Here is a 57,671-nt window from a genome sequence, read left to right on the forward strand (position 1 = left end):
GAGTTTCATAAAAATGTAGTGGCCACCAATGCCAAGGGCGAAACTTATAAATCTGATGAATTGTACTGGGACCAGGCAACTAAAAAGGTGTATTCGCATAAGCCGGTTCAGGTAACTATGGCTGGCGGTAATGTAATGAACGGAGATAGTTTTGAGAGCGACGATAAATTTTTACACCCCACACTTAAAAGTAGCACGGGCATCTTTCACGTAGATGAAAAAGTGACACAATGATGTTAATTTTTTCAGGAAAATTTTGTGTTATAGAATTTTACTAAAAATTGTATCTTGCGCCCTCTTTAAAAAGAATATAATTAATTACAGAAATGGGTATAATGGGTTTCTTGCGCGAACGAATGGGGACAATTCTCGCATTCTTTATAGGGTTTGCGCTTCTTGCTTTTATTGTAAGCGAGGTTGTAAGATCAGGCGGTTCCTTTTTTAAGGACGATAATAATGAACTTGCCGTAGTAAACGGCGAAAAAGTTCCGTATGATGAGTTTAATAAAAAACTGGAGCAAAACACAAACCAGTTTAAACAACAGTCAGGGCAAAATATTTCTTCCCAGATCACCAGCTACATTCAGGAAACAACCTGGAATCAAGTATTGAGTGACCTGCTCTTTAAAAAAGAAGTTGAAAAATTAGGTTTAACTGTTGGTGATGACGAAAGCACTAACATGGTTAGCGGTAATACTCCCGACCCACAGATTGCCCGTCAGTTTGCCGATCAGCAAACCGGTGCGTTTGACAGGAATAAGCTGAACCAGTTCTTAGCTTACTTATCATCCTCAAAAGCAGATCCTGCTCAAAAACAAGCCTGGGCTGATTTCTTAAAACAGCTAATTGTAGCTAAGCAACAAATGAAATATGTAAACATTGTTACCAATGGTTTATATGTAAACTCATTGGAGGCTAATGATGATTACCTGGCAAAAAACAAACTGGTTAGCTTTAAATACGCAACCCTTGATTATGCATCTATTGCAGATTCAAAGGTTACTTTAAGTGATGCTGATTACAGTGCATATTATGATGCTCACAAAGCTGAATTTAAAAACCCACAGGAAGTAAGATCATTTGAATATGTAAGCTTTAACGCGGCACCTTCAAAAGAAGATAGCGCGGCTATCAAAACCGAGGTTAATAAATTGGTTGATAGCATTAAAGTAACCAACAATGACTCGCTTTTTGTTCAGATCAATTCTGAAACAAAAAACCCGCTTGCCTTCCAAAAAAAGGGAACACTTGAGCCAAAGCTTGATACTTTAATGTTCAACGCGGCTAAAGGTTTTGTTTATGGTCCGTATGTATCAAACGGCAGCTATAAAATTGCTAAGCTAAGTGAGGTTAAAACTACTTTTGATTCTGTTAAAACAAGACATATATTAATTAACCCTGCTACTACAGGTGGTATTGAAAAAGCAATTGCGAAAGCCGATTCAATTAAAAAACTGATTCAGGGTGGTAAATCATTTGCCGAGCTGGCAACTACTTTTTCAACAGACAGAGGTAGCGCTGTAAAAGGTGGCGATATACCAGCATTTGACGTTAACGGTGCAATGAGTGGCCAGGGACAAATTACTCCCGAGTACACTAACGCTGCGTTTAAAGCTAATAAAGGCGACCTGATTGTAGTTACATCTCAGTTTGGTGTGCACCTTATCCAGGTAGAGGATCAAAAAGGCTCTATTAAAGTAGTTAAAGTTGCTATTGTTGATAAACCGATACAGGCAAGCAGCAAGACACAAACTGTAGCTTACAGCAAAGCGCAGGGATTTTTAGGAGCTTTAACAAAAGACAACTTTGAGGCAGAAGCTAAAAAGGAAGGTTTGAAAATTAACAATGCCGAAGATCTTAACGGTACAGCATCTGGCCTGCCAGGTTTGGATAATGCACGTGACGTTGTTAGATGGGCATTTAAATCAGATAAAGGCGATTTAACTGAGAAAGTATTTACTGTAGGTGATCAATATATCATTTCTCGTTTAACTGAGATCAAACCAAAAGGTACGCTGACACTTGACGCTGTTAAAAAACAAATTGAACCAGCTGTACGTAACGAAGTAAAAGCTAAACAACTGGATGAGAAATTCCAGGCTGCTTTAAGCGGATCATCTTCGATAGATCAGGTAGCTCAAAAGGCTGGTACAAAAGCGGTTCCTGTACAAAACATAGTTTTTGCTAACCCGGTTATCCCAGGTCAAGCTGCAGAGTACAAGGTTATAGGTTCAATTTTTGGATCACAGCCAAATAAGCTTTCAAAACCGGTTAACGGTCAGCAAGGTGTATTTGTATATTTTGTTGATGGATTTACCAATCCTGCACCGCTTACCAATAACGTAAGGCAGAAACAACAAATTGGCCAGGCATTGGTACAACGTGCACAAGGCCAGGTATTGGATGCCTTGAAAGATAATGCTATTGTAAAAGATAACAGGGCTAAACTGTTATAATATAAATAAGCGTAATTTTGTATCCGGGAACAGCGTTTTATAACTGTTCCCGGATTTTTTTGTTTACAGCTGTCTGAGAAATAAAAGAAACCGTCATTGGAGGTATAAAATCCGGTGTACGATAAGGGGCGAAAAATTAAAGGTTTGTCATCCTGAGGAACGAAGGATCTATTCGCAGACTTTGCAGGGCGAAGGTGCATGGCGAATAACAGATCCTTCAAGCGTTCAGGATGACAAAAATGTATTATTGTAAATTCGTTATTGCTGCGTGCCTCGTAATCACAGGGAATGATTTAGACAGCTTTTTGAATTTAGTGTTTAAGGACTTTGAATTTTTAATATTATGGATATACAGGAAAATATAGTAAATAAGGTTGCACAAAGTGGTTTGGTTACTTTAGATCCTGCTGCTTTTTATCCGGCCGGCGAACGTGTTATTTATGATATTAAAGATAACCTGTTTCACGGGTTAATGCTGCGGGAAAAAGATCTGAGGGATTTTATAAAGGAGCATGACTTTACACAATACGAAGGCAAAAACGTAGGCATCACCTGCTCTGCCGATGCCATAGTACCAACGTGGGCCTATATGCTGCTGGCAAACCGGATGGCCCCCTACGCCCGCGAGATAGTTTTTGGCGACATGGCTGTGTTGGAAACCGTACTGTTTGAAAAAGAAATTGCCAAGGCCGACCTGGAGCAATACAGTGGTCAGCGTGTTGTGTTAAAAGGTTGCGGCGATACCGCTGTGCCGGTTTCGGCCTATGTTGAATTAACAAAAAGGTTAACCCCAATAGTTAAAAGTATTATGTTTGGGGAGCCCTGTTCAACCGTGCCTATCTATAAGCGCAAGGATTAATGAAGTTATTTTTGATTAATAAGGTGAGCCATAGTTTAGTATTTGCATGCGTGCACAACAAAAATGGATTTAAACCATTTATATAAGTAGGTGTCATATCAGCATGCCGACTAAATCTGTTTTACAAAAACAGCTTTATTAAAAAGCAAACTCTATTAATGAAAAAATACTTCTCCTGCTCGCTGTTATTGATATTATGCCACACTGTTGTGTTTTCTCAGGAGCTTAGCAAAATTAGCGAGCCCGTGTTTAAAATTGGCGAAAAGCTGAGTTATAAAATGCAATATGGCTTTTTTACCGCCGCTGCCGCCGATATTCGCGTGGAAGCAAGTGATAAAAAACTTCCTGGCCCGGCCTTTCACCTTATAGCCGAAGGTAAAACGGCAGGTACTTTTGATATCTTTTATAAAGTGCGCAATAAATATGAATCATATGTAGATCAAACTACCCTGCAGCCATATTTTTACACCGAGAACAGGCACGAAGGGAAATGGAAACATAGTGATAACGTAAGCTTTGATCAAAAGGATAGTAAAGTAACTGCCAATAAAGGTGTATTTCCGTTCACGGGCAAAACCTTTGATTTTGTATCGGCCTATTATTTTGCCCGTACTATTGATGTTTCAAAAGTAAAAATAGGCGAAACATTTGAAATGCAATACTTTTTGGAAGATGGTTTCCATACGCTAAGCGTTACCTATGTGGGTACCGAGACGGTGAAGTGCAGTATGGGTACATTTAACTGCCTGAAATTTAATCCAACAATTATTCCTGGCCGTATTTTCAGGAAAGATAGTAAGTTGTACCTTTGGATCACCAATGATGGCAACAGGATCCCTGTAAAGGCGCATGTTGAAGTAATTTTAGGTAGTATCACAATGGATCTGCAGTCGGCAAGCGGATTGAAGTATCCGTTAAATCCAATAAAGAAGTAAAATTAAATATGATTGAGGTAGGTAGTGTTTTAGTACACGAAGATGTTGTAAAGGAAAATTTTGTTTGCAATTTAAATAAATGCAAAGGAGCCTGCTGCCTGGAAGGCGATTCGGGCGCGCCATTAAATGCAGATGAACTTGATATTTTAAAAGAGATCTATCCTAAAGTAAAACCTTATCTTACCGCCAAGGGTATCAAAACTATCGAAGCTGTTGGAACCTATGTAACGGATTTTGAAGGTGATTATACTACTCCATGTGTTGATGTTAACAAAGAGTGTGCTTACGTTATCTGGGAAAACGGAGTTACTAAATGTGGTATAGAAAAAGCTTATGAGCAAGGTGCTATTACCTGGCAAAAGCCAATTTCCTGCCATTTATATCCTATCCGCATCACTGCGTACCCCGAATTTGATGTGTTAAATTATGATCGATGGAGCATTTGCAGCCCTGCATGTTCTTTTGGCGACGAATTGAAAGTGCGTGTCCACGAGTTTTTGAAAGGCCCGCTGATTCGTAAGTATGGAGCTGAGTGGTACCAGGAGCTTGAGGACGAGGTAGCCGGAAGCTGAGGCGGTGCTTAATAACATCCTTTTATTATTTCAAAACAAAGTTCATTTCTGTTCCTTATGTTGAGGAGAATCTTGTCTGAATAAATTATTAGCCTGCATAAGTGTTTCGCTTTGCCCGATTTTACAATTAATTTGGATAATATTGTAAGTTATAAGTATTTGTGAATTAATATTAATGAAAATAGCTTTAATAACAGGTATTACAGGACAGGATGGCGCTTATTTAGCCGAGTTTCTGCTAAAAAAAGGCTATGAAGTTCATGGTGTTAAAAGGCGCTCTTCCTTATTTAATACCGATAGGATTGACCATTTGTATCATGATCCGCATGAACCCAATGTAAAGTTTAAACTTCATTACGGCGATCTTACGGATTCAACCAATTTAATCAGGATAATACAGGAAGTACAGCCCGATGAGATTTATAACCTGGCAGCACAAAGCCATGTTAAGGTAAGTTTTGATACGCCAGAGTATACCGCTAATGCCGATGGTATTGGTACTCTGCGTATTTTAGAAGCGGTAAGGTTATTGGGCCTTGTACAAAAAACACGTATATACCAGGCTTCAACATCTGAGCTATATGGCTTGGTGCAGGCGGTACCACAAAGTGAAACTACGCCATTTTATCCACGGTCGCCGTATGCGGTGGCTAAAATGTATGGATATTGGATTATTGTAAACTACAGGGAAGCTTACGGCATGTATGCCTGTAACGGCATTTTATTTAATCACGAAAGCCCTATACGCGGCGAAACCTTTGTTACCCGTAAAATTACACGTGCCACCTCAAAAATAGCATTAGGCCTGCAGGATTGCCTTTATGTGGGTAATCTATCGGCTCAGCGGGATTGGGGGCATGCAAAGGACTATATTGAAGCGATGTGGCTGATGCTGCAGCAAGATAAAGCCGAGGATTTTGTTATTGCTACCGGGATTACCACTACTGTTCGCGATTTTATAAAAATGGCTTTTAATGAGCTTGGTATCGAAGTGGAGTTTAGCGGAAAAGATGCCTATGAACGCGGCGTGATCATTGATATTGACCAGGAAAAAGCTTCGGAGCTTGGACTTAACCTGGAAGCCTTAAAATTTGGACAAACGGTTGTAAAGGTAGACGCTAAATACTTTAGGCCTACAGAGGTCGATCTGTTAATTGGTGATGCTTCAAAAGCATTTGAAAAATTAGGGTGGAAGCCTAAATATAACTTGCAGGCATTGGTTACTGATATGATGAAATCAGACCTGCATTTAATTAAAAAAGACGAATACTTGAAAAAAGGTGGGTTTACAACACTTAATTATTTTGAATAAGCAATAAAAGGATTTATAGCAATTCTACATATATGAAGAAAATTTTTACCAGCATTTTACTATTGGTTTTAACAGGTGGAATTGTGAAAGCTCAATCTGTTTATCAACCTTATTCATACCAGTTTTATCAAAAGCTAAACGAAGATGTTTACTCCACTAAAACCCGTTTTCATAGTTCTTTAAAGCCTTTTTTTGGTGATGATTCATTATTGAAACATCATTACGATTCACTAATGAACAGCATTGGCGATTTTAAAGGCAGATTTTTTAGTGAACACCAGGTTGATGTGAAGGGAAGTAACTCTACTTTCTATGCGGATCTGTTACCCGATTTTAACTTAAGCAGAGATTTTTCAGGCAAAAAGAATACCAGCTTCGGCTCGTTAGGCTTGCAGGTAGGCGGTACCTTTGGCAACCAGTTTTCCTATAACGTGAGTGCTTATGAAAACAGGGCTCAACTACCAGAATACCTGGCAACGTATACCAACCAGGTGGGTATAGCGCGCGGACAGGCTTATGGCAGTCTTTATGGCAGCGAGTACCGTTGGTCGTACATTACGGCATTGGTATCCTACACACCAAGCAAATATTTTAATATAACTGCGGGCCGTGATAAAACATTTATCGGCGATGGCTACCGGTCTGAGCTTTTGTCTGATTATGCCTCTCCATATCCGTTTTTTAAAGTAACTGCTACGCTGGGGAACGTTAAATACATGGCTATGTGGGCATATATGGATGATCCGTTGTCGGCCCGTGTTGATAACAACGACAGAAAGAAATTTGCCGTGTTTCATTATTTAGACTGGAATGTAAGCAACCGTTTGTCGTTCGGCTTTTTTGACTCTGTTATATGGGGAGCAAAGGATGATGCGGGGCATCAGCGTGGATTTGATTTTACCTATGTTAATCCCCTTATATTTTTAAGACCGGTTGAAGCATCCAATGGATCGCCCGATAATGCCTTATTAGGTTTTACCGGTAAATACAAAATAAGCGATGGTGTTACAGCATATGCTCAATTTGCATTGGATGAATTTGAAAGTTCAAGTTTCTTTTCAAGTAATGGCAGCTCCAGGAACAAATATGGATGGCAAGTTGGTTTAAGAGGAGCAAACCTGTTTGCTGTAAAGGGACTTAACTACCTGTTAGAAACCAACAATGTTAAACCATATACCTATTCTGAACGTAGTTCGGTACAAAACTATACAGACAATGGTGAACCACTTGCTCACCCTTGGGGTGCCAACTTTCGTGAGGTGGTGGGCTTGTTAAATTACTCCTACAAAAGGTTTGACTTTTCTGGCGAAGCCGACTACGGCCACTATGGTTTAGATATTAACGGGCAGAACTATGGAAAAGATCTTTTTCAGCTTTACATTGATCCTTCCAGGCAAACAGGTAATTACACAGGACAGGGTTTAACCACCAATATGGTTTTCCTGGAAGGTAAAATAGCCTATCTCATCAATCCTAAATATAACCTGCGTATTGAACTTGGAGGTCTTTATCGTTCCGAAAAAAACAGCCAGTTCGATGATAAAACAGGTATGGTGACTTTAGGTATCCGCAGCTCATTCCGCAGCATATATAATGATTTGGCAAGTTATAAAGCTCATTGATGAGTTTGCAATGGTATATAGAATTTAGCCTTGCACCCTTATGTAGTATTTAATACTTCATAAGGGTGCAAAAGTTTTGTAGGTTTCTTTATCAGTTTTTCAATATGTATAAAAAACCTTGTTGGAATACAATTATCTACAAATGCCTGGACTGATAATTCCTTACCGCAAAGCTGATCAATCCCAAAACGGCATTCGAGCCTAATACAACAGCCATATAAACAACCTGGCTATCGTGAGTTACCGCGCCCAGGTAATCTGCAAATGGAATCTTTTGTGTAAGCGTATAAGTAAGTAAAAAGAACAATATCTCGAATAATTTTTTGCCGCGGCTTACTATCCCAAGACAAACGGCTAATAGAACAATAAATATAGCTCCGTTGATAATGTTGATGATGGAATAACCATCAAGGGCCAGGGCGTAACGCAGTATTAAAGGCAATGCCAGTACTATGGCCAATATTACACCCGCCAGTATTTGGGCGGGCAGCATACGCTGCAAGGGTTTGTAGGATGCATAAGTAAAATAATGCAGCCTGTTGGTTTCTTCTTTAGTGGCCAGCTCCGACCAGCGGGTTACTTGCAAAAACCACAAAACAGGCAGTAAATAGGCGTGGGCCACACCTATTGGTGCAAAAAGCATGCTTAGTGATAAGCCGCCAATTACAAGCCAAAACCATTTAGAGCCTTTTCGTACCAATAAAAGCAATTCTGTTTTTATAAACGGAAGTATGCCATAATCGGTAACTAAAGGCGGCATAAGCGCGCGGCTAATACCTGTTGATGCAAATGCCGGAGTAATGTTTTGATGCTCACCAGTTGAAGTCTTTTTCTTTTTACCAGCCGATTGGTTAAAATCAAAGCGATGGAAGAAAGGCGACGACAGGTAAACCACGCCGAACGCAAAAAATATCCATAGCAAGCGGCTAAACAAGAACAGGCTGGTTATGGTTATTCCATTCCATTCAAAAATTTGAAATGCTCGTTTTCGGGCAAAGGTAAAGCCCAGGTTAACCGCAGTGATATGTTCATGAAACTGGGTGTTAACCTGGTTTTTGATGCTGTTTGTCATGGTACGTACCCCAAAAGGATCTATTAAAACAGCCAGCGTTTCGTTTTTCTGTCCGTTAACATTAGCCATCAGTATCCCGAAAAAGAAAAAGAACACAATGTATTGTAATATACTCCGTTTGCCCAAAAATACTTCGGCAATAACAGCAAGGGCCGATATTGCAAACATAGCGGGCACCACAAATAGCAGGTACGGGATTAAAAAGTTGCCGATGATAAATGGCGAGCCACTCGTGCGTACAAAAAACATGATGATACTTACCACAAAAGTGCAACCCGCAATGGTTAGTAATACCAGTAAATTGCTGAACATCTTGCTTATCAGATAACCGAAATTGGTTATAGGTGTGGTAGCTATTATTAGTCCTACTTCGGTTTCAATATCTTTTTTTATGCCGCCATTCACTAAAAAAAAGCCATATAAGGAAAGCATAATGGCAGTCATCATTCCAGAAACATAACCCACCCAGGCCGAGTTGTAAACTCCCTTATAGCCTACTATGTTTAGTGTGGTGTAAGATGCTGTAGGAGGAGGTACAAAAGAATAGGCCGCGTAAAAAGTAATAGCCAGTGTGATTAAAAAAGCATAGCTGCGTGTGCGCTGCAGGTAATCGGCTTTTATAATGCTATATATGTATCTCACTATTTTAGATGTTATTTTGTGTTAAAAATAAATAAGCATCCTCTAAAGTGGCGTTTGCTAAAGTGGCGGCAGGTTCCGGTTCATTTGTTTTAGAAATAAAACGAACTTTTGTTTGCTCTTTTTGCCTGCTGGTATCAATAACCTGGTGTTTGCTTTTTATTGCTGCCAAGGCATTATTATCCACCACTACTTCAAAAACCTTTCCTTCAACCAGTTTAATGATATCTGGCTGGGCGGCTTTATTAAGTAATGTGCCGTTTTTCATAATAGCTACTTCATCGGCGATGGTTTCAATGTCTGATACAATGTGGGAAGAAAGGATAATGATGCAGTCATCAGCCAGATCAGATATCAACTGGCGAAACCTTACCCGTTCCTCGGGATCAAGGCCAACAGTAGGCTCATCGAAAATCAAAACTTTTGGATCATTCAGCAGGGCCTGGGCAATGCCTATGCGTTGTTTCATCCCGCCCGAGTAGGTGCCTATCGGTCGTTTGGCATCTGCCGTTAAATTAACGCCCTCCAGTAGCATATCTATTCGTTTGTGTAAATCTTTACCTCCTACACCTTTCATGGCGGCTATGTATGCTAAAAACTCGTAGGCGTTAAGGTTTGGGTAAATACCAAAATCCTGTGGCAGGTAGCCTAATATCTTGCGGATGCTATCCGGATGGGCAACAATATCTTCACCATTTAAAAATAAGGTACCGGTGGTGGGCTTACTAATGGTTGCAATAATTTTCATCAGGGTTGATTTTCCTGCCCCGTTTGGGCCAAGTAAGCCCAATACACCTTTTTCAATGGTAATGGAATAATCGCTAAGCCCGATTTTATGTTTATTATACTGTTTGGTGAGATTCTTTATGACTAAGGACATGGGGTGTTTTTATACCCTGTAAGATGCTTATTAAAGATTTAAGTTACAGGGAAAGAGGCAAATTTAATCAAGCTATTAAAAGTTTGTGTGTGGGGATAAGTATTTGGAAGATAATAAAAGGCAGAGGCAATGTGCGATTCCTTCCTCGGGGAAGGGAAGGTAGGGGTTAAATTAGGCGTTCAAGTACTGCTGCGGACGGCATGTTGGCGAAACCCCTCCCTGTCTCTGCGCACATTCCAGCCGCACCCCTCCCGTTGGGAGGGAATAAAAAAAGGCAACAAATTTTCCGAAAAACTGTTTATATCCTCTGGTAATGCAGTAGTGAGAGCTTGCCCAAATGTAAACTGTGGAAATAAAGGGGCTTGGCAAAATCCGAGGACGATAACCCTTTTTGAACACCATTTGCCATTCAAATGCCCCACGAACTTTATGTCGTAACGTAATGTTTATAACCCCTCAGATTTTTAAGACGCTATCGTATGCTCGCTTCTTTGAATGCCTAAGTTTTTAACCTGTTGAACTATGCTGGCAGCATCAAAACCACATTCGGCCCAAAGTTCGGGTTGTTCACCGTGTTCTACAATCCTGTCTGGTATGCCTAAGCGTTTTACCTGGGTTTGCTGGTAGCCATTATCAGCCATAAATTCTAATACGGCAGTTCCCATTCCACCTTCAAGGCAGCCATCTTCAACGGTGATCACTTTATCAAACTTCTTGAATACTTCATGCAGTAATGCCTCATCAAGTGGTTTTACAAAGCGAAGGTCATAATGAGCAGGGAAATATCCTTCAGCGTTAAGTGCGGCAGTTGCTTTTACTACTTCGTTACCTATGGCTCCTATTGATAGTATAGCCAGGTCTTCCCCATCACATATCTTACGGCCTTTACCAATGGGTATGGTTTTAAAAGGACGTTGCCAATCAACCATCACACCATTGCCACGCGGGTACCTTATTACAAATGGCCCCATGTTATCCTGCTGGGCAGTAAACATCAGGTTGCGCAGTTCTTCTTCGTTCATAGGCGACGATACCGTCATGTTAGGTATGCAACGCATAAAAGCGATATCATAAGCCCCATGATGGGTTGGTCCGTCGGCGCCTACCAAACCTGCCCGGTCCAAACAAAATATTACATTAAGCTTTTGTATGGCCACGTCATGAATCACCTGGTCATACGCTCTTTGCATAAAGCTGGAGTATATATTACAAAATGGTATTAAGCCTTGGGTAGCTAATCCTGCAGAAAACGTTACGGCATGCTGCTCGGCAATACCTACGTCAAACGCTCGGTTAGGCATGGCCTTCATCATCAGGTTTAAGGAACATCCCGACGGCATTGCAGGGGTGATACCCATAATTTTAGGGTTTTGCTCTGCCAGTTCAATGATAGAAATGCCAAACACATCCTGGTATTTAGGAGGCTGCGGTTTTTCGGATTTTGTTTTTTTGATTTCGCCGGTTATCTTATCAAACAAGCCTGGCGCATGCCATTTGGTCTGATCCTTTTCGGCAAGGGCATAGCCTTTACCTTTGGTAGTAACACAATGCAGTATTTTAGGACCAGGAATATCGCGCAGATCCTTTAAAACTTTTACCAGGTGATTTACATCATGACCATCTATCGGGCCAAAATACCTGAATTTTAAAGCTTCAAAAAAGTTACTGCGTTTAAGGAGGGTACCTTTAATGCTTTTTTCTAATTTTTGGGCTATTTTGAAAGCATCAGGGCCTATGGCTGATAGTTTAGCCAGCACATGAGCAATATCATCCCTGAAACGATTGTACGGTTTTGAAGTAGCAATATCGGTAAGATATTCTTTCAAAGCACCCACATTAGGATCAATAGACATGTTATTGTCATTCAGGATCACCAGCAGGTTTGAGTTTTCGATACCTGCATGGTTAAGTGCTTCAAAGGCCATTCCGGCGGTCATGGCGCCATCACCAATTACGGCGACGTGCTGCCTGTCGGTTTCTCCTTTGTAGTGCGATGCAACGGCCATCCCCAAAGCAACAGATATAGAAGTAGAAGAGTGCCCAACGCCAAAAGTATCATATTCACTTTCAGATCGTTTGGGGAAACCGCTGATGCCTTTATAAATTCTGTTGGTATGGAAAGCTTCGCGCCGGCCGGTTAATATTTTGTGGCCATAGGCCTGGTGGCCTACATCCCAAACTAACTGATCATACGGGGTGTTTAAAACATATTGCAGAGCCACTGTAAGCTCAACAACACCCAGGCTGGCAGCAAAGTGACCACCGTTTACAGACACGACGTCAATAATATATTGGCGCAGCTCCTGGCAAACTTTTTCAAGTTGGTCTTCGTTAAGTTGCTTTAAATCAGATGGGTAATTTATATTCGATAATAAATCTCCGGCCGGTACCTGCATTGACATTTGTAAAGGTATTTTAACCTACAAAGTAAGTTAATTATTTATAAATAAAGGACATCAAAATGTATTAATTGTTTTTGAAGATAGTCAAAATAACGGAAACGAAGGCCAATAACCTGGAATCGAGCCAGAAGTTTAACGGGTACTGGCTAACAAATTATTCAAAAATCTTGACTCTTAATTCTTGATTCTTGACTCTCATCCCTATTTTTACAGCACAGATATGACCGACGACAGCTTTGCCATAAGATTACCCCAGTTTGAAGGTCCGTTTGATCTGCTGCTGTTTTTTATTGAGCGTGATGAGCTTGATATTCACGATATCCCTATCGCCAAAATAGCCGACGATTTTCTGAACTACATTCACCAGATGACCAGCCTTAATATGGAACTGGCCAGTGAATTTATATTTGTTGCGGCAACGCTGATGCGCATTAAGGCTAAAATGCTATTGCCTCGGTATGAGGCCGAAGCTGCCGGCGACGACACGGATACCAAGGAGAACCTGATCAGGAAGCTGATAGAATATAAAAAGTTTAAGGAACTGTGCGATGAGCTGCGTCCCTATGAAGACGAGCGCTTTAAACAGGAAAAACGCGGCAATATTAAGCATGATCTGGAACAGGTTGAAAAAGTGGTTTTACCGGGCGAGGAACTATCAGAAATAACTTTGTATAAGTTGATGCTGGTGCATGATCGACTGATGCGCAATTATCTTAACCGTAGCGAAGAAGTAAAGCACACGGTAGAACAATATCCATACACTATTGAAAAGCAAAAGAAAGCGGTTGCCGATTTGCTTAAGATCAATAAAATGCTCGATTTTAAAGCCCTGGCAAAAGAATCAGACAACAAGGTGCACTTTGTATACAATTTTTTAGCAGTGTTAGAAATGCTGCAGCAGGAACTTATTGATATACAAATAGGATTAGGATATAATAATTTCTGGATATCGAGCAAGGATGTATGATGCAGAAGCAATATCAATCTTTTACTGGTGATGGCTTTAAGGCTAAGAATTATTATCTTTATATAACTTTTAGGTTATGGATATTTCATTAAAATATAAAATAGTTGAAAAGATCATCCAAAGCAATGATGATGGTGTACTCAATGAAATAAACTCATTGCTGGGTTTGTCAGAAGGTGATTTTTGGGCCGATGTTCCTGTAGAAATAAAACAAGCTATTGATAAAGCCCGGGATCAGCTTGATCGGGGTGAAGGAATTCCGCACGATGAAGTAATGTCAAAAATGAAAGCTCGTTTCCTTAAAAGGTAAATGGCATATCAAACTATTATCTGGTCACCTGTTGCTGAGATTACTTATTATCAGGTGCTTGAATATCTTGATGAAAACTGGACTATGAAAGAATTAGAAGCTTTCATGAAACGCACAGACGAGGTTATTGAACATATTCGTAATAATCCATTGCTTTATCCGTATTCAAAAGAAAGTAACACTCATCGGTGTGTGGTTGTAAAGCAGGTAAGTTTATTTTACAGAATACAACCTAATGCAATCGAGCTTTTGATGTTCTGGGATAATCGTCTTAATCCTGCTAAATTGCGTTTTTAGCCTTTCGGTTGGCCTGCAATTTCTTCTCCGATTAAGAAATTAACCATATTTCAATAAATAATTGGTTGTAAATTGTTGATAGGCAAATTATATTACGCTAATCTTCAACCGCGGAAAATCTCAAATTACTTCCATCTCAAATCCCAAATCTCACATCTCAAATCTATTTTTTAGCTAACTTAGCGCCGTTTAATTAAACACAATGAAAAGAGACAAAATAATATTTAAGCTTTTGGATGAAGAACAGCAACGCCAGGAAGAAGGCATTGAACTTATAGCATCTGAAAATTTTGTAAGCAGGCAGGTAATGGAAGCAGCGGGCTCTGTTGCTACCAATAAATACGCTGAAGGTTTACCGGGCAAACGCTACTATGGCGGTTGCGAGGTAGTAGATGAAATTGAAACCATTGCTATTGAGCGTGCTAAACAGTTGTTTAATGCCGAGTGGGCAAACGTGCAGCCGCACTCTGGCGCACAAGCCAATGCGGCAGTAATGCTGGCTTGTTTACAGCCTGGCGATAAAATATTAGGATTTGATCTTTCACATGGTGGTCACTTAACGCATGGTTCGCCGGTAAATTTTTCCGGTAAATTATATGAGCCGCATTTTTACGGTGTAGTGAAAGAGACTGGTTTAATTGACTATGAGCAACTTAAAAGAGTTGCGTTAGAGCAAAAACCAAAATTGATCATTTGCGGTGCTTCTGCTTACTCGCGCGATTGGGATTATGAATTTATACGTAAAGTGGCCGATGAAGTTGGTGCTTTGGTATTGGCTGATATCTCGCATCCATCTGGCCTTATTGCCCGTGGTTTGTTGAAAGATCCGCTGCCGCATTGCCACATTGTTACTACAACCACCCATAAAACATTGCGTGGCCCACGTGGTGGTTTAATATTGTTAGGAAAAGATTTTGAAAACCCTTATGGTGTAAAAACGCCAAAAGGCGAGATCAGGATGATGTCGTCATTGTTGGATATGGCAGTATTCCCTGGTACGCAGGGAGGCCCACTTGAGCATATCATTGCTGCTAAAGCAATTGCTTTTGGCGAAGCTTTGAGCGATAGCTATATGAAATACATTGTGCAGGTTAAAAAGAATGCCGAAGCTATGGCCGAAGCATTTGTTGCACGCGGATACCAGATCATATCTGGCGGTACAGATAATCACCTGATGCTGATTGATCTTCGTAATAAAAATATTACGGGTAAAGCTGCCGAAAATGCATTGGTGACTGCCGATATTACGGTCAATAAAAACATGGTTCCTTATGACGATAAATCGCCGTTTGTAACTTCAGGTATTCGTGTGGGTACCGCCGCTATCACTACCCGGGGCATGAAAGAGAAACAAATGGAAGTGATTGTGGAACTGATAGATGCAGTAATTTCAGACCCTGAAAATGAACATTCTATCAAGAAAATTCGTAAAAAGGTGCATAAACTAATGTACGACTATCCGTTGTACCGCGAGAATGGCTCAGAATAAAGAATGATAAACAAGCAACATGGACTTATAAACGATGAGGAAAGTCGCTTAGCGGCGCTGAAATCATACCATGTGCTGGATACGTTGCCCGAGAGGGAGTATGATGCCATCACCCGTTTGGCATCATATATATGTAATGTACCTATTGCCCTGATCACCTTAATTGATGTTGACAGGCAATGGTTCAAATCAAAATTTGGCACCGGCGAGGGAGAAACACCCCGCGCCGGTGCTTTTTGCAATAAAACCATTTTAAACAGTGGTATCCTTGAAGTAAATGATGCATCGGAGGATGAAGATTTTAAGGATAATATATTTGTAACCAATCAAAATGTTCGGTTCTACGCCGGCGCTCCTCTAATTGATCCTGATGGCTACCATTTGGGTTCTCTATGCGTTATTGATATGGTGCCACGTAAGCTCAGCGATGAGCAACTGGATGCCCTGCGTACACTGGCCGATGAGGTAATGTCGCACCTTACTCAGCGTAAGCAAAAGTATGAGCTGGAGCAAAGCCTGGTGCGTTATAAGGAGTTTTACGATTTGTTTGATAGCTCGCCTGATATTCATTGTATTATGGACAGGCATTTTAATATTGAACAGGTAAACCGCTCTGCAAAATCAATTTTAGGTTTTAGTCCGGAGGAAATAATAGGGCAGCCCATCTGGAACTATTTTCCGGAAGAGGAGAAGGTCAGATCATTAAAAATACTTAAAGAGGGTTTAAACAAGCAGCAACGTAAATTTGATATTGAAGCTGTTTTATTGACCCCTGCTGAACATATAAAATGGATAAGCTGGTCGGTTACTTTTAGTGGGAATAAATGGTTTGCAAGCGGCCGTGATATAAGTTACCAGAAACGCATATCGCAGGAAGTTGAACAACTGGCATTAGTTGCCAGCAAAGTAAGCAATGGTGTAGTGATAAGTAATGCTGCCGATGAAGTTGTTTGGGTGAATAATGCCTTTGAGCATATTACAGGTTTTAACTTTGCCGATGTTGAAAATAAATACCTTGGTACTTCACTTAAGGGTAAGTTGGTTGATCCTGCCGCCGAAGCAAAATTACAGGCTTCAATAAATAACAAGCAATCATACGAGGCAGAGCTTCTAATAACTACCAAAAATGGTGAACTTTTATGGATAACCGTGGTAAATTCGGTTATACGCAACAGTGAAGGTGAGGTTGATAAATTTATAAGGGTCATCATTGATATATCGGCCCGGAAAAAAATTGAACAGGATCTTGAAATCTTATCTTTCGCGGCCAGGAAATCGCCGAGCGGGATCTTTATCCGAGATATTGAGGGCCGTTTTTTATGGGCCAATGAAGCGCTGGAAGATGTTATTGGCTACTCCTTTGCCGAACTGGAGGGAAAAGCATTAGGCACTTCACTGTTAGGCGAAGACTCTGACCTTACCGTATTTGAGAGTGCCGTACAAGCCGTAAAGGAGAATAAGCCCTACGAGGTTGAAATTAAAGTTTATAAAAAAGACGGCACCCCAATATGGATCTTCTTATCCAATAGCCCGATATTTAATGAAGCCGGCAAGGTTGACAGGCAAATAGGGGTAATGGTTGATATAACCGAACGGAAAAAAAATGAAGCAGAAGTTACCCTGCTATCTTTAGTAGCAAGCAAGGCCACAAGCGGCATCGTAATAAATAATAGCGACGGTAAGGTTGAGTGGGTAAATAAAGCCTTTGAGGGAATTACCGGCTACACTATCAATGACGTAAATGGCAACCACCTGGGCGATGTACTAAAAGGGGCGCTTACCGATGTGGCCATCATTCAACGTGCACGCGAGCTTTCAAAAAATAAGCAATCGTTTGAGGTTGATCTGCTTATCTATCGAAAAGACGGACAGCCTTTATGGGTTTCGGTCATCAATTCGGTGATATTGGACAGGCATGGCAAGGTTGATAAATATGTTGAGGTAATTATTGATATTACCGCCAAAAAGAAAGCCGAAATAGAACTCATTGCCGCCAAAGAGGAGGCATTGCAGCTGAGCAGGGCTAAAGATATGTTCATATCGGTGATGAGCCACGAAATCCGTACACCGTTAAATGCCGTAATTGGAATGTCGCACCTGTTAAGGGACGATGATCCGCGGGAATCGCAAAAGGAAAACCTGGAAATATTGCGGTTCTCTGCAGAAAATTTATTGACACTCATAAATGACGTGCTGGACTTTGCAAAAATGGAGACGGGTAATGTGGAGCTTGAAAAAGTTAGGGTTGACATCCGCGAGCTGATACAAAGCGTTAGCAGCAGCCTGCAATATAAAGCTGCCGAAAAAAATATATACCTTAGCAAAACTGTAGAGGATGCTATACCGCAATTTATAATAGGTGATCGTACCCGTTTAAGTCAGATATTACTAAACCTTGTAAGTAATGCTGTTAAGTTTACAGATGAAGGTGGGGTAAATATAGATCTGAAGATTATCCAGGAAAGCGATAAAGATGTAAGGATTAGGTTTTCGATAACAGATACCGGGATTGGTATTGCGGCTGACAAGATAAATTTAATATTTGAACAGTTTAAGCAGGCAGATATTGACACCACGCGTAAATATGGGGGAACAGGTTTAGGATTGGCCATAAGCAAGCGCCTTATCGAGCTGCACGATTCACGGATAAATGTGGATAGTGTGCCCGGGCAAGGTTCAGTTTTTTGGTTTACGATAACCTTTAATAGAGCAGATAATCAATTGAAAAGCAATTATAATAACGTGGAAGAAGGACTGAAAATTAACGTACTGGTAGTTGATGATAATCAGATAAATCGTTTGTTGATCAATAAGATACTAAAAAAATGGGGCGCAGACGCAGATTTTGCCGAGAATGGCGTTGAAGCGATAAATAAAATAGAAGCTAATCAAAACTACAATGTGGTGCTGATGGATATTCACATGCCCGAAATGGGAGGATTGGAAGCTACCCAGGTGATTCGTTCAAATCCCGGGTCGTATTTTCAGCAATTGCCTATAATAGCCCTAACAGCATCAATGCTTAGCAACCAAATGGGCGAAATAGACAATGCCGGTATGAACGACTATATCCTGAAACCATTTGACCCAAAAGTACTCTACGAAAAATTAAGCCGATATCAGCATCAGTAATTTGATGTGCAGATATGCGGATGTGCAGATATGCAGATTTCAAATGTGCAGATTAAGTTGCATAACGGGGAGTTGCTGAAACCATGTCTTTGAGTGGTAAAATCCTGAGAACCCTGAAAAGGGAATGACGTTTTGAAAAGTTTGTCATCCTGAACGCAGTGAAAGATCTAATCACAGACTTTACAGAGCGAAGAAGCATGGCGAATAGCAGATCCTTCACTGCGTTCAGGATGACAATATTTAAAAAAAAGCTACACCGCATACGCAATGGTAGCGATGCTCAATTTCAAACCCGGTACTTTTAGTAATTCAATTCCGCAAGCCTCAAGTGTTGATCCGGTAGTTACAATATCATCAACCAGTAAAATATGTTTGCCTTCCAGTCTTTGTGGTTTGCTAACGGCAAAAACTTCCTGCATATTCTCAAACCTTGCAAAGCGCGATTTATGGGTTTGCGTGTCTGTTGCAATTACACGTACCAGGTTATCAATCTCAACGGTGGCATTTAATTTTTGAGCCAGTCCATCAGCAAAGCAGGCACTTTGATTGTAGCCGCGCATTTTGAGCCGTTTTTTATGGAGGGGTACCGGGATAATATAGTCTGCCGTATTAAAAACAGGGTTTTCTGCTAACTGGTTACCGGCTATATTTCCTAATATATTGCCTATCTGCTTCATGCCGCTATATTTAAAATGATGCATCAGGTTTTGTACGTTGCCACCTTTATTAAAAAAGTAAAGGGCATAAGCTGCCCCTATGTTTATTTTACCATAAAACTGCTGTGCAACAATATTATCCGGCTGGGTATGAAAATTGGTATAGGGTAAATTGTACCGGCAATCGGAGCAAATAGCATGCTCGTTGGCCACCAGACTGGCGTTACAGGCAGCACAAAGCTCAGGAAAAAGCAAGGCAACAAAATCGGCAAGGTAACCGCCCGGTAATTTCATGCCATTAATTTAAGGCAGTTTTTTTAAACTTCGGCAACTTTTGCTTTTTCTTTGATAGCCAACTGACCGCATGCCGCATCAATATCCTTACCCCGGCTGCGGCGTAAGTGCGTATTGATACCCTGTTTTATGAGGTAATTGGCAAAAGCTTCTACTTTATCTTCGTTGGCATTAATAAAACTGGCAAATGAAATTGGGTTGTATTCAATAATATTTACCTTACAAGGCAGGTGTTTGCAAAATTTAGCAAGCTCCATGGCATCCTGTATATTATCATTAACCCCATCAAAAATGATGTACTCGTAAGTTACCGGGTTTTTGGTTTTGGCATAGTAGTATTTCAGCGCTTCGGCCAGTGCCTTTAATGAGTTTTGCTCGTTTATAGGCATTATGGTGTTGCGTTTTTCGTCGTTGGCGGCATGTAATGACAAGGCCAGGTTGAATTTTACTTCGTCATCTCCCAGCTTTTTAATCATTTTGGCAATACCTGCAGTTGATACCGTTATCCTCTTTGGCGACATATTAAGGCCATCTTCGGCCGTAATGCGCTCTATAGAGTCCATTACATTTTTGTAATTAAGCAGGGGTTCGCCCATGCCCATGTATACAATGTTTGATAATGGGATGCCATAGTTTTCGCGGGCCTGCCGGTCTATAAGTACTACCTGATCGTAAATTTCATCGGGGTTCAGATTTCTTTTACGTTCCATATATCCTGTTGCACAAAACTTGCAAGTGAGGCTACAGCCCACCTGAGACGACACGCAAGCCGTCATTCTGCCCGGAGTTGGAATTAAAACACCCTCAATTAGATGAGTATCATGTAAAATAAAAGAATTTTTTATAGTTTTATCAGCACTAATCTGTGATGTATTAATTTTAACATTGTTGATAACAAAGTTATCATCCAGCTTAGTGCGCAGTTCTTTTGAAATATTGCTCATCTCGTTAAAAGAAAAGCACGATTTTTTCCAAAGCCATTCATATACTTGCTTAGCCCTGAAGCTTTTTTCCTCCATACGGATAAAATGCTCCTGTAAGGCTTTCAAACTCAGGCTTCGGATATCAATTTTACCTTTTGTATTGTTCACATTGCAAAAGTACTTAAATTTAAAAAAATCTGTCTTTTTTTAAAGTCATTCTTTTTTGTAGAATAAAAAACAATAATTAAAAGTTAATTGTAGATATTCTATACAGGGATTGGTTTAATGAAACGGTATGAGTGAGTTACCAAGTTTAAATTTGAATGAAAAGTTTTAGAGCCGATTACGTTTTTCCCGTTTATGCCGATCCTGTTAAGAATGGAATTGTCACTGTTGATGATCTGGGTAAGATCATTTCAGTTACAGATTACCACAACCCTCCAGATGGCCCCATTGAACAATTGAGTGGTATTATTTGCCCCGGATTTGTTAACACCCACTGTCATACAGAATTATCGCATTTAAAAGAAAAAATAAAACCCGGCAACGGATTGGTTTCTTTTATTAAAGATATTCAATCCTTCAGAAATTCTGACCCAAAATTGGTTGAGGATGCCATAGAATTGGCTGATAAGGAGATGTATGATAATGGTATTGTTGCCGTTGGCGATATATCCAATGCCAACTTCAGCATTCCAATGAAGGCTAAAAGTAAGTTGTACTATCATACTTTTGTAGAAGCCTTTGGCTTTTTACCTCAAAATGCCGAGGATGTGTTTAATAAGGCGCTGGCTTTGCTTAATGAGTTTAAGCCAATGCCGAGTTCAATAACGCCGCATGCGCCTTATTCGGTATCAAAAGATCTGTTTAAGCTAATTAAGAAATATTGCGAAGACGGCCAGAACCTCATTAGTATCCATAACCAGGAAACAGAGGACGAAAACAAGTTTTACCGCTATAAATTGGGGGGCTTCCTTGATCTTTATGAGCATTTTGGTATTGATATCAGTTACTTTAAGCCGCAGGCACGTAACTCTATGCAATCCATCATTCCGCTGTTAACCAATAAGCAAAATATACTGCTGGTTCATAATACTTGTACCAATTTAAAAGATATTTACTTCATTAAACGTTTCGATCGTAAAATAAACTGGTGCTTTTGCCCCAATGCTAATTTATATATAGAGGGAAAATTGCCCAAAATTGAACTTTTTGTTGACCAGGGCTTTAACATTACATTAGGTACCGATAGCCTGGCATCAAACAAGAGCCTTTGTATCCTTAGCGAAATGCGTACTATTCAAAAGAAATTTCCGGCAATAAGTACCCAGCGGTTAATTGAATGGGGTACACTTAACGGCGCGGAGTTTTTGGGTATTGATGAGGACAAAGGTTCATTACAACCCGGTAAAACACCAGGCCTTAATTTAATAACAGGTTTGGATGGGTTGAAATTAACGCCGGAATCAAAAGTTAAAAAATTAATTTAGGGTGAGTGGTTGATTAGGTGAATGGTTGATTAGTTGATGGAGTTAAATTATGTAGATTAATTTAGATTAAGTTAATTTGCGTTTGATAAAAATATTAGATAGTTGATTGGGCGATTTAAAAAAACTACTCACCCAATCAACTACTCACCACTCACTAAATATGAAACATCTTAATATCACAGTTAAAGGCACAGTTCAAGGCGTTATGTACCGCAAAGCAACCAAGGCGGTGGCCGATCAGCTGGGGGTGAGGGGCTTTGTGAAAAATGAACCCAACGGAGATGTTTACATTGAAGCTGAAGCGGATGATACCATTATGGAAATGTTTATAGATTGGTGTAACGAAGGCCCCGAAGATGCCGAGGTTACATCTATTGAAACCCATGAGGGCGAATTAAAAAACTATCGTAATTTTGAGGTTGTAAAAAAGCGCTTATAAATAGGATAAGGTCCTGAATTAATTACAACTAACATCACCATTGTCAACAGCTAAAAAATTTGCCGGGCAAACAGCCGTATACGGATTAAGTACTATTGCCGGCCGTGTGCTTGGCTTTTTTCTTACCCCTATTTATACCCGGGCTTATTCAACCGGAGTTTATGGAATATTAACCACCATGTTTGGCTGGGTTTCTATCCTGAATGCCGTGATGTCTTTCGGTATGGAGACAACGTATTTCAGGTATTTGAATAAATATCCCGACAACAAAAAACGGGTTTATAATAATTCATTCATAGCTGTTTTTGTAATAACGCTATTCTTTTTGTTGGTTACCCTCCCTTTCCTTAATTTTATTACAGGCTTTATACAAGTAGGTAATTCAACAAGCCATAACGATTTCCTGCTGTTCATTAAAACGTTTATAGCTATACTGGTGATAGATGCCTGGTGTGTGGTACCCTTTGCCAAGATCCGTGCAGACGGGCGGCCGGGGAAATACGGTACTATCAAATTTCTTAACGTCATTATTTTCATTACGCTTAACTTAACTTTTATTTGGGTTATTCCTTATTGGCTAAATCATCATTTTATTGGTGCCGATTGGATAAGCCATTGGTATATAAAAGGATGGGTAGGCTATGTTTTTGTATCTAACCTGGTATCAAGTATTGCCACGCTTTTTATGTTGCTGCCCGAGTTTTTAAAACTCGGACTCGACTTTGATAAAAAGATGTTCGGCGAAATGTTTAAATACAGTTGGCCCATTCTTATTGCAAACTTGTCGTTCCTGGTTAATGAAAATCTTGATAAAATACTCTTAGGTAAATTGCTTCCGCAGAATATAAGTGTAAGCGAAGTAGGCATTTATGCTGCATGTGCTAAAATATCGTTGTTCCTGAGCATTTTTGTGCAGGCATTCCGGCTGGGTGCCGAACCATTCTTTTTTAGTCACGCCAAAAGCAAAAATGCAGGGCAAACCTATGCTCGCATTATGGATTATTTTGTGATAGCCGTTTGCGTAATATTTGTAGCGCTTATAGCCAATATTGAAATATTAAAGTATTTTGTTAGAGGCAAAGAACATGCTCAAACAGCATTATACTGGACGGGGCTTAAGGTTGTACCACCGCTGGTTTTTGGCTACGTGAGTTTAGGCATCTATATGAACCTTTCGGTATGGTATAAGCTATCTGATCAAACTAAGTATGGTTTATACATATCTGGCGTTGGCGCTATACTTACCATTGTTTTGAACGTGGTGTTTATACCTAAATACAGTTATGTAGCATCCGCATGGATCTCTTTTGCTGCATATACAAGCATGATGGTTCTCTCCTATATCTGGGGGCAAAAAAATTACCCTATACCATACAATATTAAAAAGAACCTGGCTTATATTGTCGCATCAGTTATACTCGTTTATATATCGTTCACTATATTTAAACGCAATATATTTGTGGGTAACGCTTTGCTGATATTATTTGCAGGCACAGCATTTTACTTAGAGCGCAAATCACTTTTAGCAATTTTTAAAAAACAATGACCATACGTATAATTAACAGATCAAAAAATAGTTTACCTGCTTATGAAACTGCTCATGCAGCAGGTATGGATCTGCGGGCCAGTGTTGAGGAAACTATTCAGCTTAAACCGATGGAGCGTAAACTGGTGCCAACCGGATTACATATTGAACTGCCTGTTGGTTTTGAGGCGCAAATACGGCCAAGAAGCGGCCTGGCTTTTAAGCATGGTATTGGTATAGTAAATTCGCCGGGAACTATTGATGCCGATTACAGGGGCGAGATAAAGGTGCTGCTGATTAACCTGGGTGTCGATGTGTTTGAGATTAACAACGGCGATAGGATAGCCCAGATGGTGGTAGCTAAACACGAAACTGTAAACTGGAACGAGGTAGAGGTACTAAACGACACTACCCGCGGCGAAGGCGGATTTGGACACACTGCGGTAAAATAGAATCGATAGATTACAGCCTTTAAATCAAAAGATTTAGGTAAATTTAAGTATGAAGGATCAGGGATTAAGATATAGCAATACAAGGAACAGGAAGCTTAGCCGGCAAATTGCGGTTTTCTTGTGTCTTGTTTCCTGCCTTTTGTCGCTTAAAACAAATGCTCAAAAGCAAACTGTTTCCAAAACTATGAGCTCGCTCGATAGTATGGATGTTAAACAGTTGTTCTTCTCGGCCCTGCGCGAAAAAACGGTTGAAAATCTGAAACATGCGTCAGAATTGTTTGAGCGGGTAATTCAAGCCGATCCTTTAAATGACGCGTCGCTTTATGAATTGGCAAATCTTAAAAAAATACAAAATGATTATGCCGGCGCGCAGCCACTGCTTGAGCGGGCCGTTGCAGTTAAACCCAATAATGAGTGGTACTGGGCAGCACTTGCGGATAGTTACGAAAAGAGTAACAATATTAACAAGCTGGAAAATGTATTTAACCAGCTTATCCGTATTAACCCCAACAAAACAGAGTATTATTATGATAAGGCAAATGCCTATCTTATACTAAAAAGATACGATGACGCACTGAAGGTTTATGATGAGGTGGAGCAAATTTCCGGCCCTACTGATGATCTGTTGACCAACCGTCAAAAAATTTATCTTAAACAAGGTAAAGTTGATAGGGCTGCCGCCGATATTGAAAAGGCCATAGCTGCAAATCCGGGTCAGATACGTTATTACCTGCTGCTATCAGAAATATATAATTCAAACGGCTTAAGTGATAAAGCGTTAGCCGTTTTGCTGAAGGCCGAAAAGCTGGATGCCAGTAATGGCATGGTTCACCTTGCTCTTGCCGATATCTATCGGGATAAAAAAAATAACGACGCAAGTTTTAATGAGCTTACATTGGCATTTGCAATACCTGATATTAACATCGATCAAAAAATAAGGATCATTGCCGGTTATTACCCCAAATTTCCGGAGCCCAATGCCAAAGCCAGCGCACTTGAATTAAGCAGAATATTAACAATTGCCCACAAAAACGATAGTAAGGCTTTTGCCATGTACGGCGATATGCTGCTGCAAAACGAAAAGCTGAAGGATGGAAAAGCAGCGTACAAAAAATCAATTGAACTTGATGGGCAGGCATATGCTGTACATGAGCAGTTGGTGCGCATTGAATTAAGTCAAAACGATTTGGACGGCGCCATTAAGGACGGCGAAAATGCTTTGTCGTTGTTCCCGAATCAGGCATGGATGAACTACCTGGTGGGAGTGGCCTGGGCGCAAAAGAAAAATTTTAACAAGGCGCTGGGTTACGTTAAAAATGCAACTTCATTAGAAATTCAGGATAAGGAATTACTTTCGCTTAGTTTTTCTTTATTAGGAGACTGTTATCACGACTTGAAAAACAATAAAAGTTCTGATGATGCTTATGATAAAGCTTTGGCTGTTAATCCCGATAATGCGTATACCTTAAACAATTATGCCTATTATTTATCGTTAAGAAATGAGGGCTTAGATAAAGCGGCGCAGATGTCGGCACGATCAAACCAGTTGCAGCCTAATACAGCATCGTTTGAAGATACCTATGCATGGATACTATTTATGCAAAAGAAATATTCTGACGCTAAATTGTGGATGGAGAAGGCATTAGCACACGATAAAGATAATAGTGCAGTTAAATATGAACATTACGGCGATATTTTGTTTTACATTGGTAACACGGATGGGGCCGTACAAAACTGGAAAAAAGCCAGGGGCTATGGAGAGCAATCCCCGGTTTTAGAGCGTAAAATAAATGAAAAGAAATATATTGAATAAATTACTGGTTGTTTGCTGCTTACTTGCAATGGTAAGTTGTAAAGCCCGTAAACAGGTTTTAGTTGCCCGTAAAGTCGATTCGGTTGTGAAACCGGTAGATGATAAGGCTACCAAACTTGCAGCCATAAGGGCCCAGCAGTTAAATTTTAACACTTTTGCAGCAAAGGCCAAAACCAATCTTGATATTAATGGCAACAGCAATGATGTAACACTGAACATCCGCATCAGTAAGGATAAAAAGATATGGGTATCTATTACAGCTATATTGGGTGTGGAAGTTGCCCGCGTAATTATTACCCCGGATAGTATTTTGCTCATTAACCGCTTAGAAGGTGTATACCTTAAAAAGCCTTTTAGCTACGTTTATGCCTATGCAAGTAAACAGGTTAACTACAAAACGCTTGAATCATTATTGGTAGGTAATGCCATTCCTGAATTGCTTAACGAGAAAACAGATATCACATCCATTATAGGAAGTACCACATTGAGCGGCGACCTGGAGGACCTGGTTTATAAACTGATTATTGGCGCCGACAATAAGGTTACACAAACAAACCTTGATAACCAAAGCCAGGGGCAATCATTACAAGTGGCCAATAATACCTTTATACAAGCCAATAACCGTATCCTGCCATCGCAAATAAATATTGCATCAGTAGTAAAAGATAAAAAAATACACGTAAACCTGCATTATACAAAGGTTGATTTTGATCAGCAACTGGAATATCCATTTAGTATTCCAGACAGGTATGAGCCGGCCAAATAATTCCTATTTTTGTTTGATGAAATTTTTAAAAGCAGTTCTCTTTATTGTAGCAGTATTTATAGCGGTTAACGCCCATGCTCAAAGCAGTCAGGAATTAAAGCGCAGGCGCGATAAATTATCTGAAGAGCTTGAGCAGCTAAATAAGGATTACCAGGAAACTTCAAGCAATAAAAGGGCGACTTTAAAACAATTAAGTCTTTTAAAAGCGCAGATCAATCTTCGCGAAGAAAAGATCAATATCATTAATTCCGAAGTAAGAAATTTAGATAATCAAATCTCTGAGAGCAATAATACCGTACATAGCTTACAAAGCCAGCTCGATCAGTTAAAAAAGGAGTACGCGGCGATGGTGCTTTTTGCTTATCGCAATCAAAGCGCCTATAATAAGCTGATGTTTATTTTTGCTTCTAAAGATTTTAACCAGGCCTATAAACGTTTAAAGTATTTACAACAGTTTGGTACCTACCGTGAGCGGCAGGCCGGTTATATACAGGGTACGCAAAAAGAGTTGCATGTAAAAATAAATGAGCTTGACAGAACCAAGCAGGAAAAAAGCACTTTGCTGGTAGATCAGCAAAAAGAAAAAGAAACCCTGGGTAAAGAAAAGAATAGCCAGGTAAAAGTGGTAAAAGATCTTTCGCAGCACGAAGGGCAGCTAAAACAACAGCAGCGCGATGTGCAGAATAAAATTGCTAAAACCAACCGGGAGATTGGTGCAGCTATACGCCGGGAAATTGAAGAGGCCCAGCGGAAGGCAGAAGCAGAGGCTAAAGAAGCGGCAAGGATAGCCGCAGCCAAGGCAAAAGCCGAGAACAGACCTGCGCCGGTAGTTGCTAAACCGGTAGTGCGCACCAGTTCAAGCTATTTGAATGCCACGCCAGAGGCGGCTAAGCTTTCAAATGACTTTTTGGGTAACAAAGGCAGGTTGCCATGGCCGGTTGCTAATGGAATTATAACCCAGGGATTTGGGGTGTATACCTCTGAAGGTATCAGGAGTGAAAATACGGGTGTTGATATCCGTACCAATGCCGGAGGCACAGTGAGGGCCGTTTTTGATGGCGAGGTGATTAGGGTAGTTGACGTGAGCGGTACCTATTTGGTGATGATAAAACATGGGGAGTACTTTACGGTGTACGGTAACCTTCGGTCGGTAAGTGTGGCACGGGGGCAAAAGGTGAATACCAAACAAGCTATAGGTGTTGTTGCTACCGATCCTTCAACCGGCGAAACAGAGGTTAACTTTGATGTTTACAAGGTGAAAGAACCGATGAATCCTAAATTATGGCTGGCGCCTAATTAGTTGTGATATATAAGAAATTTAAATTGTTTATATTTGTAACCTAAAAAAAATGCTATGTTAAGTACAATTTTTTTATTTTTAAATATTGGTACTGGCGAAATGGTACTGATACTTTTTGCAGCATTAATGCTTTTTGGAGGCGAAAAACTTCCTGGTATGGCGCGTACACTTGGTAAAGGGATCCGTGATTTTAAAGATGCGTCAGAGGATGTTAAAAGAGAAATTAACAACCAGATAAATAGTTTTAGCGAAAAAAGCGAAACAACCACTACAACACCTGTAGTTGAAGAGCATCCAAAACCGCTTATTGAAGAATATTCAACTGATGAAACGCCGGTTGCCGAAAGTATAGATCATCATCCCAATCCGGTTATTGCCGAAAATAAAGTACCACATGCAATCCCCGTTTCGGATATTCACGTAAGTACGGAGGAAGAACCGGTTGTTGAATCAAGGATCGACCTTAACAAACATTAATAATAAAGCTGCTACAGCACAAAAGGAATTCTATCATAACAATAATATTAATTTATATAAAACTTAAAAATTATGGGTTTAGGGGCACCAGAAATTATTCTGATCATCATGGCAATACTCTTACTGTTTGGAGGTAAAAAAATACCCGAACTAATGAGAGGTTTAGGAAAAGGCGTTAAAGAATTTAAAGACGCTCAAAACCAAGACGGCAGCACAGAAGAAAAACCTAAAGTTTAATACTTTAAGGTTTAGCTGTTACCGCTTTATTTACAATATAAACTTATCTGTGAAATAATTTCTTATTTCAACGGATAAGTTTTTTTATTTTAGCCCCATGGCTAAATTTTATTCCTCTTTAACCGAAATAAAGAGCGGGTTGCAATCTGGGGAAATTACGGTTCTTGATCTTGTTAAAAACTATTTGAATGAGATAAAAAAGAACGCCCATTTAAATGCTTTTAATGAAGTGTTTGAAAATGAAGCATTAAGCAATGCTAAAAATGTTGACGAACGCTTAAAAAATGGTACTGCCGGTAAGCTGGCTGGTATGGTTATCGCTATTAAAGATAACATTTGCTATAAAGGGCACCAGGTAACTGCGTCATCCAAAATTCTTAAAGGGTTTACTTCCATATATTCATCAACCATAGTTGAGCGCCTGCTTGCGCAGGATGCCATAATAATAGGCCGCTGTAATTGCGATGAGTTTGCCATGGGCGGCTCCAACGAAAACTCCCACTACGGGCCGGTAAAAAATTATGCCGATCAAAAAAGGGTGTCGGGTGGTTCATCCGGTGGTTCGGCAGTTGCGGTGCAGGCCAATATGTGCCATGCGGCAATAGGTACCGATACGGGGGGCTCTGTAAGGCAACCGGCATCATTTTGTGGAGTAATTGGGTTTAAGCCTACCTATGGTCGTATTTCCAGGCATGGCATTATTGCCTATGCTTCATCATTTGATCAGGTTGGTCCTTTTACCCGCTCTGTTGAGGATGCTGCTTTGTTGTATGAGGTTATGGCTGGTCCGGATGCGTATGACAATACTTTAATACAGCAACCTGTATCCTCATTCGCTATCAGCACGCAAGAACCAACAAAGAAAAAGATAGCCTATTTGCAGGAAGCTTTATCAAGCCCCGGCGTTGATGGCGAAGTAAAGGATGTGCTGGTAAACTATATTGATAAGTTACGTGCCGAGGGGCATACTGTAAAACCTATTGCGTTTGAACAATTGGATTACCTGGTACCAACCTACTATATACTGGCAACGGCCGAAGCTTCATCAAACCTTGCCCGGTATGATGGTGTACACTATGGTTACCGCAGCCCTGCTGCTGATGACTTGCAATCAACCTATAAAAGGTCACGATCTGAAGGGTTTGGTAAAGAGGTAAAGCGCCGAATTATGCTGGGTACATTTGTTTTAAGTGCCGGCTATTATGACGCGTACTATGCCAAAGCTCAAAAAGTACGCCGGCTGATTAGGGAAAAAACAAACCAGATCTTGGATGAATATGATTTTATACTGATCCCAACCGCTCCGGAACCTGCTTATCTAATAGGTAAAGAAGAAAAAGATCCGGTTGTAACGTATCTTTCTGATATTTTTACCGTACAAGCATCATTAAGCGGAGTACCCGCTATATCCTTACCGGCCGGCAATAATAGCCAGGGTTTGCCGTTAGGATTACAATTGCTGGCTAAAAATTTTAACGAACAAGAGCTGTTAGATTTTTCTGAATATTTCCTAAAACTATAAAAATTTAATATTTTAGGAGAATTATCTGGTGCGGGAAGCATCATCACTTAATCAAATCCAACGAATGAAGAGATTATTTACGCTTACCATCTGTTTTTCACTAATTCATATTATCCATAGTAACGCGCTCCCGTCTGTACGTCAAACAAGTCGTTTCAATGTATTGCACAGTGAAATTAATGGTGATACTACTATAGTGCCGGTTATTAACCATCCCTTGCCTATTGGTGCGCAGGGTGGCATTTATAAGCGTCGGTTAGATTCTGTCCGCAAGGATATTCAGCTTGATTACAATGAATACGTACAGAGTTATATTGACCTGTACATGCATAACCGCGATGAAATGGGGCAGGTAGCGGGCTTAGCCAAATATTACTTCCCTATTTATGAAAAAGCTTTTCGCGATGCCGGTATTCCCGAAGAAATAAAATTCCTGTCCATAGTGGAGTCGAAACTTGATCCTAACGCGGTATCAAGAGTTGGGGCTACCGGGCCATGGCAGTTCATGTCAACCACCGGGAAAACCTATGGCTTAAATATGGATAGCTACGTTGATGAACGCCGCGACCCTATACAGGCAAGTTACGCTGCCGCTGCATATTTAAAAGATGCCTACCAGGAATTTGGCGACTGGCTGCTTGCTATTGCATCATACAATTGTGGCAAAAGCAATGTGGAACATGCCGTTGAAAAAGCAGGGCCCGGCAGCGATTTTTGGGCTATCCGCCAGTATTTGCCTGCAGAAACCCGTGGCTATGTACCGGCTTTTATAGCTATGAATTATGTAATGAACTACTATAAAAAACACAATATAGTAGCGCAGGCCTGTAATTTTTCATTAAAAACGGATACCGTAATGGTGAAAAAGTTTGTATCGCTTAGCAATGTCGCCCTGGCCCTAAATGTGGGCATAAATGAATTGGCCATACTTAACCCAGCTTATAAGAGGTTAATAATTAATGGCACGCCGGCAGCACCCCGCAGGCTTATTTTGCCACAAACATCCAAAGAAAATTTTGCAGCTTTATATAACGTATTAAACGGTACAACTGATGCTGTTGCACCTATGGCTATTACCAGGCCTGTTTATGCCGCAACAACAAATACAAGCACCGACAGCAAACCCGAACGCCGGATGCCAACACATCACAAGGTTAAAAAAGGAGAAACTTTAGCAAGTATTGCCGATAAATATGGAGTTGAAATTCATGATCTTAAACTTTGGAATAACCTGGAGAGCAACCGTGCCCCGGTAGGCCAAACTATTAAAGTTGCTGCCGGCGGTGATATTTCGGCAAGTGTTTCTGCTCATTCAAACACAGGTTTGTAACCAAAAGATAATATCCGGTAAAGGAATAGCCCGATTTTGACATGATTCAAAGTCGGGCTATTTTATTTCAGGTTACCATAAAAAGAATTGTAATTTTGGGCGCTTGAATTTTGATAAAGATGAACAAGAACAACCGTAAACAGGACGCACTGAACTACCACTCCATGGGGCGCCCCGGAAAGATAGAAGTAGTGCCCACAAAGCCTACCAATTCGCAACGAGATTTAACCATGGCCTATTCGCCCGGTGTTGCAGAGCCTTGTCTGCGCATTGCCGAAAACGTGGAAGATGTATATAAATACACAGCCAAAGGTAACCTCGTTGCTGTTATCAGTAACGGAACAGCCGTATTGGGTTTAGGGAATATCGGTCCCGAGGCCAGTAAACCTGTAATGGAAGGCAAAGGCTTGTTATTTAAAATTTATGCGGATATTGATGTTTTCGACCTGGAGGTTAACGCCAAAACGGTTGATGAGTTTGTAACGATAGTAAAAGCACTGGAGCCAACCTTCGGTGGTATCAATCTCGAAGATATATCTGCCCCAACCTGTTTTGAAATAGAACGCAGGCTAAAGGCCGAAATGAAAATACCCGTAATGCATGACGACCAGCATGGTACGGCCATTATATCGGGAGCGGCTTTAATGAACGCTTGCGAAATCCAGGGTAAAAAGCTTGATAAAATAAAAATGGTAGTTAATGGTGCAGGCGCCGCCGCGGTGTCATGCTCAAAAATGTACCTGTCATTAGGGGTTAAAAAAGAGAACCTGGTGATGTTTGATATCAACGGCTTGTTAAGCCAGGATCGTACCGACCTGGATGATACCCGCATGCAGTTTGCAACCGACCGTACCGACATCAAAAACCTTTTTGATGCCATGAAAAACGCCGATGTGTTTGTTGGTCTTTCTGCCGGTAACGTGGTTACGCCTGATATGCTGAAGCAGATGGCCAAAAAGCCGGTTGTTTTCGCTATGGCCAACCCTGTACCCGAAATTGATTATGACCTGGCCATTAAAGCCCGCGAAGATATAATTATGGCAACAGGCCGGTCTGATTATCCTAACCAGGTAAACAATGTATTGGGTTTCCCTTATATTTTCAGGGGGGCGCTTGATGTAAGGGCTACCGCCATTAACGAGGAAATGAAGATAGCTGCCACGCATGCTATTGCCGAGATGGCTAAAAAGCCGGTTCCTGAAGCGGTTAACCTTGCTTATAATATTACCAACTTAAAATTTGGCAAGGATTATATTATCCCTAAACCAATGGATCAGCGATTGATCACCGAGGTATCAATGGCTGTTGCCAAAGCCGCTATTGATTCTGGAGTTGCGCGTAAGATAATTACCGATTGGGATGCCTATGCAGAGGAGCTTAGAACACGCCTGGGTACAAATGATAAATTGCTGCGTAACCTTACCGCTAAGGCCAAGCAGAGCCCTAAACGCGTTGTTTTTGCCGAAGCAGATAATTATAAGATCTTAAGATCGGCCCAGATAGTGAAAGATGAGGGTATTGCTACCCCGATACTACTGGGTAATATAGATAAGATAAAACAGATCATGCGGGATAATGACCTGGATCTGGGTGATGTGCAGATAATTGACCCGCGCGAAGGCTGCGAAAATATGGAAGACTACGCGGCGTATTTGTACAAGAAACGCCAGCGAAGAGGTATCACCTTGTATGAAGCCCGTAAATTGATGAGCGATCGTAACTATTACGGTGCTTGTATGGTTCAGTTCGGCAGGGCAGATGCATTGATTTCTGGTTTAACTAAAGATTATGTTACCACCATTAAACCGGCGTTACAGATCATTGGTACCGAACAGGGTGTAAACCGGGTTGCCGGTATGTATATGATGATAACACCAAAAGGGCCTGTGTTTTTTGGCGATACCACGGTAAATGTAAACCCAACTGTTCAGGAATTGGTGGATATAACGGTGTTGATAGATCGCTCTGTTAAACAATTTAATATCAAGCCAAGGGTTGCTTTATTATCGTACTCCAACTTTGGCTCAAACGAAGGGGAGATACCTGAAAAAACAAGGGAAACTGCAAGAGTGCTGCATGAAAAATACCCCGATATGGTGGTAGATGGAGATATGCAGGCTAACTTTGCCCTCAACTCAGATCTGCTGGCTGATAATTTCCCTTTTTCCACATTGAACGGAACACCTGCCAATACATTGATCTTCCCTAACCTGGAATCGGGTAATATTGCTTATAAATTGTTACAGGAAATAGGCGGGGCCGAGGCAGTTGGTCCTATACTATTGGGCCTTAAAAAACCGGTGCACGTATTACAATTGGGTAGCTCAGTTCGCGAGATTGTGAACATGGTTACCATTGCCGTAGTTGACGCCCAGGCTAAAGCCGGTCGGGAAAAGCCAACAAGTATTTTTGAGAAACTTAAAGGGAAATAATAATAATATTATGTACGATTATATTGGTGGTAAACTTGTTTTTAAAAGTCCGTCGCATGTTGTTATTGATGCCGGGGGCATAGGTTATCATATTAATATTTCGTTAAATACATATTCGCGCCTTGGGGCCGATGAAAACTGCCGGCTTTACATATGGCAGCATGTAAAAGAAGATGCGCTCACCCTATACGGCTTTGCCGATGATGGTGAGCGCCGCTTATTTATGCACCTGATATCCATATCGGGCATAGGGCCTAATACCGGCCGAATGATGTTATCATCAATTACCCCTGCCGAAATACAGGCGGCAATAGTGAGTGGTAATGTTTCGCTTATACAACGCATCAAGGGCATTGGCCCAAAATCGGCACAAAGAATAATTCTGGAGCTGCAGGATAAGTTACGCAAGGAGGGCCCTGATACCCTAACCGTTGTGCCAATAAATAAAACAGCTAAAGATGAGGCACTTACCGCCCTGGTAATGTTGGGCTTTGCAAAAAATGCTGCCGAAAAGGTATTGGAGCAACAGCTGAATAATAATAGTGGAGATTTAACCGTTGAACAGCTGATTAAGTTTGCATTAAAAACCCTATAATTACGTATAATTTCGACTTGACATTTGATTAGAATATTTACTTATAATATTATTATAAGTGTGTTGTTAATTTTCGCCTTCGGCGGGCTGGGGAGTGCTTTTGCTCAGCAGCCGGTTCCGAATGCTAAGCCCGATACAACACAAAAAAATGCGCCCCTCAACTTAGCTCAACCCAAAAATGTTAGGCTCAGGGAAGGTATTTTCAGTTCTGACCCTCCGGGACTGGTGCGTACCATTGAATATGATGCCACATCAAACCGGTATATTTTGTATGAACGGGTAGGTAATTTACTATATCGACCGCCGCAGTACCTCACTTTTGCCCAGTACTTAAAGCTAAAAGAAAAATCAAACCAGCGCAGCTATTACCGGCAGCTGGCAGATAATTACGCTTATGACTCACAACAACCGGGCTTTATTCCGGTTATAAAAGTGCGGAGCCGGACTTTTGAGCAGATTTTTGGAAGCCAGAATATTGACATCCGCCCGCAGGGTTCGGCGGAGATGATAATGGCGGGGCAGGTTAACAAAAATCAAAATCCTTTATTTAATACCCGGCAGCGTAGCCAGTTCAATTTTAATTTCGATCAAAAGATCCAGCTAAACGTAACCGGTAATATTGGCGATAAGTTAAAGATCACTACCAATTATAATACCGATGCCCAGTTCCAGTTTGAAAACCAGGTAAAGCTGGATTACACCGGATCGCCGGATGAGATCATTCAGAAGGTAGAGGCAGGAACGGTGAGTATGCCTTTAAACACCACACTTATTACCGGCAGCCAGGCACTTTTTGGTATTAAAACAAAACTTAAATTTGGCCGGCTGGATGTTACCAGTATCTTGTCGCAACAGCGGTCGCAATCAAAAACCATTACCATCACCAATGGGTCGCAGCAGGGAGAATTTAAACTTACCCCGGCTGATTACGAGGCTAATAAGCACTTTTTTTTATCGCAATACTTTCGTAATAATTATAATAAGGCGCTGGCCAATATTCCCATCATCAGTTCCAATATAAATATTACCAAAATTGAAGTATGGACAACCAACCGCACCAATGTAACTACTGATTCAAGAGATATATTAGCTTTTCTTGACCTGGGCGAAAATAAGCCTTATAACACATCGCGGATACAGGGCGGCGCTGGTTTTAGCGGCTTGCCTGCAGGTTTTAAAGGGCCCGGTTTTGCACAGCAATCAAACTCATTGCTAACCAATTTACCTGCTGATGCGCGGCAAACAAACTCAAATGCAGTTGCCAGCTACTTTCAATCAACAGGGAGTACAGATAATTATGCCAAGCTTACCTATGCGCGTAAACTTACCGATAAGGAATATACACTGCATCCGCAGTTGGGCTATATATCTCTTAATTATCCTTTAAATAATGATGAGGTGCTGGCCGTTGCCTACCAATATACCATTAACGGTGTACAATACCAGGTGGGTGAGTTCAGCAGCGATGTGGCGGTTAACCCCAGTACACCCAAAGTGCTATTTGTAAAGTTGCTGAAGAATGAGTTGCTGAAAACCAATTTGCCATCCTGGGATCTGATGATGAAAAACATCTATTCGCTGGGTGCTTACCAGATAGCGCCAACCAATTTTAAACTTACTGTTACCCGGCTTGATGATAAATCCGGTATCGAAAAAACGGTGATGGAGGAAGGGGTAAATACCAAGGGTAAATTATGGCTGCAGGTTACCGGGCTTGATAACCTTAATCAACAAAGCGATAAACAGCCCGATGGTTATTTTGATTTTTTAGAAGGCGTAACCATCGATTCGCAAAACGGGCGGATAGTTTTCCCAACGATTGAACCTTTTGGGTCTGATCTGGCCTCCAAATTCACAGCCGGAGAAACCGACCTGGCGAAGCGATATGTTTACCAGCCTTTATATGATTCAACCAAAACTATAGCGCAACAGTATTTTCCCGCCCTTAACAGGTATGTGATAAAGGGGACTTATACCTCAACCGGCGGATCGGAGTACCAGTTAAATGCGGTGAATATTCCCCAGGGATCAGTAACCGTAACCGCCGGTCAGCTTAAATTAACCGAAGCTACCGATTATACCATTGATTATAATGCCGGGCGGATAAGGATCCTTAACCAGGCTTTATTATCATCGGGACAACCTATTAGTGTAAAGCTGGAAAATAATGAACTGTTTGGCGTGCAGCAAAAATCATTATATGGGTCAAGGTTGGATTATCATGTAAATGATAAACTGGCATTAGGCGGAACCATTATGCACCTTACCGAGCAACCCATCACCCAAAATGAAATTGCCGGCGAAGAATCTATTTCAAATACCATATGGGGTTTTGATGCCAACTACAGTTCAGATTCGAGGATGTTAACCCGTTTGGTTGATAAAATTCCATTTATCCATACCAAAGCACCTTCATCGGTTACCTTCTCGGGCGAGTTTGCCCAACTATTGCCGGGTAGCCCCGGTGCATTGAACTTTGCAGGCTCCAAAAACGGAACATCATACCTTGATGATTTTGAAAACAGTCAATCCATCATTGATATAAAGAGTGCCAATGCCTGGCAAATATCGGGCACGCCGCAGTTATTTTCAGAAGCATCCATGTTTAATGACCTTAGTTATGGCTACAACCGCGCCCGGCTGGCATTTTACAACATCGACCCTATATTTTACACCAATTCGGGAAATATTCCCATGTCCCGTGCAGAACTGTCAAACCATTATGCTAGGCAGGTTTTGGAGCAGGAGGTGTTTCCATATAAACAATCAGCCACGGGGCAGCCTTTAACTTTGGCTACGCTTAATATGGCCTTTTACCCAAACATACGCGGGCCTTATAACTATGCAACCAGCGGTTTTAATGCTGATGGTACATTACAGAACCCTAAAACACGCTGGGGTGGTATGTTCAGGAAACTGGAGACCAATGATTTTGAATCATTAAACGTATCGTACATTGAGTTTTGGGTGCTTGATCCTTTTATTTACAAACCAAATTCGGCAGGTGGGGATCTGTATTTTAACCTCGGGAGCATATCTGAAGATATATTAAAAGATGGCCGTAAAAGTTTAGAGAACAGTTTGCCCGTAAACGGCGACCAGACCCAGGTTGACGAAACCAACTGGGGCAGGGTATCCAGACTGCAACCGGTTATCAACGCCTTTGATAATAATCCAAGCGCCCGTAAGTTGCAGGATGTTGGTTTGGATGGACTGAATGATGTTGACGAGCAAACCAAATTTGCCCCGATAGTAACTCAAATTAAAGGGCAATTGAGCGGTCAAGCCGCTACCAATTTTGCTAATGACCCTTCATCGGATGATTATCAGTATTACCAGGGTGCCGCGCTTGACCAGGCAAGGCTGGGTATTCTTGACCGGTATAGCAAATACAACGGTACAGATGGTAACTCAAAAACATCTGAGCAATCTCAGGCCGATCTGGGCATCCAAAATTCAGCATCAACTTCGTTGCCGGATGGGGAAGATATTAACCGTGATAATAACATGAGCCAGGAGGATTCATACTTTCAGTACAAAGTATCTATCCGCCCGGGAGATATGATAGTTGGGCAAAATAATATCAGCGATAAGGTTACCGCCACTATAAAACTGCCTAATGGTACTACACAATCTGTAAACTGGTACCAGTTCAGGATTCCGATAACTGATTACCAGAGTAAGGTGGGTAATATTGATGATTTTAAAGCCATCCGTTTTATGCGGATGTTCATGACCAATTTTGCCGATACAGCCATATTGCGTTTTGCAACATTACAACTGGTACGCGGCGAATGGCGTGCTTTTAATATCGAAAAAAATCCCCTTAACGTAATTGCAGATCCTGCGATAAGCAACCCGCCGATAGATAATTCAACCCTGGATGTGCAGGCCGTAAATATTGAAGAAAATGGTAACCGTACGCCTATCCCGTATGTGGTGCCACCGGGCATACAACGTCAGCGTAATTATAACAACCTGCAAACCAATACCAAGCTTAACGAGCAATCATTATCATTAAATGTAAAAAGCCTGCGCGATGGTTATTCAAGAGCCGCTTTTCGTACTTTTTATAACGATCTGCGTAAATACAAACGCATACAAATGTTTGTGCATGCCGAAGGCGATATGTTAAAAGATAACGACCTTAACGCGTTTTTACGCCTTGGGGTTGATTACCAGGATAACTATTATGAGTACGAGGTTCCGCTTAAAATTACGCAGCCAGGCACCCATGATCCTGATGCGATATGGCCGGATGTAAATGCCATTGATTTGGAACTGGGCCTGCTTACCAGGGCAAAACTTAAACGTAACCATTCTAATGTAGCCTTTAACCAGGTTTTTAAATATACCGAAGGCAACCAGGTAGTTTATATAAAAGGGCAGCCCGATCTGAGCCGGTTGCGTACCATTATGGTTGGTGTGCGTAACCCCTTAAAAGGCGATCAGCCTTCGGCTGTAGATGATGGCCTGGACAAAACCGGTACCGTGTGGTTTGATGAATTGCGCTTAACTGATTTTGATCAGCGTGGCGGCTGGGCGGCAACTGCAAGGCTTGATACCAAACTTGCCGATTTTGCTGATGTTACGGTATCGGGCAGTAAAACTACAGTCGGGTTTGGATCGCTGGATTCCAGGCTGAACGATAGGAGCCAGAGCGATGACCAGATATATGATATATCGGCCACTGCCGAACTGGGTAAGTTTTTCCCGGATAAAAGCGGTATACATATCCCCGCGTATATCAATGTATCATCGCAAAAAAGTATGCCCCAATATGATCCCGGCTCGCCGGATATAGAGTTAAAACAAACTCTTGCTGCTGCTACAAGCACCCGGGAGCGCGATTCGATCAGGAACGCGGCCGTTGATTATACCATGCGCAAGAGTATCAACTTTACCAATGTGCACAAGTCCAAAACCAATCCAAATTCGCCAAGCCGTATCTGGGATGTGGAGAACCTGAATGCCAGTTATGCCTACACCCAATTTATGCACCATGATTTTACTACCCAAACCGATCTGGAAAAATCATACCGTTTTACACTGGCTTATAACTATACAAACTCGCCTAAATACTACAGTCCATTTGCAAAAATTATCAAAAGTAATTTATTAGCGCTGGCACGTGATATCAACTTTAGCATACTACCAACAAGGCTAAATTTTAGTATCAATTTTGATCGCTTTTATTCAGAAAATACCCTTCGGGATAATGATCCCAATAACTTTATCCCGATACCCACTACAACCTTTAATAAGTACTTTAATATTACAAGAGTATACGGCATCGGCTGGAATTTATCAAAATCATTACAACTGGATATTGATGCTACAAACTTATCGGTAGTTGATGAACCTGCCGGGCGTATTAATGGTTTAAAGCGCGATACGCTTTGGGATAACCTTAAAAAATTGGGGCGAACCACCAATTACAACCATACCATTAACCTGAATTATACCCTGCCTATCAATAAAATTCCGGGGCTCGATTGGACATCGGTTGTAACCCGTTATAGCGCGCATTTTAACTGGCAAACACAGCCGTTATTTGCCTTGAATGATCCATCGTACGATGTAGGTAATAGCATAAGTAATTTGCGTGAGATACAGGTGAACCCTACTTTTAACATGGTTTCACTGTACAATAAATTCCCTTTTATCCGCAAGGCTGGCAACCCAAATGCCCCGGGTGGACTAAGTAAAGTTTTGATCGGGCTTTTAACAAGTGTTAAAAATCTTAGTGGAACCTACTCGCGAAAACAAGGTACATATATACCGGGATACCTGCCACAATCGGGTATTTTTGGTCAGAATAGCGATTATAACGCACCCGGTATCGGGTTTTTGCTGGGAAGCCAGACCGATATTAGGGCCAAAGCGGTAGCCAATGGCTGGATCACCACAGATACCCTGCAAAATCAATTATATACTACATCGCTTAATGAGGATATGCATTTTAGGGGAGTGATAGAGCCATTTAAGGATCTGCGTATTGAATTGATTGCATTTAAAACGCAGGACCATAATTACCAGTCAAACTTTAAATACCTGGCGGCTACCAATAGTATCCAGTCATTAAGCCCCGTAACAACGGGTAATTACAGTATCTCTTTTTTAACAATCGGTACTGCATTTAAAAAAACTACAGGCATTGATAATACTTCGCCACTGTTTCAGCAATTGCTGGCAAACCGTACCATTATATCGGGAAGGCTTGCTGCTCAAAATCCCAACTCAACGCATCTGGTAGATTCTGCCGGGTTTGTGGATGGGTACGGCCAAAACTCGCAGAACGTATTGGTGCCTGCTTTTTTAGCTGCCTATACCGGTAAAAAAGCAACCAAGAGCAGTACTTCACAGTTTCCTAAAATACCTATCCCCAACTGGGATATCAGGTATAGTGGCCTGGCTAAAATTCCATTCTTTGCCGATTTTTTTGATTCCTTTGATTTGAGCCACGGTTACCGGTCATCTTACAACGTAAGCGGCTTTACCAGCCTGCTGCAATACCAGGAAGCAGCCGGTGCCAGTAGCGCGCGCGATTTAAACAACGATTTTTTGCCGCTTTACCAGTTTTCGCAGGTTACTATATTTGAGCAGTTTGTGCCTTTACTGGGGGCCAACGTGCGGTTCAAAAACAGTATGACCGCCAATATGGAGTATCGCCAAAGCCGAATGCTTAGTTTAAGCTTGCTCAATAGCCAGCTGGCCCAGCAAAACGAACGGATAATTGTTTTTGGCTTTGGTTATCACACCAAAAACTTCCACTTTCCATTTGGCTTGTTTCCGGGTGGCAGTCCTAAGGATGTTAATTTTAAACTTGATTTTTCGCTGCGCGATAATAAAACGCTTATTTATCGTGCTGATGTTGTGGCTGCCGAAATATCATCAGGCGCGCAAAATATTACCGTAAGGCCATCGGTTGATTATGTGATCAATCAGCGTTTTAATCTTAACCTGTTTTATGATTCAAACATCACCCGGCCTTACACATCACAGACCTTTAACACAGCATTCACTAACTTTGGGATCAACCTCAAACTGTTGCTTCAATAGCATTGGGCGATTTGAAAATGGCCAAGATCCTCAAATTCTCAAATCTTTTTCAATTCCTTGTCAAGCTTGCGTTGGGCTTTCCGTTTTTGGCGTTCAGCCTTTTTAATGAGCCGTTCCTGTTTGTTTTTATTGTGTTCGGCTATCCTGTCATTGGTAGCCTTTTGGTTTTTCTTGTCGAGGCCCACGGCAGGTTTTATCCCTTCCAGTAATGTTCTCCATAAAGTTTTAAAGAAGGGCGATTCCTTTGGTCGCAAATAGTTAACCATGGTACTTCTTGGAGCCCTGCTGATATCATCGGGGTTGTTGCGTTTTATAACAAACAAGTTGGCAAATATTGACATCAGCGCCTGTTTCTTTAACTGGTTGTTTGCGGTATCGGCCTTTAAAAGAGATATTTTTAAATCGTTATAAAGTAATGTTACGTTACCCTTAAAAGCTTTACTGTTGGCCTTGATATCAAAACTGAATTGTTTGATATCGCCCGATGTGATCTTAACCATTGCCAGTGGCACCGAGGCCTGGTTAATTTTATTTGCACTCATTGGGCCTAAGGTGCCCTTATAGCTAAATGCGGCATCTTTATCAGTTAAGTTAAACATAAACTGAACATCAAGCCGGCCACGGTTCATGAAATAGGAGGTTAGCTTGGCGGTAGTTAAATTATTTTTTTCGATAGCCTTTTCATTGCTGGTGATATTATAAAAATAGCCACTGGTGTTGTTAAAGCTAACTGTACCTGTTTTTTTTGAATCAACATTAAATTCAGAATATTCTACATTCACACGTTTTAAACGTACGGTATCAATTCCCAAATCTGCATTTACCTTGCGGAGTATCACATTAGGGAAGGTGTTTATTTTATCGGTGACAAGTCCTTTTTGTTTGTTCGGATTGCCAAATACTCTCAGCATACCGCCATTAAGTTCCATGCTTGTTGCTCTAAATACGCGGTATTTATGGTATCTTAAAAAATCAAAGTTGTTAAGCTTTAACGAATCCAGGTTCAGGGTAAAGCGGTCGCTTTGGCTTTTGTTAAAGAAAATGTTTGTTTTTGCAGGCTCAAGCTGCAAGCCCTGAATTGTTAGTTTGGATGTTTGGGTAGATAGCTTGAGGTACTTTATTTTATAATCATAAAGCCCATTGGTTGTTTTACCGGTATAATTATTAAGTTCGGTAACTATATCTTTACAATTCAACAGGCGGCTTTTGTCATTTTGTGTAGCCGAATCAATAAGCAGGTCGGTAGCGCTCAGGTTCATTTCCTTAAGTTCGGATATAACCAGTTTATGGCCCGAGTAATCTTCATATTTAAATTTTACATCATTAAAGTAGATGTGCCCAACCTGGATGGAGTGAAGGCTTTTGGAGATCTTTTGCCATGCTGTTCGATGGTCCTTTTCAATAGTATCCTTTGTATGGTTAAGCTGATAGCTGATATTAAGTTCGGGCTGGTTTAATATAATTTTATTGATTTTTAACTTATGCCCCAGGTAATAACTAATGGGGTGCACATGCAACAAGATAAGTCGTTTAACATGTAATGTTATCAGGTTATTAGGTGCCAGGTGCTGCCTTTTTTTACGATTAAAAACGGCGGTGTCGGGTATCAGGCTGATATTGTAAATGGTAACTTTCCCTTCCAGTAAATGCAGTTCTGCATCAGAAAAATCGGCCCGGTATAAACTATCGCTGCCGGTTAAAACCGCCTCACGCACTTTATTGGCTAAAATGGGCGATAAATAATGGTTAAGAATTATAGCGATAAGAAAGATGATCGCAACCGGTATCAACACAAAATTAAATACTATTTTTTGCCACTTATGCTTTAAAAATCTAAGCTTCATTTATCGATGTTCCTTTGTTTTGATGTATGGCCCGCGGCTTTATACGTATTGAATCAGAAATATAACAATAAAATTTTGATTTTGTTAAATACTGACAATATGTCATTCATGTATTTAAATTTTATGTATTTTTGCAAACTAATTTTTAATTAAATGATGGATTTGGTTATTCCGGATAAGGTACATGATGAGAGCAGGCAAGGCGAAGCTTTAGTTTTAGAGCAGCCGGTGACAGGTAAAAACAATGGCCGTAAACTTTATATTGAAAGTTATGGCTGTGCCATGAATTTTAGCGACAGTGAGATAGTTGCATCAATATTAGCTGACCAGGGATTTGAAACAACTGCCGACCATACTTTAGCTGATGTTATTTTTATTAATACTTGTTCTATTCGTGAAAATGCCGAACAGCGTGTGCGCAACCGTCTTAAGGAGTTTACCATTACCAAGGTAAAAAATCCGGGGCTGGTGGTGGGAGTGCTTGGTTGTATGGCCGAGCGTCTTAAAGCGAAATTTTTAGAAGAAGAAAAACTGGTTGACGTAGTAGTTGGGCCGGATGCATACCGCGACTTACCTAATTTGATAGAGCAGGTTGATAGCGGCCAAAAAGCGGTAAATGTACTATTATCTCGTGAGGAAACTTATGCGGATATAAGCCCGGTACGTTTAAACAGCAATGGCATTAACGCGTTTGTATCTATCATGCGCGGATGCGATAACATGTGCTCGTTTTGTGTTGTACCATTTACCCGTGGCCGTGAACGTAGCCGCGATCCGCAATCAATAGTTGCAGAGTGTATTGACTTGTTTGATAAAGGGTACCGCGAGGTTACCTTGCTTGGCCAGAATGTGGATTCATATAAATGGAACAATGAAGCAACCCAACCTTCCACGGAAGAGGGAACTTTGGAGTATCAAGCAGATCAAGTCTCCCCGACTGGAGAGAATTTAGAAGGGGCTGTTACCAACTTTGCAAACCTTTTGGAAATGGTAGCGCACATTAACCCTGAGCTGCGCGTTCGTTTTTCAACATCGCACCCTAAAGATATTACCGACGAAGTATTGCATACCATTAATAAACACGAAAATATTTGTAATTACATTCACCTGCCGGTACAATCTGGAAACAGCCGGATACTGGATATGATGAACCGTACTTATGATCGGGCCTGGTATATGAACAGGATAGATGCTATCCGCAGGATCATTGGCGATTGTGCTATATCTACAGATGTGATCACCGGTTTTTGCACCGAGACTGACGAGGAACATGCCGACACTGTAAGCATGATGGACTACGTGAAATACGATTTTGCCTACATGTTTAAATACAGTGAAAGGCCGGGCACTTTAGCCGCGAAACGCTATGCTGATGACATCCCTGAAGAAGTAAAACAAAAACGCTTAACCGAAATTGTAGCCAAACAGCAGGAATACTCTTTTTACCGCGCGCAGGCTCGTATTGGTAAAGTAGAAAAAGTACTGATAGAAGGCTTCTCCAAAAAATCAAAAAACGACTATTGCGGTCGCAGCGATCAAAATGCTATGGTGATTTTCCCCGTAGGCGAAAATTACAAACCAGGCGAATACGTGAACGTACTGATAGAAAGAACTACTACGGCTACGTTGATAGGGAAGGTGGTTTAGAGTCAAGAGTCAGGAATCAAGAGTTAAGACAGGAGCCTTGTATGCGGCATAATTTTAAGAATCTAAAGATATGGCAGAAGGCAATGGATTTGACAGACATGATTTTTGATTTTAGCAAGGAGTTGCCTGCCAATGAACGATATAATTTAATTGACCAAATAAACAGGAGTTGCTGTTCAATTCCTTCAAATATTGCTGAAGGATCTGGAAAGAATACCGATAAACATTTTGCTGAGTTTTTATCGATAGCAATTTCATCGTCATTTGAATTGGAAACACAATTATTAATATGTGAGCGTAGAATGTATGGGTCAATAAGCAAATTAAAAGGTTGTATAGACTTAGTTTCTGAAGTTCAAAGAATGTTATTCTCTTTTAGGGAATACATTTTAAAAACGGAAGTACAGAGTCTTAATTCTTGACTCTTAATTCTTGACTCTTTTTTTAATCATGGAAATACAAGAAATCAAACAACGCTTCGGGATCATTGGCAATTCGCCATTGCTTAACCGGGCTATAAATATTGCCAACCAGGTGGCACCAACAGATATTTCTGTACTTATTACCGGCGAAAGCGGAAGTGGTAAGGAGGTGTTTTCGCACATTATTCACCAGATGAGCCCGCGCAAGCATGGGCCCTTCATCGCCGTGAATTGCGGTGCTATACCAGAGGGTACCATTGATTCGGAATTGTTTGGGCACGAAAAAGGTGCCTACACTGGCGCAGTTGGCGAACGTAAGGGGTATTTTGAAACGGTAAACGGCGGTACCATATTTTTAGATGAAATTGCCGAGATGCCTTTGGGTACCCAGGCGCGCTTACTTAGAGTACTGGAGTCTGGCCAATACATTAAGGTAGGTTCATCAAAGGTTGAAAAAACAAACGTGCGGGTTATTGCAGCAACCAATGTTGATGTTTATGACGCTGTAAAGAGCGGCAAATTCAGGGAAGATCTTTATTATCGTTTAAATACCGTACCCTTAAAGATACCACCGTTAAGGGAAAGGAAAGAAGATGTTTATTTGCTGTTTAGAAAATTCACATCAGATTTTACCGATAAATACCGTACGCCTCCCATTCAGCTTGATGAAGAGGCGCAGCAGGTGTTAATTAATTACACCTGGCCGGGTAACGTAAGGCAGCTTAAAAATATGGCCGAGCAATTGGCCGTACTGGAGCGCGACCGGATCATTACCGCTCCAACCTTGCTGACTTATATTCCCCATGAAACGGGGAACCGCAATTTACCTATGCGTTTAGGCAACCAGGCCAAAGAAGATTTTTCTGAACGCGATATTTTATATAAAGTGCTTTTTGATATGAAGCGCGATATGGTTGAATTGAAAAAGCTGGTGGCCGATATCATTGAACATGGAGGTGTGGCAACTAATTATGCCAATCATTCACAAACCATTAACCAGTTGTACCGCGATATTGAACTGCCTGGTAATGCCGAAACGCAATTTACTTTACAGCAACCCGTTAATACAAATAACGGGGGAAACAACAGTAACAGCGGGGGTAATGATGCCTATAATATAACCCACGAAGCCGAGGAGGTAGAGGAATCTTTATCACTGATTGAGAAGGAATCAGACCTGATCCGTAAGGCGTTAAAAAAGCATAAGGGTAAACGCAAGCTGGCTGCCAATGAACTGGGTATATCCGAGCGGACATTGTACAGGAAAATAAAAGAATTAAATTTATAGGTTAATGAAAAAAATAATCAGTTCTGTAATTATAGTTTTAAGTTTTGGTTTACTATCATCATGCTATACGCTTAGAAATGAGGCCATCCCGACAGAGCTGAAAACGTTGAATATTCAGTTTTTTGAAAATAACGCTCCACTGGTAGTAAATAACTTAAGCCAAATATTTACCGAAGCTTTAAAAGAAAGGGTACGTACGCAAAGCCGTTTAAGTTTGGTACGCGGTGAGGCCGATGCCACTTTATCGGGCAGTATTATAGGTTATACTATTGCTCCTGTATCTATTGAAGCTACCTCAAACAATACTGCGCCAATAGCTGATGCCAACAGGCTAAGTATAACGGTAAAAGTGAAATTTGTTTACGATAAGGACAAAAAGATTAACTTTGAGGAAAGCATGACAAGATTTGCCAATTATAGAGGAGATATTAATTCGCAGGAACAAAAGCTGATACAAGAAATTACCAAGCAGTTAACCGAAGATATTTATAACAAGGCCTTTTCTAATTGGTAGGCTTTTTGTAATTTCAACCACGTGGATCAATATTTAAATAACAGGCAAAACGAAGTATTATGGGAATTATTGGCTAATCCAGCCGATAGTGGCCGGTTGCATAACTATGATTTGCAACAATTGGTTGATGAATATCCACAAAGCGGCATACTTAGGGCTATGCTTGCCCACTCGGGTAATGGCAGCGATTTAAAACATGCAGCCACTTATTTTAATCCCCGTTTATTACATAAGATAATTAATAGCCCCGAAAGCTTAGCTTTAGTTTCGGCCGAGCAGGTAGTAACTCAACAAAACAACGCCCGACCCGATTATCTGCAAGGTACTGCCACCCAGGAAAGTGAAAATTATTTTAATATAGGAAACGCTGCGGACGCCGAGGCTGCAGAAAATAAAAATGAAGAGGTAAGCCAGTTTGAGGCGCCTGCCGAAGATTATAAAGATGAACCTGAAGCACGCTACCACGATTATATTGAAACAGAGTTAACCCCTCACAATACTGAAGAGCCTGAAATAGCTATCAGCGAAATAACGGTTGAAGATGAAATATCTCCATCGGTAATAGCAATAGAAGAAGCTCGCGTTGCAGAGCCTGAGACTGGTGCAACAGAGCGTAATGAAGATATTGAGGACGAAGTATTTGATGAAATTGTAGGGATTGAAAATATAGCTTTCGCCGGCCACCCTGTGGAAACCAAGACTGAAGAGCCGGTTGAGAATAAGGCTCCCGGCGGCGAAGTAAAAAAGAATAATTCGGAGATCAATTTCGAAACGGAAAAATGGATCATAGGCAGCATTGCCGCTACTGATTATTTTATGTTTGATAATTCGGTAGCCGATCAAAAAGGTAGCGCTAATGACGCGGCTCCGGCTGTTATTGATATGCCGGCGCCGATTTCTCTTGAAACCGAAGAGATTGCTCCTGATGCTGAAGCGGTATCAAAGTATCACGACGAAAAAATGCCGTATACTTTTATGTGGTGGCTTGATAAAACACGTAAAGAGTACGCATCAACATATCAACCTTATATAACACCAGCACCAACAGTTCCCCAGCCGGCAATAACGGTTGAAGAGCGGCAGGAGCAAGCCGCCGACGAGCTGCAACAGCAATATTTTGAAAATATTTTTCACGATAAATCGCTGTTGGATCTTGAAAATGCGCCCGTGCCTGATGCTCCGGAGATTAAACGTAAGGAAGATATCATCATCGAGAAATTTATAAAGGAAGAGCCGCAGATAAGGCCGCCATCTATAAATAAGCTGGATAACGAAAATAAAGCTAAAAAGAGTTCGGAAGATAAAAACGAACTGGTGAGCGAAACACTGGCCCAGATTTATTCGGATCAGATGCTATATCACAAAGCAATTACGACATATAAAAAATTGATGTTGAAATTTCCGGAAAAAAGCCGTTACTTTGCCCACCAAATTGAACAGTTAGAAAAGAAAACGAATTAATATAAAATAAAGAAATGTACATTTTAATTATCCTTGCCATTATTGTATGTGCTCTTTTAGGGCTTATCGTATTGATCCAGAACCCTAAAGGTGGTGGCTTATCATCTAATTTTTCAAGCTCATCACAATTAATGGGTGTTCAAAAAACCGGCGACTTTTTAGAAAAAGGTACCTGGATCCTGGCCATTGGCATCATGGTTTTAGCATTAGCTATTAACGTTGTTGCAAAAGGCGGTTCAACAAGCAGCGAAAACCCTGCTTTGCAAAACCAAATTGAAAAAGCATCCAAACCTACTACTACGGCCCCTGCTCAGTCATTACCGGCTCCGGCTCCAGTTAAAAAACCGTAATTATATTATAGGTTCTATATCAAACAAAAAAGGCTTTGGATAACACCAAAGCCTTTTTTGTTTGATATAATCGTACTGACATCATGACACGGGTAGGTTAAAATAGCGTTAACGATAGAAATTAAACACATGTATTTGCTGCCATTACAACAGTTAAATATGCCAATATTTGCCATTATATTTGCTTGGCATAATTGATGAGCATTTGCAGTCACAACTTAAATAAAATTAAAAACTAATATAACTATGTCATTAAACATTAAACCAATCGGCGACAGAGTGGTTGTAGAAGCCGCAGCTGCCGAAGAGAAAACCGCTTCGGGAATTATCATCCCGGATACCGCTAAAGAAAAACCTCAGCGTGGAACAATCGTTGCAGTAGGCGACGGTAAAGTAGATGAGCCTTTAACAGTAAAAGTGGGCGACCAGGTTTTATATGGTAAATATGCCGGTACCGAAATTACTTATGAAGGTAAAGAGTATTTAATTATGCGCGAATCTGATATTTACGCAGTATTATAAAATTGTTGAAAGGTTGTAAAGTTTAAAGGTTTTAAAGTTGCCTTGAACTTGCAATGATAACATTCTAACATTCCAACTTTAAAACATTCCAACAAAAAAATTAAAAACATGGCAAAACAAGTTAAATACAATGTTGAAGCACGCGACGCCTTAAAACGCGGTGTTGATATTTTAGCTAATGCAGTTAAAGTAACATTAGGTCCTAAAGGCAGAAACGTAATTATTGATAAAAAATTCGGTTCACCTATCATCACAAAAGATGGTGTAACTGTAGCTAAAGAAATCGAACTGAAAGATGCTTTAGAAAATATGGGTGCCCAGATGGTTAAAGAAGTTGCATCAAAAACTGCTGATATTGCAGGTGATGGTACTACTACTGCAACTGTTTTAGCACAGGCTATTGTAACTGCAGGTATTAAAAACGTAGCTGCTGGTGCAAATCCAATGGATTTAAAACGTGGTATTGATAAAGCTGTTTCAGCTGTTGTTGAGAATTTAAAAGCTCAATCACAAACTGTTGGTGAAGACAATAACAAAATAAAACAAGTAGCATCTATCTCTGCAAATAATGACGAAGTTATCGGTTCATTAATTGCTGAAGCTATGGCTAAAGTTGGTAAAGACGGTGTTATCACTGTTGAAGAAGCTAAAGGAACTGAAACTGAAGTTAAAACTGTTGAAGGTATGCAGTTTGACCGTGGTTACCTTTCTCCTTACTTTGTTACCAACGCAGATAAAATGGAAGTTGAATTGGAAAATCCTTACATCCTGATCTATGATAAAAAGATCTCTTCGATGAAAGAATTGCTTCCAATACTTGAAAAACAAGTACAAACAGGCAAACCATTATTAATCATTGCCGAAGATCTTGATGGCGAAGCATTAGCTACTTTGGTAGTTAACAAAATTCGCGGTTCACTGAAAGTTGCTGCTGTTAAAGCTCCTGGTTTTGGCGATCGTCGTAAAGCTATGTTAGAGGATATCGCTATCTTAACTGGTGGTACTTTAATATCTGAAGAAAGAGGTTACAAATTAGAAAATGCTGATCTTACTTACTTAGGTACTGCTGAGAAAATCATCATTGATAAAGATAACACAACCATTATTAATGGTGCTGGTTCTGCCGATGAGATCAAAGGTCGTGTTGGCCAGATCAAATCTCAGATCGAATCAACTACATCTGATTACGACCGCGAAAAATTACAGGAACGTTTAGCCAAATTATCTGGTGGTGTTGCTGTACTTTACGTAGGTGCTGCTACAGAAGTTGAAATGAAAGAGAAAAAAGACCGTGTTGACGATGCTTTACATGCAACCCGTGCGGCTGTTGAAGAAGGTATTGTTGCAGGTGGTGGTGTAGCCTTCATCCGCGCGGTTGCTGCTTTAGCTGATCTTAAAGGTGAAAACGAAGATGAGAACACTGGTATCCAGATCATCCGTCGTGCTATTGAAGAGCCTCTGCGTCAGATCTGCGAAAATGCAGGTATTGAAGGATCTATCGTTGTACAAAAAGTTAAGGAAGGCACTGGTGACTTCGGTTACAATGCCCGTACCGATAAATACGAAAACCTGATTGGTGCAGGCGTTATCGATCCTACTAAAGTAGGTCGTGTAGCTTTAGAAAACGCAGCTTCAATTGCAGCTATGTTGTTAACAACAGAAGTTGTATTGGCTGATGATCCTGAAGATGCTCCAGCTGGTCCACCAATGGGTGGCGGTGGCATGGGTGGTATGATGTAATATCTCCCCTGGCTAATAAAATAGTCAGTTATAATATATTGCAAATCCCTGTATGGTTTTCCATACAGGGATTTTGCTTTTGTGGCCTCTGTATAGTCATTCAAACGTAAACGGATAGTCATTAATTAATCATTTGATTAATTTTGAAAACTATCTGTAGCGTTAATACGTAATTTTGTGTAACAATCCTAAAAGGTTCAACCTTAGGCACAGGATTTGAATAAAGGATATCGTCATGAAAAATATTACACAAAAATCAAAACAACTGCACAGTGCCATCGTAGATTGGCTGCTGTTTAAAGGCCCGGAACTATTCATTACTATTTACGGTAAGTAATTAATTTTTACTTTTGCTTCCAATTATGGAAGTAAAAGAGTTTTATCAAATGTTCCACGTTTGGCTGATTACTAAAGGCCCCAAATACGTAGCTGGAATAATCATTTTTTTTATAGGTCTTTGGTTAATTAGGTTCTTACGCACGCGGCTCCGCGATAGAATGCTCAAAAGAGGCATTCATTCTTCATTACAACCCTTCTTTTTAAGTTTAACAATTACCTCGCTTTACGTACTGCTGGTGATATGGGTAATGAATATTATGACTTGGGAAATGACAATTTTCACAACCATAATAGGTGCCTTTAGCGTTGCAGCGGGTTTAGCGCTATCAGGGACTTTTCAAAATTTTGCTGGTGGTGTACTTATACTTTTATTAAAACCATTTGAGCTTGATGATAGCATAGTAGCCCAGGGTCAGGATGGGAAGGTAACATCTATCCAGATGTTTTATACCGTTTTAATTACTGCGGATAATAAGCAGGTTATTATTCCCAATGGTAAGCTATTTAACGAGGTTATAGTGAACGTAACCCGCGAAGGCAGGCGTAGGCTTGATTTCGAGATTAAGATAGCTTATGCCAATGATTTGGATAAGGTAAAGGCGATCATTAATGACGCCATCAAATCAACAGAAAATTTGCTTGATGAACCAGCGGCAAGGGTAGGCATTATTTCGATGGAAATAGATTCCGTTAGGATCACTATAAATGTATGGGTTGTGCCAGCCAATTTCTTAACCGCCAAAATTGCCCTCCAGGAAAAAATATTTAAAGAATTTAGCGCTAATGGGGTCGCTTTTCCTAAGGCAGGTTAATAAGGGAGTCAAGAGGTAAGAATCAAGAATTAAGAAATAATGTTTTATATGCGCCATGTTATTGCGAGCTCAGGGTGGCAAGTTATAGAATCCCAGACTTACGAAGTTTTTAAAACTTCGTAAGTCTTCGCCGCTTGTGATTTCCACCTTTGTATTTTCACTGTATTTTCTTCTTAAATCTTCTGCTTAGCCTTCAACTCCAAATACTTATTAATTGTATTAATCGTCAAATTTTGCGGCGGACTTAATATAGATTGTATCCCGTATTTAGCCAGCTCCTTTACAATAAGTTTTTTATCGTAGGCGAATTTTTCGGCAATGGTTTTTATGTAGATGCCTTCAACATCCTTCGCCGGTTTTTCGCTAAGGGTTTTAAGTTCGGTGTTCTCAAAAAACACGACCAGCAGCAGGTGGAATTTGGCAATTCTTTTTAAATAAGGTAATTGCCTTTCCAGTGCGTTCATACTTTCATAATTGGTGAAAAACACTACCAGGCTGCGTTGCTTTATTACATTACGTACGGTGCTATAAAGCAGCTCCATATTGGTTTCCAGGTAGCGTGTCCTTTCTTTGTATAAAACCTCCAGTATTTTATTCAGCTGCGCAGGCTTCCTATCGGCGGGAATAACGGCGCCAATTTTTTCTGATGCGGTGATCAAGCCGGCTTTATCTTCTTTTATCAATGCCACGCTTGATAATACCAGGCTGGCGTTTATGGCATAGTCGAGCAAGCTCAATCCATCAAAAGGCATTTTCATAGCCCTTGATTTATCAATTACACAATATACATGCTGTGATTTTTCATCGGTATAGGAGTTAACCATGAGGTTGCCTTGCCTCGCGGTGGCTTTCCAGTTTATGGTACGATAATCGTCGCCGGCAACATAGCTTTTCACCTGTTCAAATTCAAGGCTGTGGCCAATGCGCCGTATTTTTTTAATGCCAATATCTGTTAACCGGTTTGATATTGCCATTAGCTCGAATTTACGCATCTGCAGAAACGATGGATATACGGGTAATGTTTCCGCCTGTTCAAATGTGTAACGACGACTGATGAAGCCTAAAGGCGATTTTGCGTAAACGTGAATATCGCCAAACTCATATTCGCCCCGCTTTGTGGGTCGCAACACGTAGTTGATCAGTTTACGCTCGTGTGGTTTTAAATTGGTTTTAAACCAAACATCGCGCTTTTGAAACTGAAAAGGGATCTCATCAATAATGCCGGCGCTTATATTAAAAGAATACCAGTTTTCAATGTATACGCCAAGATCATTGTTATCGCTATTGCTTAACCTTTCGGGTGCGTGGCGCTTTGCAAATACACCATTCCTGGTTTTGTAAAGCATTACTATATCAATTAAAACCAACGATAACAGTAACCAAAACACCAACTCGGGAATAGAACCCAGCCATGTGAAAAAGAAGGAAAGCAGGAACAACACCGCGCAGGCCCCCAAACCCGCAAACAGGCGGTTGGTTAAAAAAAGATCCGTATAGAACAGGCCGTATATTTTTTTCACTCCGGGTATGTTATCGTGGTATTTCTATTTTTTGTATAATCTGGGCTATAACCTCATCTGGTGTTACGCCTTCCATTTCCTTATCCGGAGTAAGCATAATACGGTGCCTTAAAACAGGTGCAGCTACGTAGATAATATCTTCGGGGGTTACAAAATCACGCCCTCTGATAGCCGCCAATGCTTTAGCCCCATTGATTATGGCCAGTGATGCCCGTGGCGAACCACCCAGGTACAACGACTTATGGTTGCGGCTTTCAAAAACAATTTTTGCGGTAAACTCAAGCAATTTATGTTCAACATGCAGCGCTTTTACCTGTTGCCTTAACGCGATAATTTCTGCTGCCGATAATACCGGTTCAATATGGTTTAGCTGGTCGGTTGTTTTTTGTTGGTGTTGTTGGGTAATGATGGCTATTTCGTCGGCCAGCGTGGGGTATTTGATCTCTATTTTAAAAAGGAACCTATCAAGCTGTGCTTCGGGCAGGCGATAGGTGCCTTCCTGTTCAACGGGGTTTTGGGTAGCCAATACTGTAAAAGGCTCCTCCATTTTATAGGTGTGGCCATCAACGGTTACCTGTTTTTCTTCCATTGCCTCAAACAATGCAGATTGTGTTTTGGCAGGTGCCCGGTTTATTTCATCTATCAGGATAATATTGCCGAAGATAGGTCCCCGCTTAAACTCAAACTCGGTTGATTTGGGATTGAAAACCGATGTGCCCAGGATATCAGAAGGCATTAAGTCTGGTGTAAACTGTATACGTGAGTAGCGTGCATCTATAGCCTTTGAAATAAGTTTTGCAGTAAGCGTTTTAGCTACCCCGGGTACGCCCTCTATTAAAATATGCCCATCTGCCAGGATACCCGCAATCAGCAGATCAATTGATTCCTGCTGGCCAACAATTATTTTTGCGAGTGTAGCTTTTATTTGTTCAACCGCTGTGCCCAGCTTGCTCAAATCAGTTCGTTGTTCAAAAAATTCGTTTTCCATATTACCTGGATTGGGTATAAAATTGTTCAATAAGATAGTTAAGTTTAATTAGTTCCTGATCGGTAATGTGCCCATGCGTATTTATAAAATTTATAGCATTCACAATATTACGTGCCAATTGGGGCTCAATGCCGGTTTTCCTGGTCATCATTTCGGTAAATTCCTCATCCAGTTTGCCGGTTTTTAATTTATGCTGATCGCGCAGGTACTCTAAAAAATAGATGGTTTTTTTATGCGCGATATTGGCGTTGTTTCGTTTTTCGTAATAAACCTGGCCAACTACAGTAACAAAATCAATGGTTGAGTTTTGCAGCGGTGCAATTACAGGAATAATGCGTTGCCTGCGTTTTACTTCATACAATACAAAAATCAGCAAACTGAAAAGTGATATGTAATAAGCCCAGCTTAAAGCCGGATTTGATAAAAATACGCGCATAGGTGATTCTGCATCGCCAGATCCCTGGGTATAATACTCATCCCATAACAGCTGTTTGGTGTTTCTAACGTACGATAATGCGGTGGCTGCATAAGCAGCGCCCTGGGGTGTAAGCAGGCTATAATTGCTCAGCATTTTAGGGTTAGCCATGAGGTACAAATTGCCTTTGCCAAAGCGGTATTTTATAAAATTGGCTTTGCGGCTATCATTCTGGCCTAATACGGTTGCCTTTGCGGTATCAATGCTATTGAAATAAAAACTGCCGCATCCTTTATCAAGCTGGTAAAATTTTGCGGTATCTAAGGCCGGGTTTAGGAATCTTACGGGCGTTTTTCCCTGCTGGAAAGTAAAATCTGCTCTTGTTTCTATATGCAGCTTTTTTTGCAGTAAAGTGCCAAAATCAGATGCTGCAATAAAAACATCATTGCCTTTGGCAATGTATTTTACCAGTTGTCCGTACTCTACTTTCGTTACTTCTATTCCGGGGCATATAATGATGTATGAAGCTTGCTTCAGGCTATCATTGGTGAGTGCATTATAAACGGGTTCGCGGCGCGGATTTATCGTAGCGCCCGGAAAAAGATCTTTAACCCTTTTGTAAATAATATAGGCGCCAAAGGGTGTTTTATCTTTATTAACAAATGTTTCTGCCCAATTTATAGGCTTGGGGCGATTTAAATTTGCAACTATATAAATGGTAAATAATGTTGTTGCCCCAATGATATAATATTTGAGGTCTTTCATGCCAGTTGTTTTTTAAAGTTTTGAAACAACTGGTTAATGTTTTTAAATGCATTGCTATCAATAGAGAAACCGCCGTACCAAACATATTCAAACTGGCGGGTTAACAGGGTAAAAGCCTGCCGTAATGAAGGATCGTTTAATTCATAAATATAAGCCGAATTGGTTTTATCAGTTTGCCAGCGTATAAGCTCATTATCGCTTAATTGCTTGAGGCATTTTAAATAAAGCAGGCGTACGGCCAGCCGGTAGTTATGCAGGGCTATCGCTTTTTCAATTTCGGCGTCAAAATTAATTTCGTGTATGTTTTCAAGCGACTCGGTATAATGCAGGGTTTTGTTTGCCTGCCCCATCCATAACTTAACGGCGTCCATCCCTACAAGCTTAAAGCTTACGTATACAAGTAAGGCAACCGCAAGCGCCAGCAAGGTGTATTTAATAAACGCGCCGGCTAACGGGCTGTTGCTCAATTTGCCAAAAAGCTTGTTCCAAAAATACGCCCAAAATCTATCCCAGGCACTGGGGGCCTCTATAACGGTACCGTTGTAATTAAATTCTTTGGCCTTTTTGTATGTATTGATGGAGTCGGCGCTAAAGCTTTTAACAACAATGGCCGAGCTGTCTGTTTGTAATTTTGCAGGTGTTTTTTTTACCGATGCAGCAAATGCTCCGCCCGAAAATAAACCCGCTATCAGTACAAATAAAAACGTAAATAACAGTTTTTGCATAAGCTTAATATTGTTCGGCAGGCAAATCATTGCTGTTATCAGTGCCTTTGCCAAACGTATCA

At 40.8% G+C, this 57,671-nt stretch carries 46 protein-coding genes (2 of these 46 running past the window's edge); 35 read left to right on the forward strand and 11 right to left on the reverse strand.

Translation table 11 applies throughout. The features are described from left to right. The 7 genes from lptC to AC1DYB_RS15145 all read left to right on the forward strand — a co-directional run. Window positions 1-234, forward strand: the end of a protein-coding gene (gene lptC, locus AC1DYB_RS15115) for an LPS export ABC transporter periplasmic protein LptC (protein ID WP_295721292.1). The gene continues 348 nt to the left of window position 1, outside the view; the window shows 234 of its 582 coding nt (coding positions 349-582); the start codon falls outside the window, past its left edge; its stop codon occupies window positions 232-234. A 101-nt stretch (window positions 235-335) separates the two neighbouring features. After that, window positions 336-2,456, forward strand: a complete 2,121-nt coding sequence (locus tag AC1DYB_RS15120; RefSeq protein WP_477436236.1) for a SurA N-terminal domain-containing protein — start codon at window positions 336-338, stop codon at window positions 2,454-2,456. A 343-nt stretch (window positions 2,457-2,799) separates the two neighbouring features. After that, window positions 2,800-3,315, forward strand: coding sequence for a DUF2480 family protein (locus AC1DYB_RS15125; RefSeq protein WP_295721296.1), 516 nt, complete (start codon window positions 2,800-2,802; stop codon window positions 3,313-3,315). Between the two features lie 158 nt (window positions 3,316-3,473). Further along, entirely contained in the window at window positions 3,474-4,250 is a 777-nt protein-coding gene (locus AC1DYB_RS15130; protein ID WP_295721298.1) for a DUF3108 domain-containing protein, read from the forward strand. An 8-nt stretch (window positions 4,251-4,258) separates the two neighbouring features. Beyond that, window positions 4,259-4,822, forward strand: coding sequence for a DUF3109 family protein (locus AC1DYB_RS15135; protein ID WP_295721300.1), 564 nt, complete (start codon window positions 4,259-4,261; stop codon window positions 4,820-4,822). Between the two features lie 175 nt (window positions 4,823-4,997). Further along, window positions 4,998-6,134 (forward strand): GDP-mannose 4,6-dehydratase, encoded by a 1,137-nt coding sequence (gmd, locus tag AC1DYB_RS15140; RefSeq protein ID WP_477436134.1) that lies wholly within the window; start codon window positions 4,998-5,000, stop codon window positions 6,132-6,134. A gap of 32 nt (window positions 6,135-6,166) precedes the next feature. After that, window positions 6,167-7,756 (forward strand): gliding motility protein RemB, encoded by a 1,590-nt coding sequence (locus tag AC1DYB_RS15145; protein ID WP_477436136.1) that lies wholly within the window; start codon window positions 6,167-6,169, stop codon window positions 7,754-7,756. A 136-nt stretch (window positions 7,757-7,892) separates the two neighbouring features. Here AC1DYB_RS15145 and AC1DYB_RS15150 read toward each other — a convergent pair whose 3' ends face one another. From AC1DYB_RS15150 to dxs, 3 genes are all read right to left on the reverse strand, one after another. After that, window positions 7,893-9,470, reverse strand: coding sequence for a hypothetical protein (locus AC1DYB_RS15150; protein WP_477436138.1), 1,578 nt, complete (start codon window positions 9,468-9,470; stop codon window positions 7,893-7,895). Window positions 9,471-9,474: 4 nt separating this feature from the next. Continuing rightward, window positions 9,475-10,347, reverse strand: coding sequence for an ABC transporter ATP-binding protein (locus AC1DYB_RS15155; protein ID WP_477436140.1), 873 nt, complete (start codon window positions 10,345-10,347; stop codon window positions 9,475-9,477). Window positions 10,348-10,811: 464 nt separating this feature from the next. Further along, on the reverse strand, window positions 10,812-12,743 hold the full coding sequence (dxs, locus tag AC1DYB_RS15160) for a 1-deoxy-D-xylulose-5-phosphate synthase (RefSeq protein WP_295721399.1): 1,932 nt from the start codon (window positions 12,741-12,743) through the stop codon (window positions 10,812-10,814). A gap of 226 nt (window positions 12,744-12,969) precedes the next feature. Between dxs and AC1DYB_RS15165 the strand changes: the two genes are divergently transcribed. From AC1DYB_RS15165 to AC1DYB_RS15185, 5 genes are all read left to right on the forward strand, one after another. Further along, the gene (locus AC1DYB_RS15165) at window positions 12,970-13,716 is read left to right on the forward strand and encodes a segregation and condensation protein A (protein ID WP_477436142.1); all 747 of its coding nucleotides are present in this window, start codon (window positions 12,970-12,972) and stop codon (window positions 13,714-13,716) included. A 76-nt stretch (window positions 13,717-13,792) separates the two neighbouring features. Beyond that, window positions 13,793-14,026 carry a hypothetical protein gene (locus tag AC1DYB_RS15170; protein ID WP_477436144.1) on the forward strand — a complete coding sequence of 78 codons (234 nt, stop codon included), beginning with the start codon at window positions 13,793-13,795 and terminating at the stop codon, window positions 14,024-14,026. Continuing rightward, complete coding sequence (locus AC1DYB_RS15175; RefSeq protein ID WP_477436146.1) at window positions 14,027-14,323, forward strand: type II toxin-antitoxin system RelE/ParE family toxin; 297 nt, start codon at window positions 14,027-14,029, stop codon at window positions 14,321-14,323. 202 nt (window positions 14,324-14,525) lie between these two features. Next, on the forward strand, window positions 14,526-15,812 hold the full coding sequence (glyA, locus tag AC1DYB_RS15180) for a serine hydroxymethyltransferase (RefSeq protein ID WP_295721314.1): 1,287 nt from the start codon (window positions 14,526-14,528) through the stop codon (window positions 15,810-15,812). Between the two features lie 3 nt (window positions 15,813-15,815). Then, complete coding sequence (locus AC1DYB_RS15185; protein WP_477436149.1) at window positions 15,816-18,944, forward strand: PAS domain S-box protein; 3,129 nt, start codon at window positions 15,816-15,818, stop codon at window positions 18,942-18,944. Between the two features lie 251 nt (window positions 18,945-19,195). Here AC1DYB_RS15185 and AC1DYB_RS15190 read toward each other — a convergent pair whose 3' ends face one another. Then, complete coding sequence (locus tag AC1DYB_RS15190; RefSeq protein WP_477436151.1) at window positions 19,196-19,894, reverse strand: ComF family protein; 699 nt, start codon at window positions 19,892-19,894, stop codon at window positions 19,196-19,198. 23 nt (window positions 19,895-19,917) lie between these two features. Continuing rightward, window positions 19,918-20,985 (reverse strand): dual-specificity RNA methyltransferase RlmN, encoded by a 1,068-nt coding sequence (rlmN, locus tag AC1DYB_RS15195; protein WP_477436153.1) that lies wholly within the window; start codon window positions 20,983-20,985, stop codon window positions 19,918-19,920. Between the two features lie 155 nt (window positions 20,986-21,140). Between rlmN and AC1DYB_RS15200 the strand changes: the two genes are divergently transcribed. The 14 genes from AC1DYB_RS15200 to sov all read left to right on the forward strand — a co-directional run bounded on the left by AC1DYB_RS15200 (window position 21,141) and on the right by sov (window position 42,257). Continuing rightward, window positions 21,141-22,307, forward strand: a complete 1,167-nt coding sequence (locus tag AC1DYB_RS15200) for an amidohydrolase family protein (protein ID WP_477391697.1) — start codon at window positions 21,141-21,143, stop codon at window positions 22,305-22,307. A gap of 160 nt (window positions 22,308-22,467) precedes the next feature. Beyond that, a complete protein-coding gene (locus tag AC1DYB_RS15205; RefSeq protein WP_477436155.1) occupies window positions 22,468-22,746 on the forward strand; it encodes an acylphosphatase in 279 nt (92 codons plus the stop codon). Window positions 22,747-22,786: 40 nt separating this feature from the next. Continuing rightward, complete coding sequence (locus tag AC1DYB_RS15210; RefSeq protein ID WP_477436157.1) at window positions 22,787-24,292, forward strand: oligosaccharide flippase family protein; 1,506 nt, start codon at window positions 22,787-22,789, stop codon at window positions 24,290-24,292. Further along, on the forward strand, window positions 24,289-24,723 hold the full coding sequence (gene dut, locus AC1DYB_RS15215; RefSeq protein WP_477436160.1) for a dUTP diphosphatase: 435 nt from the start codon (window positions 24,289-24,291) through the stop codon (window positions 24,721-24,723). The genes AC1DYB_RS15210 and dut overlap by 4 nt, the downstream gene beginning before the upstream one ends. Window positions 24,724-24,907: 184 nt before the next feature. Then, a complete protein-coding gene (locus AC1DYB_RS15220; RefSeq protein ID WP_477436162.1) occupies window positions 24,908-26,536 on the forward strand; it encodes a tetratricopeptide repeat protein in 1,629 nt (542 codons plus the stop codon). Continuing rightward, window positions 26,514-27,302, forward strand: a complete 789-nt coding sequence (gene lolB1 / locus AC1DYB_RS15225; protein WP_295721335.1) for a lipoprotein insertase outer membrane protein LolB1 — start codon at window positions 26,514-26,516, stop codon at window positions 27,300-27,302. Before AC1DYB_RS15220 ends, lolB1 begins: the two co-directional genes overlap by 23 nt. Before the next feature lie 16 nt (window positions 27,303-27,318). After that, complete coding sequence (locus tag AC1DYB_RS15230; protein WP_295721337.1) at window positions 27,319-28,602, forward strand: murein hydrolase activator EnvC family protein; 1,284 nt, start codon at window positions 27,319-27,321, stop codon at window positions 28,600-28,602. Window positions 28,603-28,656: 54 nt separating this feature from the next. Beyond that, entirely contained in the window at window positions 28,657-29,079 is a 423-nt protein-coding gene (locus tag AC1DYB_RS15235; RefSeq protein ID WP_295721339.1) for a Sec-independent protein translocase subunit TatA/TatB, read from the forward strand. A gap of 72 nt (window positions 29,080-29,151) precedes the next feature. Further along, window positions 29,152-29,316, forward strand: a complete 165-nt coding sequence (tatA, locus tag AC1DYB_RS15240) for a twin-arginine translocase TatA/TatE family subunit (RefSeq protein ID WP_295721341.1) — start codon at window positions 29,152-29,154, stop codon at window positions 29,314-29,316. Between the two features lie 97 nt (window positions 29,317-29,413). Next, window positions 29,414-30,838: an Asp-tRNA(Asn)/Glu-tRNA(Gln) amidotransferase subunit GatA gene (gene gatA / locus AC1DYB_RS15245; protein ID WP_477391932.1), complete on the forward strand. Its 1,425-nt coding sequence runs from the start codon at window positions 29,414-29,416 to the stop codon at window positions 30,836-30,838. A gap of 64 nt (window positions 30,839-30,902) precedes the next feature. Continuing rightward, window positions 30,903-32,168, forward strand: a complete 1,266-nt coding sequence (locus AC1DYB_RS15250; RefSeq protein ID WP_477436165.1) for a lytic transglycosylase domain-containing protein — start codon at window positions 30,903-30,905, stop codon at window positions 32,166-32,168. 119 nt (window positions 32,169-32,287) lie between these two features. Next, window positions 32,288-34,600 carry an NADP-dependent malic enzyme gene (locus AC1DYB_RS15255; RefSeq protein ID WP_477436167.1) on the forward strand — a complete coding sequence of 771 codons (2,313 nt, stop codon included), beginning with the start codon at window positions 32,288-32,290 and terminating at the stop codon, window positions 34,598-34,600. 10 nt (window positions 34,601-34,610) lie between these two features. Next, window positions 34,611-35,195 (forward strand): Holliday junction branch migration protein RuvA, encoded by a 585-nt coding sequence (gene ruvA / locus AC1DYB_RS15260; RefSeq protein WP_477391935.1) that lies wholly within the window; start codon window positions 34,611-34,613, stop codon window positions 35,193-35,195. Window positions 35,196-35,255: 60 nt separating this feature from the next. Next, window positions 35,256-42,257 carry a T9SS outer membrane translocon Sov/SprA gene (sov, locus tag AC1DYB_RS15265; protein WP_477436169.1) on the forward strand — a complete coding sequence of 2,334 codons (7,002 nt, stop codon included), beginning with the start codon at window positions 35,256-35,258 and terminating at the stop codon, window positions 42,255-42,257. 38 nt (window positions 42,258-42,295) lie between these two features. On the opposite strand, the gene AC1DYB_RS15270 is transcribed toward sov, so the two are convergent. After that, window positions 42,296-44,101, reverse strand: coding sequence for a hypothetical protein (locus AC1DYB_RS15270; protein WP_477436171.1), 1,806 nt, complete (start codon window positions 44,099-44,101; stop codon window positions 42,296-42,298). Between the two features lie 153 nt (window positions 44,102-44,254). On the opposite strand from AC1DYB_RS15270, the gene AC1DYB_RS15275 reads away from it, so the two are divergent. From AC1DYB_RS15275 to AC1DYB_RS15315, 9 genes are all read left to right on the forward strand, one after another. Next, a complete protein-coding gene (locus AC1DYB_RS15275) occupies window positions 44,255-45,748 on the forward strand; it encodes a MiaB/RimO family radical SAM methylthiotransferase (protein WP_477436173.1) in 1,494 nt (497 codons plus the stop codon). 41 nt (window positions 45,749-45,789) lie between these two features. Then, entirely contained in the window at window positions 45,790-46,170 is a 381-nt protein-coding gene (locus AC1DYB_RS15280) for a four helix bundle protein (protein WP_477436175.1), read from the forward strand. A 28-nt stretch (window positions 46,171-46,198) separates the two neighbouring features. Further along, complete coding sequence (locus tag AC1DYB_RS15285) at window positions 46,199-47,458, forward strand: sigma-54 interaction domain-containing protein (protein ID WP_295721359.1); 1,260 nt, start codon at window positions 46,199-46,201, stop codon at window positions 47,456-47,458. A 4-nt stretch (window positions 47,459-47,462) separates the two neighbouring features. Continuing rightward, window positions 47,463-47,972, forward strand: coding sequence for an LPS assembly lipoprotein LptE (gene lptE, locus AC1DYB_RS15290; RefSeq protein ID WP_477436178.1), 510 nt, complete (start codon window positions 47,463-47,465; stop codon window positions 47,970-47,972). Between the two features lie 21 nt (window positions 47,973-47,993). Then, window positions 47,994-49,433, forward strand: coding sequence for a hypothetical protein (locus AC1DYB_RS15295; RefSeq protein ID WP_477436180.1), 1,440 nt, complete (start codon window positions 47,994-47,996; stop codon window positions 49,431-49,433). Between the two features lie 14 nt (window positions 49,434-49,447). Then, window positions 49,448-49,783: a preprotein translocase subunit SecG gene (secG, locus tag AC1DYB_RS15300; protein ID WP_477436182.1), complete on the forward strand. Its 336-nt coding sequence runs from the start codon at window positions 49,448-49,450 to the stop codon at window positions 49,781-49,783. Window positions 49,784-50,029: 246 nt separating this feature from the next. Further along, window positions 50,030-50,305, forward strand: coding sequence for a co-chaperone GroES (gene groES, locus AC1DYB_RS15305; RefSeq protein WP_076375713.1), 276 nt, complete (start codon window positions 50,030-50,032; stop codon window positions 50,303-50,305). 108 nt (window positions 50,306-50,413) lie between these two features. Then, complete coding sequence (gene groL / locus AC1DYB_RS15310; protein ID WP_295721370.1) at window positions 50,414-52,045, forward strand: chaperonin GroEL; 1,632 nt, start codon at window positions 50,414-50,416, stop codon at window positions 52,043-52,045. A 608-nt stretch (window positions 52,046-52,653) separates the two neighbouring features. After that, window positions 52,654-53,196, forward strand: coding sequence for a mechanosensitive ion channel family protein (locus tag AC1DYB_RS15315; RefSeq protein WP_477436185.1), 543 nt, complete (start codon window positions 52,654-52,656; stop codon window positions 53,194-53,196). Window positions 53,197-53,369: 173 nt separating this feature from the next. Here AC1DYB_RS15315 and AC1DYB_RS15320 read toward each other — a convergent pair whose 3' ends face one another. The 5 genes in view from AC1DYB_RS15320 to AC1DYB_RS15340 are tightly spaced (at most 10 nt apart) and all read right to left on the reverse strand, a layout consistent with a single transcriptional unit that may run on beyond the window. Then, entirely contained in the window at window positions 53,370-54,716 is a 1,347-nt protein-coding gene (locus AC1DYB_RS15320) for a DUF58 domain-containing protein (RefSeq protein WP_477436187.1), read from the reverse strand. Window positions 54,717-54,726: 10 nt separating this feature from the next. Then, the gene (locus AC1DYB_RS15325; RefSeq protein WP_477436189.1) at window positions 54,727-55,704 is read right to left on the reverse strand and encodes an AAA family ATPase; all 978 of its coding nucleotides are present in this window, start codon (window positions 55,702-55,704) and stop codon (window positions 54,727-54,729) included. Window position 55,705: 1 nt separating this feature from the next. Further along, entirely contained in the window at window positions 55,706-56,884 is a 1,179-nt protein-coding gene (locus AC1DYB_RS15330) for a DUF4350 domain-containing protein (protein ID WP_477436191.1), read from the reverse strand. After that, on the reverse strand, window positions 56,881-57,609 hold the full coding sequence (locus AC1DYB_RS15335; RefSeq protein WP_295721378.1) for a DUF4129 domain-containing protein: 729 nt from the start codon (window positions 57,607-57,609) through the stop codon (window positions 56,881-56,883). The genes AC1DYB_RS15330 and AC1DYB_RS15335 overlap by 4 nt, the downstream gene beginning before the upstream one ends. 4 nt (window positions 57,610-57,613) lie before the next feature. Continuing rightward, on the reverse strand, window positions 57,614-57,671 hold the end of the coding sequence (locus tag AC1DYB_RS15340; protein WP_477391948.1) for a hypothetical protein. Its footprint extends 827 nt past the window's final position; 58 of the gene's 885 nt are visible here — the last part of the coding sequence; the start codon falls outside the window, past its right edge; its stop codon occupies window positions 57,614-57,616.

The organism is Mucilaginibacter sp. P2_A4, from assembly GCF_056405015.1.

Bases quoted from the DNA above. Each gene is read 5' to 3' on its own strand.
- AC1DYB_RS15145 (WP_477436136.1), top strand. From the start codon at position 6,167: ATGAAGAAAATTTTTACCAGCATTTTACTATTGGTTTTAACAGGTGGA.
- groES (WP_076375713.1), top strand. From the start codon at position 50,030: ATGTCATTAAACATTAAACCAATCGGCGACAGAGTGGTTGTAGAAGCC.
- AC1DYB_RS15130 (WP_295721298.1), top strand. From the start codon at position 3,474: ATGAAAAAATACTTCTCCTGCTCGCTGTTATTGATATTATGCCACACT.
- AC1DYB_RS15280 (WP_477436175.1), top strand. From the start codon at position 45,790: ATGCGGCATAATTTTAAGAATCTAAAGATATGGCAGAAGGCAATGGAT.
- AC1DYB_RS15255 (WP_477436167.1), top strand. From the start codon at position 32,288: ATGAACAAGAACAACCGTAAACAGGACGCACTGAACTACCACTCCATG.
- AC1DYB_RS15285 (WP_295721359.1), top strand. From the start codon at position 46,199: ATGGAAATACAAGAAATCAAACAACGCTTCGGGATCATTGGCAATTCG.
- AC1DYB_RS15250 (WP_477436165.1), top strand. From the start codon at position 30,903: ATGAAGAGATTATTTACGCTTACCATCTGTTTTTCACTAATTCATATT.
- AC1DYB_RS15155 (WP_477436140.1), bottom strand. From the start codon at position 10,347: ATGTCCTTAGTCATAAAGAATCTCACCAAACAGTATAATAAACATAAA.
- AC1DYB_RS15165 (WP_477436142.1), top strand. From the start codon at position 12,970: ATGACCGACGACAGCTTTGCCATAAGATTACCCCAGTTTGAAGGTCCG.
- glyA (WP_295721314.1), top strand. From the start codon at position 14,526: ATGAAAAGAGACAAAATAATATTTAAGCTTTTGGATGAAGAACAGCAA.
- AC1DYB_RS15125 (WP_295721296.1), top strand. From the start codon at position 2,800: ATGGATATACAGGAAAATATAGTAAATAAGGTTGCACAAAGTGGTTTG.
- ruvA (WP_477391935.1), top strand. From the start codon at position 34,611: ATGTACGATTATATTGGTGGTAAACTTGTTTTTAAAAGTCCGTCGCAT.
- AC1DYB_RS15270 (WP_477436171.1), bottom strand. From the start codon at position 44,101: ATGAAGCTTAGATTTTTAAAGCATAAGTGGCAAAAAATAGTATTTAAT.
- AC1DYB_RS15220 (WP_477436162.1), top strand. From the start codon at position 24,908: ATGAGCTCGCTCGATAGTATGGATGTTAAACAGTTGTTCTTCTCGGCC.
- AC1DYB_RS15120 (WP_477436236.1), top strand. From the start codon at position 336: ATGGGTTTCTTGCGCGAACGAATGGGGACAATTCTCGCATTCTTTATA.
- AC1DYB_RS15185 (WP_477436149.1), top strand. From the start codon at position 15,816: ATGATAAACAAGCAACATGGACTTATAAACGATGAGGAAAGTCGCTTA.
- AC1DYB_RS15315 (WP_477436185.1), top strand. From the start codon at position 52,654: ATGACAATTTTCACAACCATAATAGGTGCCTTTAGCGTTGCAGCGGGT.
- AC1DYB_RS15235 (WP_295721339.1), top strand. From the start codon at position 28,657: ATGTTAAGTACAATTTTTTTATTTTTAAATATTGGTACTGGCGAAATG.
- AC1DYB_RS15230 (WP_295721337.1), top strand. From the start codon at position 27,319: ATGAAATTTTTAAAAGCAGTTCTCTTTATTGTAGCAGTATTTATAGCG.
- AC1DYB_RS15170 (WP_477436144.1), top strand. From the start codon at position 13,793: ATGGATATTTCATTAAAATATAAAATAGTTGAAAAGATCATCCAAAGC.
- groL (WP_295721370.1), top strand. From the start codon at position 50,414: ATGGCAAAACAAGTTAAATACAATGTTGAAGCACGCGACGCCTTAAAA.
- dut (WP_477436160.1), top strand. From the start codon at position 24,289: ATGACCATACGTATAATTAACAGATCAAAAAATAGTTTACCTGCTTAT.
- AC1DYB_RS15135 (WP_295721300.1), top strand. From the start codon at position 4,259: ATGATTGAGGTAGGTAGTGTTTTAGTACACGAAGATGTTGTAAAGGAA.
- AC1DYB_RS15190 (WP_477436151.1), bottom strand. From the start codon at position 19,894: ATGAAATTACCGGGCGGTTACCTTGCCGATTTTGTTGCCTTGCTTTTT.
- AC1DYB_RS15330 (WP_477436191.1), bottom strand. From the start codon at position 56,884: ATGAAAGACCTCAAATATTATATCATTGGGGCAACAACATTATTTACC.
- AC1DYB_RS15175 (WP_477436146.1), top strand. From the start codon at position 14,027: ATGGCATATCAAACTATTATCTGGTCACCTGTTGCTGAGATTACTTAT.
- gatA (WP_477391932.1), top strand. From the start codon at position 29,414: ATGGCTAAATTTTATTCCTCTTTAACCGAAATAAAGAGCGGGTTGCAA.
- secG (WP_477436182.1), top strand. From the start codon at position 49,448: ATGTACATTTTAATTATCCTTGCCATTATTGTATGTGCTCTTTTAGGG.
- AC1DYB_RS15205 (WP_477436155.1), top strand. From the start codon at position 22,468: ATGAAACATCTTAATATCACAGTTAAAGGCACAGTTCAAGGCGTTATG.
- AC1DYB_RS15335 (WP_295721378.1), bottom strand. From the start codon at position 57,609: ATGCAAAAACTGTTATTTACGTTTTTATTTGTACTGATAGCGGGTTTA.
- AC1DYB_RS15325 (WP_477436189.1), bottom strand. From the start codon at position 55,704: ATGGAAAACGAATTTTTTGAACAACGAACTGATTTGAGCAAGCTGGGC.
- AC1DYB_RS15200 (WP_477391697.1), top strand. From the start codon at position 21,141: ATGAAAAGTTTTAGAGCCGATTACGTTTTTCCCGTTTATGCCGATCCT.
- AC1DYB_RS15275 (WP_477436173.1), top strand. From the start codon at position 44,255: ATGATGGATTTGGTTATTCCGGATAAGGTACATGATGAGAGCAGGCAA.
- gmd (WP_477436134.1), top strand. From the start codon at position 4,998: ATGAAAATAGCTTTAATAACAGGTATTACAGGACAGGATGGCGCTTAT.
- dxs (WP_295721399.1), bottom strand. From the start codon at position 12,743: ATGCAGGTACCGGCCGGAGATTTATTATCGAATATAAATTACCCATCT.
- lolB1 (WP_295721335.1), top strand. From the start codon at position 26,514: ATGAAAAGAAATATATTGAATAAATTACTGGTTGTTTGCTGCTTACTT.
- lptE (WP_477436178.1), top strand. From the start codon at position 47,463: ATGAAAAAAATAATCAGTTCTGTAATTATAGTTTTAAGTTTTGGTTTA.
- tatA (WP_295721341.1), top strand. From the start codon at position 29,152: ATGGGTTTAGGGGCACCAGAAATTATTCTGATCATCATGGCAATACTC.